General features: G+C 65.6%; 43 protein-coding genes and 1 pseudogene. 21 read left to right on the top strand and 23 right to left on the bottom strand.

Annotated elements, in window-relative coordinates; translation table 11 throughout:
• A partial coding sequence (locus tag AC1DSJ_RS29255) for a hypothetical protein (protein ID WP_476760447.1) occupies window positions 1–200 on the top strand: 200 nt, incomplete at its 5' end.
• Window positions 201–276: 76 nt separating this feature from the next.
• Here the strand turns inward: AC1DSJ_RS29255 and AC1DSJ_RS29260 are convergent.
• The 5 genes from AC1DSJ_RS29260 to AC1DSJ_RS29280 all read right to left on the bottom strand — a co-directional run bounded on the left by AC1DSJ_RS29260 (window position 277) and on the right by AC1DSJ_RS29280 (window position 4640).
• Window positions 277–1023: an SDR family NAD(P)-dependent oxidoreductase gene (locus tag AC1DSJ_RS29260; protein ID WP_346551854.1), complete on the bottom strand. Its 747-nt coding sequence runs from the start codon at window positions 1021–1023 to the stop codon at window positions 277–279.
• A 45-nt stretch (window positions 1024–1068) separates the two neighbouring features.
• Complete coding sequence (locus AC1DSJ_RS29265) at window positions 1069–2352, bottom strand: ATP-binding protein (protein WP_441372707.1); 1284 nt, start codon at window positions 2350–2352, stop codon at window positions 1069–1071.
• Complete coding sequence (locus tag AC1DSJ_RS29270; protein WP_175168647.1) at window positions 2342–3025, bottom strand: response regulator transcription factor; 684 nt, start codon at window positions 3023–3025, stop codon at window positions 2342–2344. Before AC1DSJ_RS29270 ends, AC1DSJ_RS29265 begins: the two co-directional genes overlap by 11 nt.
• A gap of 113 nt (window positions 3026–3138) precedes the next feature.
• Window positions 3139–4107, bottom strand: coding sequence for a Bug family tripartite tricarboxylate transporter substrate binding protein (locus tag AC1DSJ_RS29275; protein ID WP_054422989.1), 969 nt, complete (start codon window positions 4105–4107; stop codon window positions 3139–3141).
• Window positions 4108–4124: 17 nt separating this feature from the next.
• The gene (locus AC1DSJ_RS29280) at window positions 4125–4640 is read right to left on the bottom strand and encodes a GAF domain-containing protein (protein WP_476760448.1); all 516 of its coding nucleotides are present in this window, start codon (window positions 4638–4640) and stop codon (window positions 4125–4127) included.
• Window positions 4641–4732: 92 nt separating this feature from the next.
• Between AC1DSJ_RS29280 and AC1DSJ_RS29285 the strand changes: the two genes are divergently transcribed.
• Window positions 4733–5701 carry a LysR substrate-binding domain-containing protein gene (locus AC1DSJ_RS29285; protein WP_175168646.1) on the top strand — a complete coding sequence of 323 codons (969 nt, stop codon included), beginning with the start codon at window positions 4733–4735 and terminating at the stop codon, window positions 5699–5701.
• On the opposite strand, the gene AC1DSJ_RS29290 is transcribed toward AC1DSJ_RS29285, so the two are convergent.
• Window positions 5694–6884, bottom strand: coding sequence for a M24 family metallopeptidase (locus AC1DSJ_RS29290; RefSeq protein ID WP_441372705.1), 1191 nt, complete (start codon window positions 6882–6884; stop codon window positions 5694–5696). The genes AC1DSJ_RS29285 and AC1DSJ_RS29290 overlap by 8 nt on opposite strands.
• A 243-nt stretch (window positions 6885–7127) precedes the next feature.
• Between AC1DSJ_RS29290 and AC1DSJ_RS29295 the strand changes: the two genes are divergently transcribed.
• From AC1DSJ_RS29295 to AC1DSJ_RS29315, 5 genes are all read left to right on the top strand, one after another.
• A complete protein-coding gene (locus AC1DSJ_RS29295) occupies window positions 7128–8408 on the top strand; it encodes an ABC transporter substrate-binding protein (protein ID WP_476760449.1) in 1281 nt (426 codons plus the stop codon).
• A gap of 7 nt (window positions 8409–8415) precedes the next feature.
• Complete coding sequence (locus AC1DSJ_RS29300; RefSeq protein WP_441372703.1) at window positions 8416–9498, top strand: FecCD family ABC transporter permease; 1083 nt, start codon at window positions 8416–8418, stop codon at window positions 9496–9498.
• A gap of 39 nt (window positions 9499–9537) precedes the next feature.
• On the top strand, window positions 9538–10089 hold the full coding sequence (gene azu / locus AC1DSJ_RS29305) for an azurin (RefSeq protein ID WP_441372702.1): 552 nt from the start codon (window positions 9538–9540) through the stop codon (window positions 10087–10089).
• A 2-nt stretch (window positions 10090–10091) separates the two neighbouring features.
• Complete coding sequence (locus tag AC1DSJ_RS29310) at window positions 10092–11009, top strand: ABC transporter ATP-binding protein (protein ID WP_441372701.1); 918 nt, start codon at window positions 10092–10094, stop codon at window positions 11007–11009.
• A 76-nt stretch (window positions 11010–11085) separates the two neighbouring features.
• Window positions 11086–12018 (top strand): hypothetical protein, encoded by a 933-nt coding sequence (locus AC1DSJ_RS29315; protein WP_441372700.1) that lies wholly within the window; start codon window positions 11086–11088, stop codon window positions 12016–12018.
• A 12-nt stretch (window positions 12019–12030) separates the two neighbouring features.
• Here AC1DSJ_RS29315 and ilvA read toward each other — a convergent pair whose 3' ends face one another.
• Both ilvA and AC1DSJ_RS29325 read right to left on the bottom strand, forming a co-directional pair.
• Window positions 12031–13596, bottom strand: a complete 1566-nt coding sequence (ilvA, locus tag AC1DSJ_RS29320; RefSeq protein ID WP_342065605.1) for a threonine ammonia-lyase, biosynthetic — start codon at window positions 13594–13596, stop codon at window positions 12031–12033.
• Window positions 13597–13689: 93 nt separating this feature from the next.
• Window positions 13690–13902, bottom strand: coding sequence for a hypothetical protein (locus AC1DSJ_RS29325; protein WP_175168639.1), 213 nt, complete (start codon window positions 13900–13902; stop codon window positions 13690–13692).
• Between the two features lie 236 nt (window positions 13903–14138).
• Between AC1DSJ_RS29325 and AC1DSJ_RS29330 the strand changes: the two genes are divergently transcribed.
• Entirely contained in the window at window positions 14139–16367 is a 2229-nt protein-coding gene (locus AC1DSJ_RS29330; protein WP_441372699.1) for an NADP-dependent isocitrate dehydrogenase, read from the top strand.
• 148 nt (window positions 16368–16515) lie between these two features.
• Here AC1DSJ_RS29330 and AC1DSJ_RS29335 read toward each other — a convergent pair whose 3' ends face one another.
• From AC1DSJ_RS29335 to AC1DSJ_RS29360, 6 genes and pseudogenes are all read right to left on the bottom strand, one after another.
• Window positions 16516–18108, bottom strand: a complete 1593-nt coding sequence (locus tag AC1DSJ_RS29335; RefSeq protein ID WP_441372698.1) for an ArnT family glycosyltransferase — start codon at window positions 18106–18108, stop codon at window positions 16516–16518.
• Between the two features lie 212 nt (window positions 18109–18320).
• A pseudogene (locus tag AC1DSJ_RS29340) lies at window positions 18321–18959 on the bottom strand (ABC transporter permease); the annotation flags it as partial.
• The gene (locus tag AC1DSJ_RS29345; RefSeq protein WP_441372697.1) at window positions 18926–19147 is read right to left on the bottom strand and encodes an ATP-binding cassette domain-containing protein; all 222 of its coding nucleotides are present in this window, start codon (window positions 19145–19147) and stop codon (window positions 18926–18928) included. The gene AC1DSJ_RS29345 and the pseudogene AC1DSJ_RS29340, both read right to left, overlap by 34 nt.
• An 82-nt stretch (window positions 19148–19229) precedes the next feature.
• On the bottom strand, window positions 19230–19982 hold the full coding sequence (locus AC1DSJ_RS29350) for an amino acid ABC transporter ATP-binding protein (RefSeq protein ID WP_175169471.1): 753 nt from the start codon (window positions 19980–19982) through the stop codon (window positions 19230–19232).
• 130 nt (window positions 19983–20112) lie between these two features.
• Complete coding sequence (locus AC1DSJ_RS29355) at window positions 20113–20766, bottom strand: amino acid ABC transporter permease (protein WP_054422969.1); 654 nt, start codon at window positions 20764–20766, stop codon at window positions 20113–20115.
• Window positions 20767–20786: 20 nt separating this feature from the next.
• Complete coding sequence (locus AC1DSJ_RS29360; protein WP_054422967.1) at window positions 20787–21569, bottom strand: amino acid ABC transporter substrate-binding protein; 783 nt, start codon at window positions 21567–21569, stop codon at window positions 20787–20789.
• 168 nt (window positions 21570–21737) lie between these two features.
• Here AC1DSJ_RS29360 and AC1DSJ_RS29365 point away from each other — a divergent pair, with 168 nt between their 5' ends.
• Window positions 21738–22163 carry a hypothetical protein gene (locus AC1DSJ_RS29365; RefSeq protein ID WP_476760450.1) on the top strand — a complete coding sequence of 142 codons (426 nt, stop codon included), beginning with the start codon at window positions 21738–21740 and terminating at the stop codon, window positions 22161–22163.
• Window positions 22160–22990 carry a TlpA disulfide reductase family protein gene (locus AC1DSJ_RS29370; protein ID WP_054422963.1) on the top strand — a complete coding sequence of 277 codons (831 nt, stop codon included), beginning with the start codon at window positions 22160–22162 and terminating at the stop codon, window positions 22988–22990. Before AC1DSJ_RS29365 ends, AC1DSJ_RS29370 begins: the two co-directional genes overlap by 4 nt.
• 82 nt (window positions 22991–23072) lie before the next feature.
• On the opposite strand, the gene AC1DSJ_RS29375 is transcribed toward AC1DSJ_RS29370, so the two are convergent.
• Genes AC1DSJ_RS29375 through AC1DSJ_RS29390 form a run of 4 tightly spaced genes read right to left on the bottom strand, consistent with a single transcriptional unit; the run spans window position 23073 to window position 27607 of the window.
• The gene (locus AC1DSJ_RS29375; protein ID WP_441372694.1) at window positions 23073–23462 is read right to left on the bottom strand and encodes a Zn-ribbon domain-containing OB-fold protein; all 390 of its coding nucleotides are present in this window, start codon (window positions 23460–23462) and stop codon (window positions 23073–23075) included.
• Complete coding sequence (locus tag AC1DSJ_RS29380) at window positions 23459–24625, bottom strand: thiolase family protein (protein ID WP_441372693.1); 1167 nt, start codon at window positions 24623–24625, stop codon at window positions 23459–23461. Before AC1DSJ_RS29380 ends, AC1DSJ_RS29375 begins: the two co-directional genes overlap by 4 nt.
• Window positions 24622–25935: an MFS transporter gene (locus tag AC1DSJ_RS29385; RefSeq protein ID WP_342065611.1), complete on the bottom strand. Its 1314-nt coding sequence runs from the start codon at window positions 25933–25935 to the stop codon at window positions 24622–24624. Before AC1DSJ_RS29385 ends, AC1DSJ_RS29380 begins: the two co-directional genes overlap by 4 nt.
• A 37-nt stretch (window positions 25936–25972) precedes the next feature.
• Window positions 25973–27607, bottom strand: coding sequence for an ATP-dependent acyl-CoA ligase (locus tag AC1DSJ_RS29390; protein ID WP_441372692.1), 1635 nt, complete (start codon window positions 27605–27607; stop codon window positions 25973–25975).
• Window positions 27608–27764: 157 nt separating this feature from the next.
• Here AC1DSJ_RS29390 and AC1DSJ_RS29395 point away from each other — a divergent pair, with 157 nt between their 5' ends.
• Together AC1DSJ_RS29395 and AC1DSJ_RS29400 are read left to right on the top strand one after the other, a co-directional pair.
• A complete protein-coding gene (locus AC1DSJ_RS29395; RefSeq protein WP_476760451.1) occupies window positions 27765–28649 on the top strand; it encodes a LysR family transcriptional regulator in 885 nt (294 codons plus the stop codon).
• A 118-nt stretch (window positions 28650–28767) separates the two neighbouring features.
• A complete protein-coding gene (locus AC1DSJ_RS29400) occupies window positions 28768–30870 on the top strand; it encodes a TerD family protein (RefSeq protein WP_441372690.1) in 2103 nt (700 codons plus the stop codon).
• Between the two features lie 76 nt (window positions 30871–30946).
• Here the strand turns inward: AC1DSJ_RS29400 and argC are convergent, their stop codons facing one another.
• Window positions 30947–31879 carry an N-acetyl-gamma-glutamyl-phosphate reductase gene (gene argC / locus AC1DSJ_RS29405; RefSeq protein ID WP_054422948.1) on the bottom strand — a complete coding sequence of 311 codons (933 nt, stop codon included), beginning with the start codon at window positions 31877–31879 and terminating at the stop codon, window positions 30947–30949.
• Window positions 31880–32035: 156 nt separating this feature from the next.
• Here argC and AC1DSJ_RS29410 point away from each other — a divergent pair, with 156 nt between their 5' ends.
• From AC1DSJ_RS29410 to AC1DSJ_RS29435, 6 genes are all read left to right on the top strand, one after another.
• Window positions 32036–32941: a LysR family transcriptional regulator gene (locus tag AC1DSJ_RS29410; RefSeq protein ID WP_054422944.1), complete on the top strand. Its 906-nt coding sequence runs from the start codon at window positions 32036–32038 to the stop codon at window positions 32939–32941.
• A gap of 81 nt (window positions 32942–33022) precedes the next feature.
• A complete protein-coding gene (locus tag AC1DSJ_RS29415; RefSeq protein WP_441372689.1) occupies window positions 33023–33469 on the top strand; it encodes a MarR family winged helix-turn-helix transcriptional regulator in 447 nt (148 codons plus the stop codon).
• A 103-nt stretch (window positions 33470–33572) separates the two neighbouring features.
• Window positions 33573–34760, top strand: a complete 1188-nt coding sequence (locus AC1DSJ_RS29420) for an HPP family protein (RefSeq protein ID WP_441372688.1) — start codon at window positions 33573–33575, stop codon at window positions 34758–34760.
• A gap of 57 nt (window positions 34761–34817) precedes the next feature.
• On the top strand, window positions 34818–36254 hold the full coding sequence (locus AC1DSJ_RS29425) for a sensor histidine kinase (RefSeq protein ID WP_441372687.1): 1437 nt from the start codon (window positions 34818–34820) through the stop codon (window positions 36252–36254).
• Window positions 36251–36880, top strand: coding sequence for a response regulator transcription factor (locus AC1DSJ_RS29430; protein ID WP_054422938.1), 630 nt, complete (start codon window positions 36251–36253; stop codon window positions 36878–36880). The genes AC1DSJ_RS29425 and AC1DSJ_RS29430 overlap by 4 nt, the downstream gene beginning before the upstream one ends.
• Before the next feature lie 146 nt (window positions 36881–37026).
• Window positions 37027–37515 carry a GlcG/HbpS family heme-binding protein gene (locus AC1DSJ_RS29435; protein ID WP_054423339.1) on the top strand — a complete coding sequence of 163 codons (489 nt, stop codon included), beginning with the start codon at window positions 37027–37029 and terminating at the stop codon, window positions 37513–37515.
• Here AC1DSJ_RS29435 and AC1DSJ_RS29440 read toward each other — a convergent pair.
• Both AC1DSJ_RS29440 and AC1DSJ_RS29445 read right to left on the bottom strand, forming a co-directional pair.
• On the bottom strand, window positions 37508–38695 hold the full coding sequence (locus AC1DSJ_RS29440) for a YeeE/YedE family protein (RefSeq protein WP_441372686.1): 1188 nt from the start codon (window positions 38693–38695) through the stop codon (window positions 37508–37510). The genes AC1DSJ_RS29435 and AC1DSJ_RS29440 overlap by 8 nt on opposite strands.
• 1 nt (window position 38696) lies before the next feature.
• Window positions 38697–39623, bottom strand: a complete 927-nt coding sequence (locus AC1DSJ_RS29445; RefSeq protein WP_427949345.1) for a sulfurtransferase — start codon at window positions 39621–39623, stop codon at window positions 38697–38699.
• 192 nt (window positions 39624–39815) lie between these two features.
• Between AC1DSJ_RS29445 and AC1DSJ_RS29450 the strand changes: the two genes are divergently transcribed.
• Together AC1DSJ_RS29450 and AC1DSJ_RS29455 are read left to right on the top strand one after the other, a co-directional pair.
• Window positions 39816–41315 (top strand): 3-deoxy-D-arabino-heptulosonate 7-phosphate synthase, encoded by a 1500-nt coding sequence (locus AC1DSJ_RS29450; RefSeq protein WP_441372685.1) that lies wholly within the window; start codon window positions 39816–39818, stop codon window positions 41313–41315.
• 75 nt (window positions 41316–41390) lie between these two features.
• Window positions 41391–42539 (top strand): GGDEF domain-containing protein, encoded by a 1149-nt coding sequence (locus AC1DSJ_RS29455; protein WP_441372684.1) that lies wholly within the window; start codon window positions 41391–41393, stop codon window positions 42537–42539.
• Between the two features lie 146 nt (window positions 42540–42685).
• Here the strand turns inward: AC1DSJ_RS29455 and AC1DSJ_RS29460 are convergent, their stop codons facing one another.
• Together AC1DSJ_RS29460 and AC1DSJ_RS29465 are read right to left on the bottom strand one after the other, a co-directional pair.
• Window positions 42686–43561: an aldo/keto reductase family oxidoreductase gene (locus AC1DSJ_RS29460; protein WP_441372683.1), complete on the bottom strand. Its 876-nt coding sequence runs from the start codon at window positions 43559–43561 to the stop codon at window positions 42686–42688.
• A 140-nt stretch (window positions 43562–43701) separates the two neighbouring features.
• The gene (locus AC1DSJ_RS29465) at window positions 43702–45909 is read right to left on the bottom strand and encodes a rhodanese-like domain-containing protein (RefSeq protein ID WP_441372682.1); all 2208 of its coding nucleotides are present in this window, start codon (window positions 45907–45909) and stop codon (window positions 43702–43704) included.
• A gap of 199 nt (window positions 45910–46108) precedes the next feature.
• On the opposite strand from AC1DSJ_RS29465, the gene AC1DSJ_RS29470 reads away from it, so the two are divergent.
• The coding region (locus AC1DSJ_RS29470) for a type VI secretion system Vgr family protein (protein ID WP_476760452.1) at window positions 46109–46854 on the top strand (746 nt) is incomplete at its 3' end.

Genomic DNA, 46854 nt, shown 5'->3' on the forward strand with positions numbered 1-46854 from the left:
TAGTCGGCAAATTGGCCGAGAGCCGAAAGCTGAGACCGGCCTATGAATCCAACAACCGGAAAGACCGGCCGACCATCTCACTGCTCACGCTTGGGGCCATGATCTATGCCGAACGGACGCTGGCCTTGACCGAAACGTCAGTCCTTGGGTTCTTGCGAACACCAGTGAGCACCGCCGAACTGATTGAAGGGTGGCGATAAATTCGTGGGGAAACCTCAGAGTCTGACTGCCTTATGTGATGTCGGAGCCATAGGTGCAGTCTGACCGCGATATGCCCTACGTCAGATTCAATCCGCCATCAGACAGCAGAATTTCGCCTGTCAAATAGTTGGATTCAACAAGCATTGAAACCGCTTGGGCAATATCTTCGGGGCTCGCGGCCCGGCGCATTGGCGCACGCTCCCGCCATAACTGTTGAGCCTGCGTCCAGTTTGCGGTCAACGGCGTATCCACCAGCCCAGGCGCGACGGCATTCACGCGGATGTCCGGCGCCAGTGACACCGCCAGCAAGCGCGTGACATGGTTCAGCGCGGCCTTCGTCGCGGCATAGGGGATGGACGCCCCTTTCGGACGCACGCCGGCATGCGAACTCACATTGATCACGCAAGCCGGCACGCCGGAAGCCGCAGCCGAGGCGCGCAGTGCGGCCTCGGCTTCTGCGACGATACGAAACGGCGCGACGACATTGACCTCATGCAGCTCGCGCCATACGTCGGGCGTTGCAGCCGCCATATCGGCATGGGGAATCACGTGGCTGATTCCCGCATTGTTCACGACAACGTCCAGGCGCCCCCAATGCGCGATCGCTTCTTGCACCAGCCGTATCCGGTCTGCATCTTCAGCCAGGTCTGCTTGCACGTAAGCCGCCAAGCCCAGCTCACGCGCCATCGCGATGCCTGCATCCACAGAACTGCGCGAATGCAAAACCACCGCATGGCCATCCCGAGACAGCCGGCGTGCTATTGCCGCTCCGATACCTGAGGTGGACCCTGTAATAAGCGCAACACGTTGTGGTTGAGGCATAGCGAAGTCAAATGAAAGTGAAGCGTAGAGTTTACCTACCCTGCGTCATGCCACATGCGCGGCAAGCTCCACCCGGAACACGCTGCCGCGCCCCGGCGCTGACTGCAACGACACCTGCCAACCCTGGTGTGCGCAGATACGCTGCACCAACGACAGGCCCAGCCCCAGGTTGCCGGCATCCGGTTGTTCGCCGCGCACGAAGGGACTGAAGATCGCCTCTTGGCGTTCAAGCGGAATGCCCGGCCCGTTGTCGGCCACCTGCATGAAATCTGCCCCCGCCGTGATGACGACCTGCGCCTGCGGCCCCGCGTACTGTAGGGAGTTGCGGATCAGGTTGGACAAGACCGCGCGCAACAGCGGCGCGGGAAATTGCAGCGGTTTGGTGTGGGCGGCGACCTCTTCCAGCGTCAGGTCCATGCCCCGGCGTTCGGCTACGCCCGCCCACGCCGCGAGTTGACCGCGCGCCGTGCTCACCGCGCTTTCGCGAACGAAGCGCTCGGCGGCATCGCCCCCGCGAGCCAGCATCAGATAGGTGTCGAGCCGGTCGCTCATGTCGGACGCGGCGGCTTCGATGCGCGCCAGCCGCGCTTGCCCGTCTGCATCCAGGGTCTGTTCTTCACGCAACAGCTCGCACGAACTGGAGATCACCATCAGCGGCGTCCGCAATTCATGGCCGACATCGGCGGTGAAGAGTTGTTCGCGCCGCAGCGCCTGCTCAAGCTGGTTGTAGGTGGCGTCGAACGCCGCGGCCAACTGGCCGATTTCGTCCGGCGGATAGTCTTCGGCAAGCCGTGTCTGCGGGGGCTGCTCGCCGCGCGTGTTGACTTGCGCGGCCAATCGCGACAAGGGCCGCAACAGCCGCCGCGTGGCCAGAATGCCCAGCACAAACGCCAGCGCCAAACTGCCCGCCAGCCCACTCACCGCTGCCCAGTGCGACGCCACCTGGCTCTGTTCATAGTCGGTGTAGTCGCGCAGCAGCATGTAGCGCTGGCCGTTCTGGTCGTCCACCATCACATGCCAGATGCGGCCCGCACGTTCAATCTTGTGAAAGCCCGGCGATAGCCGTCGCAACCAATCCGGAAACGCGTCGCTACCCGGCGCGCCGTGAAAGAACCGGTTGGGCCGCCCCGGGTCTATGCCCGCCAGAAAATCACCGCGCACCCGCTCCACCGCCATGCCCATGTCGATGCGTTGCAGGTGCGCTTCCAGCTTGCCCACGCTCCAGACCGACAGCCACGTAAGCAAGCCTGCCACCAGCAAGGCCAGCGCCACATAGGTCAGCACCAGATGCCGCGCCAGCCCGCGCCGCGCCGCGTGCTTACGTCCCATCCGCGGCCCGCAGCTGGTAGCCAATGCCGTGCACGGTGTGCAACAGCGGCGTGTCATACGGCTTGTCGACCACCTGGCGGATCTGGTGGATGTGCGTGCGCAGGCTGTCGCTGTCGGGCGGCGAGTCGCGCCACAGCGCTTCTTCCAGCCGGCCGCGATGCACCACTGCCGGGCTTGCGCGCATCAGCAAAGTCAGCAGTTGCAGCGGAGATGGCGGCAGGCGCAAAGCTTGGCCCGCGCGCGCCAGCGCCAGGGTACGGGTGTCCAGCGTTAGATCGCCCACGCGCAACACGCGCGCCGCGCTCGCCCCGCTTGCGCGATGCAGCAGCGCCTTGACCCGTGCGGCCAGCTCGGCTAACGCAAAGGGCTTGACCAGGTAATCGTCCGCGCCGGCGTCAAAGCCGGTCAGGCGGTTGTCCAGCGTGTCGCGCGCGGTGACCATGATCACGGGCGTGTCGCACGCGGCCTCAGTGCGCAGACGGCGGCAAAGCTCGTAGCCGTCCAGGCGCGGCAGCATCAGGTCCAGCACGATCAGGTCGAACCCGCCTTCGGCCGCCATCGCGTAGCCCCGCTGCCCGTCTTCCGCGCAGTCCACGATATAGCCGCGCCGCGTCAGGTGATGGGTGATGTTGGCCAGAATATCGGGGTCGTCTTCGATGACTAGAACGCGCATGGAGCAAGGCGGGGAATGGAAATCAATCGCATATTGTAGGGGCCTTTATCGGTCGCCTTGACCGATGGCCTTTCTCTTTCTGTATGCGCCTGCGCCCGGCCCCGCCAGCCGCCTCAGTTGGGCTTCAAGTCAATGTCGCGAACCACTTGCCCCAGCAGCGTGTAGTCGGCTCGCGCGCGTTCCAAGGCCTGCTCGGGGGTATTGCCCACGATCACCCAGCCCAGTTCCTTTAGTTTGCGTTGGATGTCGGGTTCCTTCAGCGACGCCGTCAACGCGGTCTGCACCTTGTCGATGGCGGCGGGCGGCGTGCCCTTGGGCGCTGCCAGGCCGAACCAGCCGGCGGGCACCAGCCCCGTGATGCCCAGCTCTTTGGCCGTGGGCACCTTGGGGTAGCCGTCGAAGCGGTAGTCGCTGGTGACGAACAGCGCCGTCGTCTTGCCCGACGTGACATACGGAATCTGCGACGCGGCGTTGTCCATCATCGAGTCCACATGCCCGCCCAGAATGTCGTTGACGGCGGGCGCCGCGCCCTTGTAGCCAATGATGTTCAGGTTGACGCCGGCCAATCTCGCGAAGGCGGCCTGCGTCAAATGGGCCTGCGTGCCCAGCCCCGCGTTAGCAGACGTCAGGCCGCCTGATTTCTGCTTGCTAAGCGCCTTGAACGACGCGTAGTCTTGCGCCGGGAAATCCTTGCTGACGACAAACACGAACGGCACTTCCACTGCGATGGAAATCTGCGCCAGATCTTCGACGGGGTTGTAGCGCAGCTTATAGATATGCGGATTGACGGCGATGGTGCCGCTTGCGCTGAGCAACAGGGTATAGCCGTCGGGCGCGGCTCGAACGACGTGTTCGGTAGCGATTGACCCGCCCGCCCCCGACTTGCTTTCCACGATGACGGGCTGGCCCAGCTTTTTGGACATGGCATCGGCCAGCAGCCGCGTCATGGTGTCCGACGCCGAGCCCGGCGCATACGGATAGACGATCGTGATGGGTTTGGTGGGATACGCATCCGCCGCGTAGGCCGGCGCCAGCCCCAACGACATCAACAATGCAGCGATTCCTGCGCTAAGACGTTTCATGGTTTTCCCCCTGGAGTTCAGGTTGTGTGGTTAATTTTTTGTATGACCGGAATGGCCAGCGCCGAATACCAGGCCAGTTCGGGCAGCATGTCTTGCCGGTACCAGCCCGCTTGATGCAGCAGGTTCAACGACGCAATGGTCTGCCCGTTCCAACGCACCGGCACGTTGACCGCGCTTTCGYAGCCCAGCGAGAAAATCAGATCGTGATCTGGAAACGCCTGTTGGCAGTCGTGGCGGTCGTTGCAGATCCGCGGCGTTCCATCTTGGACCACGCGGGCGTAGAAGTCGCTGTCTTCGCGGATGGGTTTGGCGCCATCCGTCGGGTAGGCCACGGGCTGGCTCGAAAAATATCGCCGGCTTAAGCCTGCCTGCCGGTCCAGCACCAGGACGGTGAAGAGCCGATATCCGATGCGGTCTGACAGCGCGTCGGCCAGCGCCTGCAAGCCGCGTTCTGGCTGCGAATCTTGCGTCAACGCCTGCGCCACACAGCCCAACGCCAGCGCTTGCGGCGTGAAATCGTTTGAACTCGTCACGGGTCTGCCTCATGAAAGGGATGAAGCATTTTGGGGTTCAACACCCATATCCGGCCAATGAATAAAGCTGAGATATCCATTACCATTTCCGCATGGATGCCACCCCGACCGAACTCTCCTGGACTCGCCGCCTGAAGCTGCGTCACCTGCAAGTGCTGGCCGCGCTGGAAAGCGCCGGCACCGTGACGGCCGCCGCCAAGGCGATGCACATGACGCAGCCCGCGCTGTCCCATTGGCTAAGCGATATGGAAGACCTGGTCGGCACGCCATTATTTGTGCGCGGCCGCACGCTGGCGCTGACCGAGGCCGGGCGCGCGCTGTGGCGTTACGCCTGCCGCGTTCTGGGCGACACCGCGCGCACCGGCGAAGAGATCGAAGCGGTCAAAGGCGGCGTGGCCGGGCATCTGCATATCGGCACGATCCTGTCCGCCGCCCCCGTCTTGCTGCCGCGCGCCATTGCCGCGCTGCATCAGCGTTCACCCAAGGTGCAGATCGAACTGGTCGAGGGATTGCTTGAGCCCTTGGTGGAACGCGTGGAGCGCCGTGAAATTGATCTGATCATCGGCCCGCTGGATGTGCGCGCCAGCCGCTCCGGCCTGTGCACCGAATGGCTGATGACCGATACGTTCAGCGTGGTGGCGCGGCGCGGCCACCCCTTGGCGGAATTGGCGGCCCCGCGCTGGGAAGACACGGACGGCTATCCGTGGATTTTGCCGCCGCCCGGCACGTTGTCGCGGGTGCGGCTGGACCAGGCCGTGTCGGATGCGGGCATGCCGCCGCCCCGCCCGGCCGTGGAAACGAGCTCGCTGGTGGCGCTGTTGTCCATGCTGCAAGACCGCGACTACATCGCCACGCTGGCCAGTTCCGTTGCGCAGATGTACGAGCGCTGGAACCTGATCAGCATCGTGCGCATGCCGTCGCGCCTGGAGTTCGGCCCCATTGGCATGCTGTGGGCAGCGAACTCGCCCAGCATCGTGCTGCCGGACCTGTGCGAGACGCTGCGTGAAGAAGCCAAGCGCCTGCTCGAAGGCGGCGGCGCTGGCCCTGCTGCGGCTACTTGACCGTCGCGTATTCCAGGCTCTTGGGCGTGTTCGTCAACACGCGCGGCGTGTCGCCCACGACCACGGTGTCATCCAGCCGGAAGCCGCCAATGCCATAGGCGTAAATGCCGGGTTCGGCGGAATAGACCTCGTTGTCCAGCAAGGGGCGCTGGCAAAACGCCATGTCTTCCGGGTATTCATGGTGGATGATGCCTACCGCATGCCCGGTTCGATGGCGGATAAAGTCCGCGTAGCCGGCCTTTTCGATCTCGGCCTGTGCCGCCGCATCCATCATGCAGACCGGGTTGCCCGTGCGTGCGGCGGCAATGGCGGCTTCATTGGCGGCCCGGGCGGCGGACCAGAGCCGGGTCTGTTCGGCCGAGGGTGCGCCGCAGAACCAGGTGCGTTCGTTTTCAATCGTCAGGCCGTTCAGGCGCGGGATGACGATGTTGACCAGCACATCGCCCTTGTTGATGCGTGCGCCGCAAGACGCGCCATCGCCATGAGGCGACGCAGACGCCGGGCCGCTCAAGGTCCAGCAGCGGATCACTTCGAAATGCTCGCCAGGAAACCGCGTGGCGGCTTCTTGGACGAATAGCGACGCCATCGCAAAGTCCAGCTCTTGCACCAAGCGGCCGGGCTGGATGTTTTCGCGGTAGCGATCCTGAATCCAATCCGAAATGGAGGCCGCGGCGGCCATCACCGCTAGTTCCTCTTCATGCTTTTGCCAGCGCAGTGACCGGCATTCCGGCGTGGCGGGACGCAGCACCATTTCGGGCAGGATGCGGCCCACGTGCGCCAGCACTGGGCTGCCACCTTCAACGGCAATGCGCGACCGCGCCAACCCCGCCGCCGCAAGCCTTGCCGCCAAGACTTCAGGCAACTGCGTAATCAAAGGCAACCGGTTCGACACGCGCGGATGTTCCGCGTAGTACGTGATGTCCGTCATCCAGACTTTTCCCTGCTCCTGGGAAAACTGCATATGGTGCGTGGACAGCTCATTCATCACCAGGAACGGCGTGCCGTTACGCGGCACAACGGCAAAGATCGGGCGTTCCCAGGGCAAGACGTCGGTGTGGAAGTTGGTCGCAAACTGGAAGAAGTCGGCTGACGTAAAGATGATGGCGTCAACCGCCAGATCGTCCATCAGGGCGGTCATCTTGTCGCGCCGGTAATGCCAGACGGCGTGGGTGAGTTTAGGCATGGCGTTTCCTTATGGGTGAGGTGTCTCGCGTAGGCCTGTTGGATTATGGGCAGGCGACGCATTAGCGCCCAATGAATAAACCTGAGGGTTCCATAAGCGTTATTGCATGCCGGTGCGGTGCCCACCGCACCGCCGCCACGTCTTAACGATTTCTTGAGACGGCTTGGCGGACACTGCGTGTCGATAAGAATGGTTCGCGTTACCCGCAAGCCCGCGGCCAACGGCGCAACCTTGGATGTTTCGATGCGTACGCTCTCTTTGCTTCGCGCGGCCTTGGCCGCCACCACCCTGCTCGGCGCAGGATTTGGCGCCGTGTTTGGCGTCGCGCCCGCCGCCCACGCGCGTCAGGTCACCGACCTGGCCGGCCGTACCGTCACTGTGCCTGACCACCCCAAACGCGTGCTGCTCGGTGAAGGCCGCTTCGTCTTCGCGATGGCGCTGCTGGACCAGAAGGACCCGGTTGCCCGCGTGGTGGGCTGGCAAGGCGAGCTGAAGCAGCAAGACCCGTATTCCTGGCACCAGCTCGTCACGCGCTATCCGAAAGCAGCCCATGTGCCGCTGATCGGCAAGACCTCGGAAGCCAGCGTCAGCCCCGAGAAGATCGTGTCGCTGGCGCCCGATGTGGCGGTGTTCAGCCTGAGCGGCCACGGGCCGGGGCGCAACAACCCGATGATCACGGCGCTGCAAGATGCCGGCATTCCGATTGTGTTCATCGATTTCCGCCAGCACCCCGTGCAGAACACCGTGCCCAGCATGCGGATTCTGGGGCAGGCGCTGGACCGCCAGGCCGAAGCCGACGCCTACATTGCCTTCTATGAAGAACGGCTGGCGCGCGTGCGCAAGATTGTGGAGCCCGTGCCGCAGGCGCGGCGCCCGCGCGTGTTTGTGGAAATGTTGGCGGGCGTGTGGCCTGCCTGCTGCCATACCACCGGTAATGGCAGCTTTGGTGACTTGCTGGAGGCGGCAGGCGGCGTCAATGTGGCGGCCCCCGTCTTGCCCGGCGCAATCGGCGACGYCAGTCTGGAATTTCTGCTGGACGCCAAACCCGATGTCTACATTGCCACCGGCAGCCGCTCCGAACCCGGCCGCCCGGGCCTGCTGGTTGGCCCGGGCGCCGCCGCACAAGTGTCGGCCGACAGCCTCGCCACGCTGCTGGCGCGCGATGGCATCCGCGATCTGAGCGCCGTGACGCAGCACCGCGCCTACGGTATCTGGCATGCCTTCTACAACTCGCCCTACCACGTGGCGGCCATCGAAGCCATGGCCAAGTGGTTCTACCCCGAACGCGCTGCGGCGTTGAACCCGCAGGAAACGTTGGACACGCTGTACCGCCAGTTTCTGAACGTGGATAACGCCGGCACGTACTGGACGGCGCCTGCTGGGTCTTCCGGCGCTTCTTCCACATCCGGCGCTTCTTCCACTTCCGCCGCTTCTCCCACTTCCCCCGCTGCCGCAACTTCCGGCGCTGCTGCCACTTCCGCCGCTGCCGGCACTTCCGCCGCTGCCGCCCCATCCATCCGCTAATCGCACCATGATCAGCCCGACCACGGCGGCCGCGCCGACCTTTGCGGCAAGCGCAGACGATACCATCGCCGCGTACCGCCGCACGGTGCGCAAGCGTTTGTTCCTGACGGCGGTGTTGGCGCTGGCCATCCTCGCCAGCCTGCTCGCCGACATCGCCAGCGGCCCGGCGGCGCTGCCGCTGGCCGACCTGCTGCACACGCTGCTGCATCCGGACGCGGCCAGCGCTGGCACGCGCGTCATCGTCTGGCAGTTCCGGCTGCCTTACGCGCTGATGGCGTTGTTGGTCGGCGTGGCGCTGGGGCTGGGCGGGGCCGAGATGCAGACGATGCTCGACAACCCGCTGGCCAGCCCCTACACGCTGGGCGTGTCGGCGGCGGCGGCCTTTGGCGCGTCGCTGGCGATCACGCTGGATTGGCATGTGCCGGCATTGCCGCCCGGCATGGTGGTATCGGTCTCGGCCTTTGCCTGCACGCTGGTGTCGGTGCTGATTCTGGAACGCGTCGCGCGCTGGCGCGGCGGTTCGACGTTGGGCGTGGTGTTGTTCGGCATTGCGCTGGTCTATTCCTTTCAGGCGCTGGTGATGCTGCTGCAATTCGTGGCCAGCGAAGAGGCCTTGCAGGGCATTGTGTTCTGGACGATGGGCAGCCTGGCGCGCGCCAACTGGACGACGGTGTCCGTCATGGCGGCGGCCGTGGCGCTGGCCCTGCCCTTTTCGATGCGCGACGCCTGGAAGCTGACCGCCGTGCGGCTGGGTGAAGAGCGCGCCGCCAGTTTCGGCATTGACGTCAAACGGCTGCGCCTGGTCAGCCTGTTGCGCGTCAGCGCGCTGGCGGCGCTGGCGGTGTCGTTCGTCGGCACGATTGGTTTTGTTGGCCTGGTCGCCCCGCACATCGCGCGCCTGCTGCTGGGCGAAGACCACCGCTATTACCTGCCCGGCAGTGCGCTGGCGGGAGCGCTGATCCTGTCGCTGGCGTCGGTCGCGTCCAAGACGGTATTGCCCGGCGCGCTGATTCCGGTGGGCATTGTGACGTCGCTGGTTGGCATTCCGTTTTTTCTCACCATCGTCGTGCGTGCGTTAAAGCGCGCCTGACGTCCCCCTAAGCCTGCATCCCATAAGGAGACTCCCCTGATGCATTCCCGCCTGACCCTGGCGTTGGCCAGCTTGCTGTTCGCTGGCGCCGCGCAAGCCGCCCCCGCTGGATTGGCCTCCCATAGCGACGCCAATGCATCCGCCAACGCGTCCACCCATGCATCCGCCAATACGGCCGCCGCCATCCCCGCAGTGGCCCCCGCGGCTTGCGCCATCGACGTCGAAGGCCGCCCCGGAAAACAGTTCGGCCCTGACCATATCGTCGTGCCGTCCACGTGCACCGACTTCACCGTGCGGCTGATTCACACCGGCAAGAACAGCAAGGAAAAGGCCGGCCACAACTGGGTGCTGACGAAGACGGAAGACATTGACGCCGTGATGGTCGACGGCATCAAAGCCGGCGTGCAACATGAATTCCTGGCGCCCGGCGACGCGCGCATCCTGGCCAAGACCCCGATGCTGGGCGGCGGCGAAACCGCCACCGTGACCTTCCCGGTAAGCCGCCTGCGCGCCGGGCAGTCGTACACCTACTACTGCTCGTTCCCCGCGCATGCCCAACACATGCGCGGCACGCTGGTGCTGCAACCCTGACGATGACAGCGCTGCACATTCGCGGGCTGGACGCTGGCTACGGCGGCAAGCCGGTGCTACAGAACCTTAGCGCCGGGCCGCTGGCCGAAGGCACGGTCACTGCGCTGCTTGGGCCGAACGGCAGCGGCAAATCCACGCTGCTGAAAACGCTGGCGGGGCTGAACCCCGTGATGCGCGGCGCGATCCTGTTGGACGATGAGGACCTGGCGCGCGCCTCCCCCGCGCGCCGTGCCGAGCGCGCCATGTACATGCCGCAAGCCTTGCCCAAAGGCGTACACATGACGGTCTTCGAATCCGTGCTGGTCGCTGCGCGCTCCGGCCGCCAGGGCGGATTTGGCAAGGGAGCGTCGGGCATGGGTGCGTCGGGCATCGGTGCATCTGGCATGGGAATGTCTGGCAAGGGAATGTCTGGCAACGGTGCGCCTGGCCACGGCGCGGGAGGCAACAGCGTAGGGAGCAATAGCATGACCGGTCAGGCGCTGATGCAGGACGCGTTGGCCGTCATCAACGACCTGGGTATCTCCACCTTGGCCAGCCGCTATCTGGACGAATTGTCGGGCGGCCAGAAGCAGCTGGCCTCGCTGGCGCAGGCGCTGGTGCGCCGACCTCGCCTGCTGTTGCTGGACGAACCACTGTCCGCGCTGGACCTGAACTATCAATTTCATGTGATGGACGTGCTGCGCCGCCAGACGCGCCAGCACCGGCTGATCACCTTGGTGGTGCTGCATGACTTGAACATCGCGCTGCGCCACGCCGACCACGCGCTGCTGCTGCATCGCGGCGCGATCCAGGCCCAGGGCCTGCCCGCCGATGTCGTCACGCCGCATTCGCTGCGCGAGGTTTATCGCGTGCAAGCCCGCGTGGAACGCTGCCCACAGGGGCAGGCGCAGGTGCACGTGGATGGGCTGGCCGGGATCTGAAGCCACAGGACGGCGGCGGCACATCATGGCGGCGGTATATATTTACCGGTCCAGCCATCCCAGGGAGTCCGCGGAAATGACGAGAAGCCGCATCGTGGCGTTTTTTCTCAGCCTGCTTGCCGCGCCCGCCGGCGCATCAATCATCTACGACAACCACGGCCTCGTTGTCGAGATCACCACCGGCGGGCGTCAGGACTGGAACACCGGCCAGCGTCAAAACACCCGCAGCACCACCATTACGTTCCAGGGCAACAAGCTCTGCGGCCGGGACGTCGGCAAGCTGCTCTACCCCGACGGCCGCGACATGGCCTCAAACGCGTTTTTCTGCGCCGCCAACGCAAAGGCGCTTGAAACCGATGCCGTGCTGGCCTACTTCACCAGTTCCACCACCGATCCGGTCCTGGCCCACTTGCAGGTCGCCAACGGCGCGTTGCGCGTGAACCGGCTGGCGCTATCGAACCAGCGCGACCGCGACAAACCCAGCGGCACCCGCTTCGAAGAAGCCCGGCTGCCCGGTTGGACGCGTGTCGAAACCGCGTGGGCCGAAACGGTGATGATCCGCCATGCACCGCTCAAGGCCACGAATCTGGGTGCGGGCAAGCTGCTGGATGTGGACGGCGATGTGGCGTATCTGGCCATTCCGCCCGGCCGCGATGTGGTGGTGGTGCAGCCCGCTACCCGCATCAAGGACGCGCAGGGCGACATGCGGATCGTGCCGGAAGTCACGAAGTTCGTGGACGCGCCGCTGGCGTTTCGCGCGGTGCGCCTGAGCGACGGGCAGGAACTGGCGCGGCTGAATGTCAAAGACACGTGCCTGGCGCTGCCCGCCATCGAATTCAACCGGCCCGATCCGCTGTACCCGTCGTCATCCCGGCGGGAAGTGTTGTTTGACGATGTGCCTGCGTGGCGCGCGGCCACGCTGCAACTGACGCAAACGCAGGGCCGCGCCACGCTGCAATTCAAACCGGGCGTAGCCTTGCCCACCAAGGCGAACTGCAAGCCGGGCTGACCCGGCCCGCGTTCAGATCAGAAACTGGCGGTAGGCCTCGTTGTGGGTCTCTTCAAAATGCGCATAACCCAGTTGCTGCAAGAAGGCGTCCAGCGCCGCGCTATCGGCCAGCGGCGCCTGGATGCCGACCAACGCCGAACTGAAATCCGCGCCCTGGTTGCGGTAGTGGAACAGGCTGATGTTCCAGTTGGGCGCCATCTCTGACAGGAACTTCATCAGCGCGCCGGGACGCTCGGGGAATTCAAAGCGGAACAGCCGTTCACCGCCCGCCAGTGGCGAACGCCCGCCCACCATGTAGCGGATGTGCTGCTTCGAGACCTCGTTGTTCGTCAGATCGCTGGCGGAAAAGCCCTGTTCCTGCAACGCCGCCATGATGTCGGCCGCGTCGCCCCGGCGCGCAATCTGCATGCTGACGAAGATGTGCGCGGTGTGCGCGTCGGCAATGCGGTAGTTGAATTCGGTCACGCTGCGCTGGCCGATCACGCGGCAGAACCGGCGGAAGCTGCCGCGTTCTTCCGGTACGGTGACTGCGAAGACGGCCTCGCGCGCCTCGCCCACTTCGGCGCGGTCCGCTACGAAACGCATGCGGTCAAAATTCATGTTGGCGCCCGACGTGATGGCCACCATCGACAAGCCTTGGGCGTTTTCCCGTTCAACGTATTTCTTCAAGCCCGCCACCGCCAGCGCGCCCGCCGGTTCCAGCACGCTGCGCGTATCCAGGAACACGTCCTTGATTGCTGCGCACACGGCGTCGGTGTCCACCAGGATCACCTCATCCAGGTATTCGCGGCACAGGCGGAAGGTTTCCTCGCCCACCAGCTTCACGGCGGTGCCGTCTGAAAACAGCCCCACTTCCGCCAGGTTCACGCGTTCGCCCGCCTTCAGCGATTGCGCCATCGCGCAGGAATCTTCGGTTTGCACGCCGATCACTTTCACCGACGGGTCCACTGATTTCACATAGGCCGACACGCCAGCGGCCAGGCTGCCGCCGCCAATGGGCACGAAGATCGCGTGCAGCGGGCCGGCGTGCTGGCGCAGGATTTCCATGCCGACGGTGCCTTGGCCGGCGATGACATAGGGGTCGTCAAAGGCGGGCACGAAGGTCATTTCGTGCTGCTGCGCCAGCGTTTGCGCGTGGGCGTAGGCGTCGCTGTAGGAATCGCCCGCCTGCACCACCGTGACGGTCGGGCCGCCGTGGGCGCGCACCGCGTCCACCTTCACCTGCGGCGCGGTCTGCGGCACGACGATGATGGCGCGCACGCCCAGCTTGGCGGCGGAAATGGCCACGCCTTGGGCGTGGTTGCCAGCGGACGCGGTGATCACGCCGCGGTCCAGCGCCGCCTGCGGCGTGTTGCGCATCTTGTTGTAGGCGCCGCGCACCTTGAAGGAAAACACCGGCTGATTGTCTTCGCGCTTCAAAAACACCGTGTTGTTCAGCCTGACCGACAGGCCGCGTGCCGGGTCCAGCTCGGTTTCGCGGGCAATGTCGTAAACACGTGCGGTCAGAATCTGTCGCAGGTATTCCATGGGCGAGGCGTTGCCGTACTGGAAAGCGGTGTCGGTCGGGGAGGCTTGCATGCGGTTCTCTGCTTTAGGAAACGTGCCCGGCAGAGGCGGCCACAAAAAACCCGCCTCGTGGGGCGGGTGGCTTGTGACTATTGCGGTCGCGCGCTAACCCACCATTCTTGGAATGATGGTAATAATCAGCGAAATGCGGACGGCGCGGAAATTCATGGCGCAAAGAATGCGCTTGGCGCCGGATTTTGTCAAATCACACCAGGCGGAAACGGCGCCAAGCGTGAATCCGCGAACGCCATCCGCCATATCCCACGCATATAGCCGCGATATCCTGCTCATAAGACGGCATTTTGCAGCTATTTCCATGCGCGGCGCCCTTGTCACGGGTTTACAATGTCGCCTTCGTGGCAGTCGTACTTCCCAGATTGGCCGAGTTATCGAGCCAACAAATAAAGGGCAGGCGCCTGCCGGATTGAGCAAATCCGGGGTCCGCCCCGCCTCTGCCCATACGAACCCACTCTCGACAACATCTACCGGCGTACGCCGCTTAGCATGTTCGGGTTTGCGCCGAAAGCGCTATGCGCCGAACAGATTCAAGGATCATGTCTCTTACTCCGAAGATTATCTATACCCTCACCGATGAAGCGCCGGCGCTTGCAACCCGTTCGCTGCTGCCCATCGTCCAGGCATTCGCCAAGCCCGCAGGCATTACGGTTGAGACGCGCGACATCTCTCTGGCCGGCCGCATCATCGCGCTGTTCCCGGATTACCTGGAAGACAGCCAGAAGCTGTCCGACGCCCTGGCCGAGCTGGGCGCGCTGGCCGTCAAGCCCGAAGCCAACATCATCAAGCTGCCGAACATCAGCGCCTCGATGCCCCAACTGAAGGCGGCCATCAAGGAACTGCAAGAACAAGGCTACAAGCTGCCCGACTATCCGGACGCCCCCGCCAACGACACCGAACGCGACGTCAAGGCGCGCTACGACAAGGTCAAGGGCAGCGCCGTGAACCCGGTTCTGCGTGAAGGCAACTCCGACCGCCGCGCGCCGCTGTCGGTGAAGAATTACGCCCGCAAGCACCCGCACAAGATGGGCGCCTGGTCCGCTGATTCGAAGTCGCACGTGGCGCATATGTCCGAAGGCGATTTCTACGGCACCGAAAAGTCGGCCCTGATCGCCGATGCCGGCGACGTCAAGATCGAACTGACCGCCGCTGACGGCACGAAGACGGTCCTGAAGGAAAAGACCCCGGTCAAGGCCGGCGAGATCATCGACGCCGCCGTGCTGTCGACCGCCAAGCTGAAGTCCTTCCTGCAAGCCCAGATCGACGACGCCAAGACCACCGGCGTGCTGTTCTCGGTGCACTTGAAGGCCACGATGATGAAGGTCTCTGACCCGGTCATCTTCGGCCACGTCGTGTCCGTGTTCTACAAAGACGTGCTGGCCAAGCACGCCGCCGTGCTCAAGCAAGCCGGTTTCGACCCCAACAACGGCATTGGCGACTTGTACGCCAAAATCCAATCGCTGCCGGCTGACCAGCAAGCCGCGATCACCGCCGACATCGACGCCGCCTACAAGACCCTGCCGCAACTGGCGATGGTGAATTCCGACAAGGGCATCACCAACCTGCACGTGCCCAGCGACGTCATCGTCGACGCGTCCATGCCCGCCATGATCCGCGACTCCGGCAAGATGTGGAACGCCGAAGGCCAGCTGCAAGACACCAAGGCCGTCATTCCCGACCGCAGCTACGCCGGCGTCTACCAAGCCGTCATCGACGACTGCAAGAAGCATGGCGCCTTCAATCCGGTCACGATGGGCAGCGTGCCCAACGTGGGCCTGATGGCGCAAGCTGCCGAAGAATACGGTTCGCACAACAAGACCTTCGTCGTCCCGGCATCGGGCACCGTGCGCGTCACCGACGCCTCGGGCAAGGTTCTGCTGGAACAAGCCGTGGAAGCCGGCGACCTCTGGCGCATGTGCCAGACCAAGGACGCCGCGATCCAGGACTGGGTCAAGCTGGCCGTCAACCGCGCCCGCGCCAGCAAGACGCCCGCCGTCTTCTGGCTGGACGAAAAGCGCGCTCACGACGCCCAGATCATCGCCAAGGTCAAGCAGTACCTGAACGACCACGATACCAGCGGTCTGGACCTGCGCATTCTGGACCCGGTTGAAGCCACCAAGTTCTCGGTCAAGCGCATCCGCGAAGGCCTGGACACGATTTCGGTCACCGGCAACGTGCTGCGCGACTACCTGACCGACCTGTTCCCCATCATGGAGCTGGGCACCAGCGCCAAGATGCTGTCGATCGTTCCGCTGGTTGCCGGTGGCGGCCTGTTCGAAACGGGCGCGGGTGGTTCGGCGCCGAAGCACGTGCAACAGTTCCTGGAAGAAGGCTTCCTGCGCTGGGATTCGCTGGGCGAATTCATGGCGCTGGCTGAATCCCTGGATCACCTGGGCCGCACGTACAAGAACCCGACCGCTCAGATCCTGGCCAAGACGCTGGATCAGGCAACCGCCAAGTTCCTGGACGAAAACAAGTCGCCGGACCGCAAGGTCGGCGGCCTGGACAACCGTGGCAGCCACTTCTACCTGGCCATGTACTGGGCCCAGGCCGTGGCCGCGCAAACCGACGACCGCGCCCTGGCTGCGCAGTTCGCCGGCGCTGCGGGCGCGTTCGCCGAAAGCGAAACCAAGATCGTGGAAGAACTGAAGGCGGCCCAAGGCAAGCCGGTTGACATCGGCGGCTACTACCAGCCGAACGAAGACAAGGCCAGCCAAGCCATGCGCCCCAGCGCCACGCTGAACCAGGTGCTGGCCTCCATCGGCTAAGCGTCACCGTCTGGCGGCGTTTGCCGCCAGCACAAAAAAGCCGGCAGCCTTTCAAAGGGCCGCCGGCTTTTTTATCTGGCTTGCGAACCGGCTTGTGATCTGGCCTGCGATCCGGCTTGCGATCCAGCCTGCAATCTGGCTTGCACGCTTACTGCGCCGGTGCTTGGCTCCCGCACATCCGTTGGCGGAACGCGTTGTCGATATCCAGCCGCCACACCGCGCGCTTGTCGCCCGGCAAACGCGGCGCAACTCCGTTGATGGCGGGATAACGCCCGGCGTCATCGTCCCGGCCCCAAATCCAAAACCGTGCGCCGTCGGCGGACGCGCAAAGCCGCGCGGTCAAATCACCGTTTTGCACCAGCACGCGCTTGCCGACGATGGGGTCGAACTCGGCCGCGTCATACAGTTCCTTGCGCCAGTTGTCGCGGGTGGGAATGGCCGGGTCCAGCCAGTCATCCACAATCCAGGCAGGTTCAGACGCCTGCGTGTAGAACCCCAGATCAAACGGCAACGCATGCAGGGCGACCTGCGTATCTTGCGGCCGGATTTCACCACGCAGTTCCTTCATGGTCGGCCCGGCGCTGCCGCGCGGGTTGGATGCCGCCGCCACAATCGCCCCCAGACAGATAACCACCGCCACGCCGATTGCAATGCTTAAGGCCCGCCGCTTGCCCGCCGCCCAGACGGGCGCGATTCGTTCACTGAGCAGGAACGCCAGCGGTGGAAACACCGGCAGCACGTAGCCAATCAACTTCGATTGCGGGATGGAAAAGAACACCACCACCACCGCGATCCAGACCGCCATCAGCCGGCGCAAGCCGTGCGGATCGGCGTCACGCCAGAAGCCGCGCGTGAAAATTGCCGCCCCCCAGATCGACCACGGCAAGGCCAGGCCCACCACAATCGGCACATAGAACCAGAACGGCTGCGCGTTGTTGAAGCCACTTTGCGCAAAGCGCTCGAAGTGCTGGTAGACGAAAAAGTAATGGTAGAAGCCCGGAAACTTCATCTGCATCAACGCGAACCACGGCACGGCCACCACGGCGAACGCCAGCAATGCCGGCACCCACAGCAAGGCGCGCATGCCGCGCCAGTCGCGCCGCAGCAGCAGCCAGGCCAGCACGATGGCGCCGGGCAACGCCAGGCCGATCAGGCCCTTGGCCAGCACGGCCAAGGCCGCCAACACGCCGGTTGCCATCGACATCGCACGAAACGGGCGCCCTTCCCCGCGCCGCAAGGCGGTGTCTGCGGCGGCCAGCACGCATAGCGTGATCATGCTGGCAACCAGCATGTCCATATTCGCGAACTGCGCCGCGCCGAAGAACAAGGGCGTAAGGCCCAGGATGACGACGGCCCAGCGCGCCTGCGCCACATTGCGGTAGCGCGACACGAACGCATACAGCCCCGCGCCCGCGCCCCACGCGCCCAGCAGCGACGGCACGCGCGCACTGAATTCATGCACGCCAAACAAGGCGTAGCTGATTTGCGCCAGCCAGTAATACAAGGGCGGCTTGTGAAAATACGGCATCCCGTCCAGCAGCGGCACCATGGGCGACTGGCTGCGCAACATCTCCCAAGCCACGCCGGCATAGCGGCCTTCGTCGGGCAGGGTCAGCCAGCGCGCCCACGCCAACGCGGCCAGCCAGACGGCCAGGCCCAGCAATACCTGCCAGCCGGGAATGGACTTCTGAACCGCAATGCTACGAGAGGCCTGCGCAGTGGGGCTTAGCACGGCGCTCATGCCCGGCGCTCCTGCAACAGCAGGGCGTTGGCCGGGCGCATGAGGCCGGACAAAGGAGGTAAGCAAGACACAAAAGGCATGAAAGTCCGAAGGAAGAAACGTTCAAAAAGACACAACGTGGCACCCATTATGGAAAGGGCCGCGTTGAGTTCTCATGAAATTTCTTACAACGGTCTTAGATTTATTAAGGCGCCGGAGCCGTGCTGGCTCCCCTATTTCGGCGCCGATAAGCGGTCCAGACGCAAGCGCCCACGCTCGTCCGTCAGCCTGCGCATGGCGCCATAGGCCGCCGCCATGGCCGCCATGCCGCTTGCGCCGCACAGCAGAAACATCAGCAAAATCTGGTACTTGGCGGCGTCGATGGGGTCCATGCCGGCGATGATCTGGCCCGTCATGATGCCGGGCAAGGTGATGATGCCCGCCGCCGACATCTGGTTGACGCTGGGCACGATGCCGCGCCGGACGGATTCGCGCAGCAGGGTGGAAAACGCCTGATGCGGGGTGGCGCCTAGAGCCAACCGCGCTTCGATCGCCAGTTTTTCGCGGCGCACGCCCGACAGCACGCCGTCCAGCGCCAGACTGGCGGCGTTCAACACGCTGCCCAGCACGATGCCCACCAGCGCAATGGCGTAGCGCGGGTCGAACCAGGGGTCGGGGCGCAGCGCAGTGTTCAGAATGAACATGGCCGTGATCAAGGTGGTGGCCGCGACTGCCAGCGTGCCGACCCAGCCATTGCCATGCCCGGCCAGCCGCGCCTTGGGGCGGGCCGCCACTTCGCGCGCGGCCAGCGCCATCATCACCGCCACCACCAGCGCCGTCAGCCAGGGCGTGGCATGCGCAAACGTGGCTTGCCATCAAGCTCGACCTCGCCATGGCCGGGGTCCAGGTCCGCTACTTGGCGCAGCAGCAATGATTTGCCCGACCCGGACGGGCCGACAATCGCGCCGCACTCGCCGGCGGATAGATCCAGGCTGACGGGGGCAAGGCGCTGACTGTACACGGCGCGCAGCCGCAGGACGGGAATCTTGTCAGGGTGCATGCCCACCTCCGGAGAGGGTGCGAGGGGCTGGCCCGCACCCGGCTTGGCTTGGCCTGGCTTGGCTAACTTGGCCTGGCTTGGCCTAAAGCATATGCGCCAGGAATTCCCGGCTGCGCGCGTGTTGCGGCGCGCTGAAGAATGTGGCGGATGGGGCTTCTTCCACAATGCGGCCGTCGTCCATGAAGATGACGCGGTGCGCCACTTCGCGGGCAAAGCCCATTTCGTGGGTGACGACCAGCATGGTCATGCGTTCGTCCGCCAACTGCTTCATGGTGCGCAGCACTTCGCCCGTCAGTTCGGGGTCAAGCGCCGAGGTGGGCTCGTCGAACAGCATGATGTCGGGTTCCATCGCCAGCGCGCGGGCAATCGCCACGCGCTGCTTCTGCCCGCCAGACAGGCGCGTGGGATAGTTGTCTCGCTTGTTCAACAGGCCGACCTTGCGCAGCAATTCTTCCGCCTTGGGGATGATCTGCGCCTTCGTCATGCCCTTGACCGTGATCGGCGCTTCGATGATGTTCTGCAACACCGTCATGTGCGGGAACAGGTTGAACGACTGAAACACCATGCCCATCTTGCGGCAGATGCGGCGCACTTCGGCGTCGCTGGCGTACTGGCTGCGCCCGCCCGGAACCGCGCGCGCCATCGATTCGCCTTCGACGTCGATGCTGCCTTCGTCGATGGTCTCAAGGTGATTCAGGCAGCGCAGGAACGTGCTTTTGCCCGAGCCCGACGGACCGATCACCGCCACCACTTCGCCCTGCCCCAGGGTCAACGACACCTGGTCCAGCACGCGATTGGCGCCGAACGATTTGATGATGCCGCTGGCCTGGATCATGACGGGGCGGTCCATACCGGGTCGGTCCGTACCGGGGCGGTCCGTACCGGGTCTGTCCATACCGGGGCGATCCAAAGCGGGCCGGTCCATAGCGGGCCGGTCAGCGGCCATGTCGGCGCCTGCCTGGGGGTTACTGGTCATATTTGGCATAGCGCTTTTCCATGTGCTGGAAGAACCACGTCAGAACCAGCGTCATCAGGAGATAGAAGGCGGCGGCGACCAGGAAAGGCGTGGTCGTGAAATCACGCTGCACGATGCCGCGCGCCGTCCGCAGGATGTCGTTCAGCGCCAGTACGTAGATCAGCGACGTGTCCTTCACCAGCGTGATGGTTTCGTTGCTCATCGGCGGCAGCACGCGCTGCACCATCTGGGGCAGCACGATGCGGCGCAGCGTTTGCAGATAGGTCATGCCCAGCACCTTGCTGCCTTCGTACTGGCCGCGATCCACCGACTGAATACCCGCGCGGAAGATCTCGGCGAAATACGCCGCGTAGTTCAGCGCGAACGCCACCACGGCCGCCGGAAAATCCGGCAGCCGCACGCCAATGACCGGCACAAACGGCAGCGCAAAATAGATGAACAGCATCTGGAGCATGAGCGGCGTGCCGCGCATGAGCCAGATATAGCCGTTCACCAGACTGCTCAGCAGCGGCCACTTCGAAATGCGCGCCAGGGCCAGCACCAACCCCAAAGGCACCGCCAGGGCCAGGGTGATGAAAAACAGCGTCAAGGTCACTTTCGCGCCTTCCGCCATGGGCCCCAGCAAAGAGAGTACGTAGTCCATTCAGTGGGTTCGCGCGCCGCTTACTTGATGATGTTCGCGCCAAACCACTGGGTGGCGATGCGGCCGGCGGTGCCGTCCTGCTTCATCGAATCCAGCGTCTTGTCCAGCTTGCCCAGCAGTTCGGCATCGTCCTTGCGCACGCCGACGCCGTAGTCTTCGGTGCCGAAGTTCTCGTCCAGCACGCGGTATTCGCCAGCGCGCTTGCTGATCAGGTAACGGCCCACCACTTCGTCCACGACGATGGCGTCCAGACGGCCAGCGGCCAGATCCATCAGCGCGGTGACGTTGTCGCCGAACTTCTTCACTTCCTTGATCTGGGCGGCGACCGGGTCCTTGGCGATGGCGTCGGTGGCGCTGCTGCCATCCTGCGCGCCGACCACCTTGCCCGCCAGGTCGTTCTTGACCTTCACGGGCGACTGCGTGCCGACGATGATGATCTGGTGGTTGGCCATGTACGGCGCGGTGAAGCTGATGTTCTTCTTGCGCTCTTCGGTGATGGTCAGGCCGTTCCAGAGCACGTCGACGCGCTTGCCGTTGAGTTCGGCTTCCTTGGCGCTCCAGTCGATCGGCTTGAATTCCACTTCCATGCCCAGGCGCTTGCTGGCTTCCTTGGCCATGTCGACGTCAAAACCGACGATCTGGTTGCTTGCGTCACGGAAACCCATGGGCGGGAAGTTGTCATCCAGGCCCACGACGACCTTCTTCGGAGCTGCCGCGCCGGCGGTGGTCGCGTTGTCGCTCGGGCCGCAAGCGGTCAGCAGCGTGGTAGCGGACACGAGGAGAACAGCGGTCAGTTTTTTCATAGTTATGGGTGCGCCAGGCGCAAGAATAAGAATGCCGGAAAGGCTGGACAGGCAGCCGCGAGCCGCCATTTTAGCGTTACTGCCGGACCATGCCGGTTGCGACGGCGTGGCGGGGCGCTGCGGGGCGCACAGCATGCTAGGCTAGTCCGCTTCATTCGGGAGCCGAGCATGGAATTCAACATCAAGGACGGCGGGGGCAAGCGCATTGGCGTGGCGCAGGTGCGCACGYCTGGCAGCGTGCTGATGGAAGGGAGTTTTTCCCCGTCCCCGCATTTTGAGACCTACGCTGCGCTATTTCAGGCGCACGAAGCTGCCAGACGGGCCAACGAACCAGCGGCCGAATCGGCGGACGATCCAGAGGCCGAATTGGCGGACGAATTGGCGGACGACCCGGCGAAGGATGCCTCATCAAGGCACGATAGCCGCACGTTGCAGGACGATATCGACGGGCGCGGCTTCACCGCTGAAGGCCCCCTGCCCCTGCCCGGCAGCGCGCGTATCCACGACCTGCGCATTTCTGGCTCGGGGACGAACTTGCGCATCTGCTTCCGCTTTCCGCCGCCCGCCACGGCCAACGCCCCGGCGGACGCATGACGCCCGCCATTCGGCTCGGCCCCCTGGTATTGCCTACTGAACTTGCGCTGTTGATCGCCGCCGGGGTGGTCGGCCTGCTGGCGGCCAAGCTGTTGAATCGCGACCGCGATCGCGCCGCGCACTTGAGCACCGTCTTGTGGCGGGCGCTGATCATCGGCCTGCTGGTCGCCCGCCTGAGTTTTGTCTGGCGCTACCGCGACCACTACCTGCCCGATCCGATCAAGATGCTGGACTTGCGCGACGGCGGCTGGATTGGCTTGGCGGGGCTCGCGGCCGCGTGGGCGTATGCCGCCATCGCCGTTCTGCGGCGCCATGCACCGCGCGTGGCCTTGTTGGGTGCGTTGGCGTTGGCCAGCGCCGCGTGGCTGGGCGGCGGGCGCTGGCTGGCCCCGACGCCCCAGGCGCAACCTGAACTGGCCGCGCTGGCGGTCAACAACATGGATGGGGCGCCCGCCACGATGTCGGCCTTTCACGGCAAACCCACCGTGATCAACCTGTGGGCCAGCTGGTGCCCGCCGTGCCGGCGGGAAATGCCGGCCTTCGCGGCGGCACAGGCGGCCAATCCGGACGTCAACTTCGTGTTTCTGAATCAGGCGGAAGCCGCGCAAGACGTGGCACAGTTTCTGGACAAGCACGCGCCTGCCTTACGCAACGTGCTGATCGACCCGGCCGGCGAGGCGTCGCGCAAGTTCAGCAATCGGGGCTTGCCGGCCACTTTGTTCCTCGATGCTGAGGGCCGGTTGGTGGATTTGCGGGTGGGTGAATTGTCCACGGCGTCGCTCGCGCAGCGGCTTGAATCGATAAGGGCGGCGGATAGCGGCGACTAGGGGGGCTTCACCCTAGCGGTCTTCGCGCAAGCGGCCGCCACCCGCAGCGGCACTCACCCTGACGACACTCACCTGACGGCATTTACCCAGGCAGCGTCCATGCCCACGGCAACACCCGCCCCTGCGTCTTGCGTCCGAACAGCCGCAGACGCTGGCCGATATGCGTGGGCACATCCTCCAGCCGCGCTACCAGCACGGGGCCATCGGGCAAGGCGCGCACGGTGGCGATGACGACGAGGTCGAGGGTGTTGTCCGGGTCGCCGACTTTTGACTCGTTGTTTCCTGACTCGTCGCTTCCTGACTCGTCCCTTTTTGACTCGTCCTTTTTAGCCGGCATGACGGTCCACGCCAGCAGCTCGGCATAGTCGGCCGCCACCGGCTGCACCTGGTCATGGCCGCAAGCCGGGCACCACAGCCGCGAGGGATAGAACCGGTGCGCGCAAGCGCGGCATTGATCAATGAGCAGGCTCATGCGCCCTCCCGCGTCAGCACCGCCGCGTTCGCGCACATGCCGTAACGCACCTGGACCATGCCGTAACCGGTGACGACGCCATGGCGCACGCCGCGCAACTGGCGGTCGCCCGCCAGCCCCAACAACTGCCGGGTCACCTCGACCAGCCCGTGCATGCCGCCCGCCGTTCCCGCCTGGCCTGCTGACAACTGGCCGCCCGCGGTATTCACGGGCAGGTCGCGGGTGGCGATGCGCCGGGCGATGAAGCCGGGCAAGTCGCCCGCGCTGGCGAAGCCCAGGTCGCATAGCTGCGCCAGCGCCATCGCCGGGTAATCGTCGTACACGCTGACCACATCCATCTCGTCTGGCCCCATGCCTGCCGCCCGCCATAGCGCGGGCGCGAAGGCGGCAATGCCGGTTTCCAGGCCATCGCCTTCTTGCTGATCGTGGTTGTAGCGGGCCTCGCTTGCCACCAGCCGCACGTGGACGCCTTGCGGGCGGGCGCGCAGCACCAGGGCGCTGGCGCCACTGACCACCGGCACGCAGTCCAGCCGGCTCAAGGGCGGCGCGACGATGGGCGCGTCCAGGTATTGCGCCAGCGTCAGCGGCTGGCGATAGGCCGCGTTGGGGTTGCCGGCCGCCCACTGACGTTGCGCCACGCATAGCGCGCCGTAATCTTCGCGGCGCAGCCCCGTTGCGGCCATCTGCCGCTGCGTCAGCATGGCGAACATGGGGTTCGGCCCTTCGCAGCCCAGCGGGCTCAGGTAGTCTTGCGCGGTACGGTTGTAGCCACGGACCAGCCCGGCGAAATCCGCACCGGTGAAGTGGTCGCCCGACACCAGCACAATGGTCTCCGCCTGCCCGGCCGCAAGCGCCAGCCACGCCTGACGCAGCAGGTTGATGGCGCTGGCGCCCCCCATCTCGTCCTGCATGCACCAGTTCAGGCGCAGCCCCAGCTGCCACGCCAGGTCAATGGCGCGGTCGGGCCGCAACGTGAACGACGCCACACCCAGGCCGTCCACATGCGCGGGGCTGAGCCCGGCGCTGCGCAGGGCCTGGCCCACCGCCTGCGCCATCAAGCCGGCCGTGGAGCACGACGCATCCGGGTGGCGCAACGCGGGGGTTTCACCGACGCTGACGATGCCGGGGCCGGGGCCGGGGCCGGGGCTGACCATCACCGTCATTCCGTGTCCTGCCGGGGCGGCTCGCGCGTCAGCAGCAAGGTGATGACGGTGATGGCCGCCATGCCCACCAGGAACCACGCAACCGGCGTGGCCGATTGATATTCACGCAGCAGCGCCATGGCGATCAGCGGCGACAAGCCCCCTGCGAATACCGACGCCAGCTCATGCCCCAGCGCCAGCCCTGTGTAGCGGACTTCGGCGGGGAACAACTCTGCAAAGTAAGCAGGCTGCGTGCCGATCATGGCGGCGTGGCACACGGTGTTGCCCAGGAAGAAGGCCAGGAAAATCCACAGCGGCTCCTTCGTCTGCACCATCCAGAAGAACGGAAACGCCACCAGCACCAAGCCCACCGAGCCAATCAGATACACGGCGCGCCGCCCGATGCGGTCAGACAAATGGCCGAACCACACGAGCGTGCCCAGCTCGATGAACATCGACGCCAGCACCCCGCCCAGCATGACGTCGTTGGGAATCCCCAGGAACTTGCCATAGGCCAGCGCAAAGGCCAGAAAAATATACGAGCCGCCGTTCTCGGCCACGCGCAGCCCCATCGCCGTCAGCACCTGACGCGGATAGCGCCGGAACACTTCCACCGCCGGCATGCCGCGCTTGGCCGTCTTCTTGGCTTGCACGAACTCATCGCTTTCGGGGATGTGCTTGCGGATATACAGGCCTACGCCAAAGATCAGCACGCTCAGCAGGAACGGCAGGCGCCAGCCCCAGCTCATGAAGGAATCTTGCGGCAATTGCTGCGCCAGCATGAAGACGCCGGACGACAGCACGAAGCCGCCCGCCACGCCCAACTGGCTGAACGACGAGAAGTAGCCGCGCCGCTTGCCGCCCACGGCTTCACTGATCAGCAGCACGCCGCCGCCCCACTCCCCGCCCGCGGCCGCGCCTTGCACAATGCGCAGCACCACCATCGCCACCGGCGCCCAGAACCCAATCTGCTCGTATGTGGGCAGCAGGCCGATCAGGAAGGTCGCCACGCCCATCAGGCCCAGCGTCCATTCCAGCGCCAGCTTGCGGCCGTAGCGGTCGCCGATGTGACCGAAGATCACGCCGCCCAAGGGCCGCGCCAAAAAGCCCACGGCAAAGCCGGCAAAGGCGCCCATCGTGCCCAGCAAGGGGTCGGTGCCTTTGGGAAAGAACAGCTCGCCAAACACCAGCGCCGCCGCCGTGCCGTAGATGAAGAAGTCGTACCACTCCATCGCGTTGCCCGCGACGGAGGCCGTCACCACGCGCCGCGTGCGCTTTCTTTTTGCTTCGTCGGCGGCGGATAACGCCGCCCCCTTGTATGCCATCGTCATTGCCGCCCCTTGGATTTTTGAATGGATCAATGGCGCGTTAGCGCGCCACGCGATAGCCGGCGGCGTCCCGGTCCCAGGTGTCGCCGGTGATACCTTCTTCGCGCAAGCGAAACTTGCGAACCTTGCCGTTCTCGGTGCGCGGCAGATCGTCCAGCACGCGCAGATAGCGCGGCACGGCGAAATACGGCATGCGGGGCTGGCAGAAATCAAGCAGAGCCGCGGGCGTCAAGGTTTGCCCGGGCTTGTAGACCAGCGCGGCCATGACTTCGTCTTCGGCCAATTCAGAGCGCACGGCGTAGACCGCCACCACGGCCACCGCCGGATGCGCCAGCAGCACCTGTTCCACCTCGTACGACGAAATGTTCTCGCCGCGCCGGCGGATGGCGTCTTTCATGCGGTCCAGGAAACGGAAGTAGCCGTCGGCGTCGCGCACCACGCGGTCGCCCGTGTGGAACCACAGGTTGCGCCAGGCCTCGACCGTCTTGTCATCCATGCCGAAGTAGCCGGTGGCAACCGCAAACGGCGGCGTAGCGCGCAGCAGCAATTCACCCGGCTCGCCATCCGGCACGGGCGCGTCGTGCTCGTCAGCCACGATGGCGTCGAACTCCGGCGCCACGCGGCCCATCGTGCCCGGACGCTGCTGGGCCAAGGTGCCGCCCAGCGCGAAGTTGGTTTCGGTGGAGCCGTAGCCTTCCAGCAGCGCGATGCCCGTGCGCTCGGTGAAGGCCGCGTGAAAGCGCTCGGGCACGCCGGGCGCCAAGGCGATGCGGGTGCGATGCCGGCGTTCGGACGCGGCGGGTTCATGCGCCAGCAGCATCGGCACCATCGCGCCCAGCAGATAGGTGACGGTGGCGCCTGTAGCTTCCAGCCGGTCGAAATAGCGGCTTGCGGAAAAGCGTTCGTCGCAGATGATGGACGCCCCCGTCACCAGCGCCTGAAAGCACGCGTTCAAGGCATTGGTGTGGAACAGCGGCAAGCTCGTGTAGAGCACGTCGGCGTCGGTGATTTCAAGATTGCGCGCGGCGATCTTGCCCCACCAATAGAACTGCGCGTGCGGACAGCACACGCCTTTGGACAAGCCCGATGTGCCTGAGGTGTACAAAATGGCCAGCATGTCGCCGGGGCCGATGTCAGCCGCAGCAGGCAACGGGGCGGCGGCGGCATGCTGCGCGGGTGGCGCGGGTGGCGCGCTCGCGGGCGCGGGCAATCCCGCCACGTCGGCCACCTCGTCCAGCAGCCAGATCTGGCGCAGCGCCAACGCGTCGTGTTGCGTTGCGTGATTGTCGTCATTGCCATCCTGCATGGCGGGCATGGACGCAAGCGCCGCCAACGCGGGACAGGACGCTGCGTCGGCCACCAGCAGCACGCAGCCGCTATTGGCCAGGATGTGCCGCAGCTGCATGCCGCGCGACGCGGTGTTGATGGGCACCACCACCGCGCCCAGCCAGCCGCAACCCAGCACGATGGACAGGAATTCGTGCCGGTTGCCGGCCATGAGACCCACGCGGTCGCCCCGCATTACACCTGCCGCCGCCAAACGCGCGGCCCAGCTTGCGGCGTGGGCCGGCGCGTCATTGAAACGCAGCGCGCCACCGGGCGCTTGAACCCACAGACGATCGCCCAAGCGGGCGCCCTGCTCCACCAATAACGACGGCAATGTCAACGCATGCATGACAACGCTTCCCCAGAGGTTCGGCCGCTGCGTGGCATCGCGCGACTCTGTGGAATTAGTCTAGGAATCAACTATTTATGTGTCAAATTTATGGGTATTATTTATCTTATAAATCAGACTGATACCAAGGGCGTGCGTGGACTTTGATCTGAATCTCATGCGGGTTTTCCTGACGGTGCTGCATGAACGCAGCGTGACGCRTGCGGCGCAGCGGCTGAACCTGACCCAGCCTGCCGTCAGCTACGCGTTGGGCCGGTTGCGCGAACAATTCAACGACCCGCTCTTTGTGCGCACCGCCACCGGCATGCAGCCCACGCCCGTCGCGTTTGCGTTGGCCGACCCTATCGAACGCGGCATGAACAGCTTTGCCGAAGCCGTCAGCCTGCGCCAGCAATTCGACCCGGCCACCAGCACCCGGCGCTTCAGGCTGTCGATGTCGGACATTGGCGAAATGGTGTTCCTGCCCCCGCTGATGGAACGCGTGCATGCCCTGGCCCCGCGTTTGCAGATTGAAGTGCTTGAGGTGGCGCTGGAGCATCTGCCGCACGCGTTGAAAGATGGTGAAGTGGATCTGGCCATCGGTAACCTGGCCGGCTTGGGCCGCCACACGTGTCACGCCGATCTCTTCAGCGAGCGCTATGCGTGCATGGGCCGGCGCGGGCACCCGGTGCTGTCGGCCGGCCTGACGCGCAGCCAGTTCAAACGCCTGGACCATATTCTGGTGGCCTCGCGCGCCAGCGCGCACCGCCTGCTGGACGACGTGCTGGGCGAAGCCGGCCTGCATCGTCAGCCCTATCTGATGCTGCCGCACTTTTCGGCCGCCGCCGAAATCGTGCGCCGCACCGATCTGACCGTGACGCTGCCCTACCGCGCCGCCATCTGGTTCAACCGCGACAACGCGTTCGACATCCGCCCGCTGCCCATCACGTTGCCGCCCTTGTGCGTCACCGTGCATTGGCATGCGCGCTTTGAGAGCGACCCGGGCACGATGTGGCTGCGCCGCTTGGTTGAAGCCACTTTGGCGGACCGCAGCGCAACCTGAATAGTGATAAAGTGCGCGCGTGGCTATGGGAGTCCTTCCTTCTACCCCTGAAAACCTAGGGTTCCCGCTTTCCGCACCGCGCCTGCCCCTGGCAGGCGTTTTCCATTCGGGCTGCATCATGAACCCCATCTATCTGCGGCGGCGCTGCTGCCTGCTTCTGGACAAAATCCCGCGCGCAAGCGCTGACCTCGAAGACGCTACTGGCGCAGACGGCCAAGTCACCGCTGTCGAGCTGGCCGCCATTCAGGCGCAAGCCGAAGAGTTGGGCTACGTGATGTCAGACGCCGTGATCCAGCGCCTGGCCACATGGCCGCTGCCAGCCGTCACGCAAACGGGGCGCCTGCTGTTGAAGACGCTGCGCCAGATGACCGGTGCGCACCGGCCGCACCGCCCGCTGTACCCGGACTTTCCGAAGCAGGTGCAAGACCTGGACGACGCCACGCGGTATCTGGACGCCGTTCACCATTACCTGACGCTGCGCCGCATGCCGGGCGACGGCTCCGAGCGTGCGCCGCTGTTCCATGGCCGCACGCCGCGCATCATTGAACTGGGCAGCACCGAAGAATGCGAGGCCATCTTCACGCAGCTGGCGGCGTCGGCCACGTCGTTGTCGGAAGAAGACCGCACGGACCTGGCCTGGTATGTGAAGCAATACCGCGCGAACATTTTCCGGCTGATCCCCGAGGCCATTCCGTTCAAGGAAAACCTGGCGTATCTGGCCGCGAACCTGTTGGACCATGTGCCGGGCGCAGCCACCGACGCCTTCTTGCAACAGCGGCTGGACACCGCCACCGACGTGCTGCGGCTGGCGGTGGCGATAGCAGGCGGCGACGCATCACTGGCCCTGCCCACGCGCTTCGCGTCCATGCCGCGCGCCCGCCGCAAGCAGCTGCTGGGCTTGATCGAACGCCATCCGAACGCGGCCGAAGACATGCAGCGCTGGCCCGAACGCTGGAAGCGCCTGGGCGAATATCTGCACCCCGGCGAGTTCGCCAGCCGCTATCCGCGCACAGCCGCCGCCTTCGCCTTGCTGCGCAGCGGCAAGCCCGCCCCCACCTTCAACAGCGCCATCGAAGCGATGCTGGAATCCGGCCAAAGCGCCAGCGCCGCGCATCGCCTGGAAAGCCGGCCGGGTGAATTCGCCCGCCGGCTGGATCACTTGCTGCGTTCTGCCGCCGACCCCGCGCCCGTGTTGGCCGGCTTTGCGCGCGTCGTAGACCAAGTGGCAACGCCCGTGCTGTTGCAGCTGTACACGCATGCGCAACACCGCGATGCGCCGGCCGCACTGCGCGTCTTCTATCCCAAGGGCGATGCGGCCAAGCTGTTTGCGGCGGGCGACACGCGCGCGCCGTTACCCGCGGGCGTCGCCGATGCAGTGGCTCGTCTTTGCAAGACCGCCTTACTGACGCGCTTTGCCGCTCTGCCGCCGCTGGGCGACTGCTATATTGACCCCGCGTTGCGCGACCACACGGCGCCGTTTTCCCAGCGCTCGGCATCGCGCAGCCTGCGCACGCTGGGGCGCGGCAGCAGTCTGCCGCTGCCGGACGCCGCCGTCGTGCGCCTGTTTCTATGGTGGATGAACGGTAGCGGCCGCGCCGACGTGGACTTGTCGGCCGCGCTGTTCGATGCCGACTGCAACTTCGTCGACGCGCTGACCTATTACCGGCTGCAAAGCTATGGCGCGTATCACAGCGGCGACATCGTGGATGCGCCCCAAGGCGCGGCGGAGTTCATCGACCTGGACGTGGCCCGTTTACGCGAACGCGGCGTGCGCTTTGTGGTGATGATTCTGAACAGCTACACGCTGCAACCCTATTGCGATCTGCCGGAATGCTTTGCCGGATGGATGGCGCGTGAAGACGCAAATTCCGGCGAACCGTTCGAGCCGCGCACGGTGATGGACCGCGTAGACCTGGCCTCCAACACGCTGATCTGCCTGCCTTTGGCGCTGGATTTGCAAGACCAGCGCATGCGCTGGATGGACGTGGCGCTGCGTGCGCAACCCCGTCTGAATAATGTGGCGAACAACCTGTCGGGCGTGTCGCTGATGTTGCGCGCGCTGCTGTCGCGCGTGCAGCCGGATCTGCACACGCTGTTTACGCTGCATGCCGAAGCACGAGGGCGGCAGGTCGACAACGCCGATGCCGCGCAGACGGTGTTTGGCGTGCGCGACGGCATCACGCCGTTTGATACCGACCGGATACGCGCCGAGTTTCTGTAGCGGCGCGCGTGCCAACCGCCTGTGCTTGAACGGAGCCTGCCGCGATGCATGACGCATCGCGGCGTTGCGGCTCGATCTACCCCATCGCGGCCAGCATCAAATCCAGATTCTGAACGGCCGCACCCGACGCGCCCTTGCCCAGGTTGTCGAACACGGCCGTCAGCAACACCTGGCCGTGCTGCTCATTGCCATACACCGCCAGCCGCAAATCGTTGGTGCCGTTCAGCGCCTGCGGGTCCAGGTGCGACTGCTCGGCGGCTTCCTGCCGGCCCACCACCTGCACATGCGTCGTGCCTGCATAGTGCTGTTGCAGGCAATCGTGCAATTGCTGGCTGGTGACGCCCGACGGCAGCAAACGCAGGTGCAGCGGAATCGTCAGCACAATGCCCTGCCGGAACGCGCCGTAGGCCGGCACGAACACGGGGCGTTGCGTCAGCCCGGCGTGCGCTTCGATTTCCGGCGTGTGCTTGTGCGCGAGGCCCAAGCCATACAGCTGAAACGCCGGACCTTGCACGCCGCCCGCGCCTTCGTAGGCATCCACACTGGCGCGGCCGCCGCCCGAATAGCCCGACACGGCGTGCACCACCGCCGGATAATCCGCTGGCACCAGACCCGCCTGAATCAAGGGCCGCAGCAAGGCGATGGCGCCCGTCGGGTAGCAGCCCGGGTTGCTGACGCGCTTGGCGTGGGCGATGCGCTCGGCCTGCCCCGCGCTCATTTCCGGAAAGCCGTACACCCAGCCCGGCGTGGTGCGATGCGCCGAGCTGGCGTCGATGACGCGCACCGCGGGGTTCACCACCGATGCCGCCGCCTGGCGTGCGGGTTCGTCGGGCAAACACAGAATGGCCACGTCGCAGGCGTTGATCGCCTGGGCGCGGCGCTGCGGGTCTTTGCGCTCGGCATCGGGCAGCGTCAGCAGCTGCAAATCGGGCCGGCCGTGCAGCCGCTCGTGAATTTGCAGGCCGGTCGTGCCTTGGTCGCCGTCGATAAAAACCAGGGGGTGCGTCATGACGTGCTCCGTCGCGTAAGGGATGGGGTAAAGGAAAAAAGAAAGGGAAAAAGGAAAGGAAATCAGAGAAGCCAGCCGGTATCATCGGCCTGCGCTCAACATAAGAAAAGTCGAATATCATGACCGTCAACTTCATCTTTTCTGAACGATACTTCCATGCGTGAAATCAGCCTTGATCGCCTGCGCACGCTGGTCGCCATTGCCGACCTGGGTTCGTTCGCGGACGCCGCGCGCGCCTTGCATCTGGCGCCGCCCACCGTCAGCCTGCATGTGGCCGACCTGGAAGCGCGCATCGGCGCACCGCTGCTGACGCGCAAGCGCGGCCAGGTCCGGCCCACCACCATTGGCGACACGCTGCTGGAACGCGCGCGCCGGCTCCTGGCTGAAGCCGATCAGGCGTTGGACGACGTGCAGCGGCAGGTGCAGGGCTTGTCCGGACGCGTGCGCTTGGGCGCATCCACCGGCGCCATTGCCCATCTGCTGCCGCAGGCGCTGGAAACGTTGGGCCAGCGCCATGCGGGTATTGACGTGCAGGTGGCGGTGCTGACGTCCCAGGAAACGTTGCAGCGCTTAAACGACGGCACGCTGGACGTGGGGCTGGTGGCCCTGCCGCAACCGCCCATTGATGGCTTGCTGATCAAACCCTGGCGGCGTGACCCGGTCATGGCCTTTCTGCCCGCTGGCTGGCCCGCGCCCGCACGCGTCACGCCCGCCTGGCTCGCGGCGCGCCCGCTCATCCTGAACGACGCCACCACCCGCCTGTCGCGCCAAACCGGCGAATGGTTCGCCAGCGCCGGGCTGAACCCGCGTGCCCGCATCCAGCTGAACTACAACGACGCCATCAAAAGCTTGGTGGCGGCGGGTTACGGCGCGACCCTGCTGCCACACGAAACCACCGCGCCGCAGGCCGACCCGCGCATCATCATGCGCCCCCTGCGGCCGGCGTTGTGGCGACCGTTGGGCATCGCGCACCGTGCCGAAAAGGTCGAACGCGCCACGCAGCATGTGCTGGATGTGTTGTGGGACCTGCGCGCGGCAAGCGGCGCGGCGGCGGCGTCTTAGGCCAAAACCTGGCAACCCGCCAACAAGAAGTAGGACAAACGGACAGGCCACGCCGCGCCGATGATCTATTAGAATCGCCGGGTGAACAATGATCCGTCCCCCACCACTTTGTCGCCTGCGGACTACGAACTGCTGGCCGACTTCCGATACGCACTGCGCACCTTCGCCGCCTTCAGCGAGGGCGCGGCGGCCGAGTTCGATCTAACGCCCCAACAGCATCAGACCCTGCTGGCGATCAAAGGCACGCGCAAGCATCCGCCGGGCCGGCGCGGCCTGTATGTGGGCGAAATTGCCGAACGCCTGCTGATCCGTCCCCACACCGCGGCCGAGCTGGTCGGCCGGCTGGCCCGCCTTGAACTCGTCAGCCGCGAGGACGACGCCGAAGACGGCCGCCGCGTTGAGGTCGTGCTGACCCCAAAAGCCGAACGCGTGCTGGAAGGCCTGTCGGCCTCGCATCTGGAAGAATTGCGCGGCATGCGCCCGCTGCTGGGCCGCTTGCTGGCCCGCATCGACGGCGACGCCGCCTGACGCCTGGGCCCGTCCGCCGATAGCTGGCCGTCAGCTGCCGCGTGATAAATTGTCGTCCCGCGACATATTTCAAGCACGCGAGGAGACCGTTTTGGGTGTGGCAATGAAGCGCTGGCTGAGCTCGTTCGCGCCAGCGCCGGTAGGCGTCAATGGGCGCGAAAAGCTCTTTGGCGTATTGGGTGCGCTGGTCGGATTGTTCTGCACGGAATGGGTCGGCCGCCATGCGCTGGGCGGCGCAAACCCCTGGTTTATCGCGCCGATGGGCGCGTCTGCCGTGCTGCTGTTCGCCGCCCCGGCCAGCCCCTTGGCCCAGCCCTGGTCCATCATGGCGGGCAATCTGGTGTCAGCGCTGGTTGGCGTGTTCTGCGCACAGATGATTCCCGAACCGGGTGTTGCGGCTGCTGCGGCGGCGGCCCTGGCCATCGGCGCCATGTTCAGCCTGCGCTGCCTGCACCCGCCTGGCGGCGCGGTGGCGTTGACGGCGGTGCTGGGCGGCCCGTCGGTGGCCAGCCTGGGTTACGGCTTCGCGCTGTGGCCCGTGGGGCTGAACTCCCTGATCCTGCTGTGCATTGCCGTGGCATTCAACGGCGCGCTGCGCCGCAACTACCCGCGCCGCCACGCCGACCCCGCGCCCGGCCACCACACGCGCGACGCCGCCCCCAGCGCCCGCCTAGGCTTCAGCCGCGCCGATCTGGACGAGGCCCTGGCCCAACGCGGCGAACTATTGGACATCAGCAAGGAAGACCTGGAAGACATCGTGCTGGCTGCCGAACTGCGCGCCAGCCTGCGGCGTTTTGGTGACGTGACCTGCGCGGACATCATGTCGCGCGATGTGGTCACCGTACACGAGCAAGACCCGCTGGATTACGCCATCCGCCTGTTCGACAAGCACCGCCTGCAAGCGCTGCCCGTGCTGGATGCCGCGGGTCGGTACGCCGGCATGGTGGCCCAGGGCGATGTGCTGGCGCGCAAAGGCCGGCTGGCGGCCAAGACGCTGGATGGCGCCCCCGCGCCCGACCTGCTGGTGGCCGACTGCATGCGCAGCGAAGTCCCCTTCGCCACGCCGGGGCTGCCCGTGATCGAGCTGGCGCGGCCCATGTCGGACAGCTTGCACTGCGTGCCAGTGCTGGACGCGGCACGCGGCTTGCAAGGCCTGGTCACGCAGTCGGATCTGGTGGCGGCGCTTTACCAGATGGCGGTGTCGGCAAGTTCGCAGTCCGGCGCCGACTCGGACGCCAACAAAGATGCCAACCCACGCACCAAGCCGCACCCCACCCGGCGTGCCGCCTGATTCCTCCGTAGCCCTACGGATTCCGGTCCGCGGCGGCCGCAAGGCATAATTTCACGCGTGAATCCCTTATCGCGCCCCCGCGCCCTCCTCTGTTGGCTGGCCCTGTTCTGCCTGGGCGCCGTCTGGATTGCCCGTCAGGAATACGTCGACCAGTACGACCGTTTCTTCCAGAGCACCAGCGTGGCCCAACGCATGCTGAGCCAGAAGACCGTGCAGCATGAAGCCGTGCTGGCCACGCTGGCGGCCCTGTCGCACCCGCCCACCCCCGAACGCCTGTACCCCAGCTTGCATCCCGCGATGCCGCAGTTGCAGGGGCTGGGCTATCTGGCCGATGGCGCGTGGGCAGGCAGCCTGGCCCAGCCGCCGGGCCTGTCCGCCGCCCTGGAACGCGCCCGCCAACTGGGCCGGCCGGTGACGCTGCCCGTGGACGCCGCGCACTACTGGCTGATCGCGCCGTCCAGCTGGAGCCTGCTGGTGGACGCCCGCCAACTGGTCCCCGCCGCCGACTTTCCGCCGGGGCTGGCCAACCTGACGCTGACCGTGGATCAAACCCCGTTGACGCTGTTGGACAAGCAGCCTGCCGACGCTTTTGGCCTGACGATGACGCTGCAAAAGCCGCTGGGTGCAGCCAGCCAGCCCTTCCCGATGCGCAGCACGCGCACGCTGACGCCTGGCTTCTGGCCATGGACCGCGTGGCTGCTGTGGGCCGTGGCCAGCGCCTTGCTGGTGGCGGGCGCCGCCGCCTGGCAGCGGTCGCACGCCGACGCGCGCCGGCAACAGGAACAGGTGCGCCTGGCCGCCATGGCGCGCCTGAGCACGCTGGGCGAAATGGCGGCGGGCATCGCACATGAATTGAACCAGCCGCTGACCGCCATCCTGGCGCATACGCGCGCCGCCGAACGCCTGCTGGACGACGAGGAAGAACGCCCCGCCGTGCGCCATGCGCTCTTGGCCAGCGCCGAACAGGCTAAGCGCGCGGCCGACATCATCAGCCGCATGCGCGCACTCGTCCAACCCAGCTCGCCCGCCCGCCGGGAAGCGCTGGACCCGGATGCGCTGGTGGCATCGCTGCGCTTTCTGCGCGAACCGGAACTGGCCCGTCAGGGCATCCGCCTGAGCTGGCATAACACCAGCCCCGGCGCGCGTCCGCTGGGCGACCGTGTGGCGCTGGAGCAGATCCTGCACAACCTGGTGCAGAACGCGGCGGATGCGGTGGCGGCCAGCGACGGCCCGCGTCACATCCGGCTGGAAGGCCACGCGCAAGGCGGGGACTATCTGTTCACCGTCACCGACACCGGCCCCGGCATCCCGCCCGACGCGCTGCCCAAGCTATTCGCGCCGTTCTACACCACGCGCCCGCACGGCATGGGCCTGGGGCTGGCGCTGTGCGAGACGCTGGCCGGGTCCATGGACGGCCGCATCGCCGTCCGCAACATCAGCCCATCGGGCGCCTGCTTTACCGTGAGCCTGCCGCGCTCGGGAGCCCCCGCATGACCGCTCAAGATCCCCGCACGCTGGAACATTCGCCCCTGGTGTATCTGGTGGATGACGACGACGCCGTGCGCGACGGCCTTGCCCTGCTGCTGCGTAGCGTGGGGTTGCGCAGCGCGGGCTTTGGCGACCCGCTGGCCTTTCTGGCGCAGTTGACGCCCAGCGCCATCGGCTGCGTCGTGCTCGACATCCGCATGCCCGGCATCAGCGGGCTGGACGTGCTGACCCGTCTGGCCGATCAGTCCGACCTGCCTGTCGTCATGCTGACCGGCCATGCCAACGTGGACCTGTGCCGCCGCGCCTTCAAGGGCGGCGCCATGGAATTCCTGCAAAAGCCGGTGGACGACGATGTGTTCCTGGACGCCGTGCAAGCGGCCGTGCGCACCCACATCGCCAGCCGCGAACGGCTGGCCGTGACGCAGGCCGCCACCGAGCGGCTGGCGCGTTTATCCGGCCGTGAACACGAGGTGCTGGAACGCATTGTGCAAGGCATGAGCAACAAGGAAATCGCGCGCGAATTTGATTTATCGCCGCGCACAGTGGAAACGTATCGGGCGAATGTCTTTGCGAAGCTGGAAGCGGATTCCCTGGCGCAATTGATCCGCCAGTACGCGACGTTGCTGGATTAGGTCGCCTCTGTATTAGTCGCCTCCGTATTAGGTCGCCTCCGTATCCCTACGGAGGTTTGGGCGTAATCGGGCGTATACCGCCCGCGGCGCGTTTTGGCCACACTGACTGCTCCTACCGAACCCCTTCAAAAACTAGGATGCAGACCATGAACCGGATCACGCTCGCCACCCTGATGTCTACGCTGGCGTTTGCCGGCGCCGCCAACGCCGCCGTGCTGAACGAAAGCAATCTGTCGATGGCTGACGCGCAAAAGCTCGCCACCGCCACCGTCGCCGCCTGCCAGGCCAAGGGCTACAACGTCAGCGCGTCCGTCGTTGACCGCGCCGGTCTGCTCAAGGCCTTTGCCCGCGCCGACAACGCCGGCCCGCACACCATCGAAGCCAGCCGCGCCAAGGCCTTCACCGCCGTGTCCGCCAAGACCCCGACGCTTGCCATGATGGAGAACGCGCAAAAGAATCCGGGCGCGGCCAACCTGACCGACATCCCGGGCTTCCTGCTGCTGGGCGGCGGCGTGCCGGTCAAGGCCGGCGCCAATGTCATCGGCGCGATCGGCGTGGCCGGCGCCCCGGGCGGTAACCTGGACGCCCAGTGCGCCGACACGGTGCTGGAAGAGAACGCCGCCCTGTTCAAGTAAGACGCGGTTGGGGGCTGGCGGCGGCGGGGGCTCTCACCACCCGCAGCGCCGCCCAGATCCCCGCAAAGCAGGCGACGCCAAACACCCAGCCCGACAACGCGCCGGCCATCACGCCGGACAGCAGCGTGCCCACGGTGCACCCTAGTGCCGTCATGCCACCCCAGCCCATCAAGACGCCGCCCGCGAAGTTACGCAGCACGTCTTTCAGCGAGGGCAGCCGCGGCCGGAATGCGCCCGCCGCCAAGGCCGCCGCCCACGCGCCCGCCACCAACGCCAGCACGAACGCACCGTTGTTCGACAGCAGCACGTGCTTGACCGCCGTGGCGCACCCCGCAAACGTATCCAGGCCTTCGAGCCGATCGGGCAACCCGCCCGCACGCTGAGCCAGCGTGCGCGCCACGCTGCCAAGTTCCGCTGTCACGCCCAGCGGCGCAATCCGCAAGTACGCCATCCCCCCGATTGCCCCGACCAGAATGCCCCCCACCGCAGGCGGCCAGCGCTCGTGCAAGACCGCATGCCAAGGCGATACCGCCCGCTGTGGCAACGCCGTCTGCGCGCCGCCACGACGAACCACCGCCCACGCCAGCGCCAGCAGCACCGCGCCCTGCAACAGCACCGTGCCGCCATACCCCAATTGCTGCGGCAGCCACACGACAGGCGCCTGCTGAATCACCGCCAGGTACAGCGCGTTCCACGTTGCAAAGCCCAGCACAAAACCCACGCCCGCGCCCAACAGCGCAAAGGGCGAGGCCAGCGCCCCTTCGCCCAGCCGGTAGAAATGCGCGCTGATGCACGAGCCCGACACCCGCATGCCAATCCCGAAGACGAACGCGCCCGCCACCAGCGCCACGCTGACCGGCCCGATGTGCGCGCCGGGCGGCAGGCGGTCTGCCGACGGAATCGGCAGAAACGCGCCGAACACCGCGTGATACCCCAGCATGCCCACGCCCAGCGCCAGCAACACGGCAAACATGCCGGCGGTTTCCTTCTTGTCGATGAAGTCGCGGGCAATGCAGTAGAAACAGAAACGCGAGCGTTGCAGCACGATGCCAAACGCCGCCCCCAGCAGCACGGACAAGGCCAGGCTGCGCCCGCCATCCGGCAAGGGCGCCAGCAGCCAGGCCGCCGCAACAACGGCCGCCAGCACCGCGGCGGCCGACCCATAGCGCAACGTCGTCACCTCAGGTCTTGCCCCACACAGTGCCGGCGGGGTTCGTGATGGGCGAGCCGACGCTGTTGCCGTATTCCGTCCACGAGCCGTCGTAGTTGCGCACGTCATAGCCCAGCAGTTTCTTCAGCGCAAACCACGAATGGCTCGACCGTTCGCCAATGCGGCAATACGTGATGATGGGCTGGCTGCCGTCCACGCCGGCCGCCTGGTAGATGGCCTTGAGTTCGTCTGCCGGCTTGAAGGTGCCGTCATCCGCCACCAGCTTGCTCCACGTGACGTTGACCGCGCCCGGCACGTGGCCCGCGCGTACGGCCAGTTCCGGCACACCATTGGGCGCGAAGATCTTGCCGTTGTATTCATCCGCCGACCGGATATCGACCAGCACGCCCTGCTTTTCCTTGCGCGCCACAGCCAGCACGTCTTGCAGATGCGCGCGCAGCGCCGCGTTAGGCGTCTTGATCTGCGCCGTGCCTGCCGGCTGAATCTTCGCGCTATTGGCCAGCGGCCGCCCTTCGGCTTCCCACTTCTTGCGGCCGCCATCCAGAATCTTCACGTTGTCGATGCCGTAGATATCAAAAATCCACGCGCCCCAGGCTGCGAACCAATTGTTGTTGTCGCCGTACAGCACGGTCGTGGTGTCGGCATTGATGCCGGAGCGCGCCAGCAGCGCCTGGAATTGCTTGGGCGGCGCGATGTCGCGGTTCACGGTATCGACCAGATCGGTATGCCAGTTCACATTGGCCGCGCCCGGGATGTGGCCGCGTTCGAACAGGCCCGGGTTCACGCTGACCTCTACGACGCGCACCTTGGGATCGTTCAAGTTCTTTTCCAGCCACTCTGTCGTGACCAGAAATTTGGCGTGTTGCGCCGCCGCCGGCACGGCGGCAAAGGTGGCCAGCACGGCGACCGCGCCGGCGAGCATCTTGCGTAGGGACATCGGATTCTCCTGTTTGCGGCGGCTGATGCGCCGTTCAAACCGGACAATATCGGCTTGCCTGCCTGGCACGAACGACATTGTTTTCATATTCTGATTACTCGTTCAGAGTGTTGTCAGCAATGAAAACGCTGCATGTTTTCGCGCGGCACGCTAGGCTTACGCCGCTCACGTCCTATTCTGTCCCCCACCCACATGCCCCTGCCTCCGCGCCCCGCTCTGCTGGATGAAACGTTGCGCATCGTCGCGCGCCGCTATCGCGTGCCGCCCACGCCCACCGTCACCCCGGATGCGCAGAACGGGCATAGCGCCACCGCGCTGGCGTTGGCGATCGACCAGGCGCGGCAAGCACTGGCCCACGGCGACACGCCCCACCCTGAGATTGAACGCGCCTTCATTGACGCCTTGGCGCAACTGATCCGCGGCGCCATGCGTGAAGGCCAGGGCGACCCCGCCATCCAGGCCATGGAACTGCGCCATCGCGTGGCGCCCGTGCGCGAGTACGCATCGCTTAGCGCAGGCGCCGACGCGGACCGCCGCGAAATCCTGGCCGCCGCCAATGCCATCGCACACCCCGCCAAACTCGCGCGCATGCCACGCGGCTTGCAGGCGGACGCCTTGGCCGACGTGCAGGCGGCCGCATCCTCCGGGTCATGGACGGCGTTGGCGGATGCCGTGCAACGGCTGCGCGACATGCCCGAAACGATGGGCGACGATCCGCTCGCCCGGGGCTGCGCCCGCCTGCTGGATAGCGCTGCCCTGACCCGCCTGCAACGGCTGGACGCACTGACGGCGGACGCGCGGGTGCGCCATTACCAATCACTGTGGGATCGCAACGGCCCGCGGCCGGGCAGCGCGACAGCGTTACGGCAGGGAACCGACGCCCAACAACGCGGCGCGGCCGTCGAGGCGTTGGCGGCGCAAGCGTTGGAAGTCTTGGCGCAGCGCCTGAATGCAAGCGAGACCCACGCCACGAACGCACGCGCTATCGACGAGGGTGCCATCGATGAGCGTGCCCCTGATGAGCATGCCAGTGATGAGCGCGCCGCCGACGACCGCGCCGCCAACGTCACCGCCCCCTATCGCGTGGTGACGTCGATGCGCGTGCCGCCTTCGCTACCCGCCAGCGCCGATCGCGCGAAAAGCGAATGGGACGCCGCATTGTTGCGCCAGTCCGACGCGATCGATGCCGCGACTGCCACGCCCGCTTGGGATCTCTGCCTGCTGGTCGAAGCCAAAGCCTCCGTTGACGCCGCCAGCACGGACTTGCCCCGATTGTTGCGCGGCCTGCAACTGCTGGCGCATGCGGACAGCAACACCACGTACCCGTTCAAGACGCAGCAAGGCATCGTGCCGCTACGCGGCGAGACCTTGCGCGCGTTGCCGGCAGACGGGCCTGGCTTGGCGGACACGGTCCTGTACTGCTGCGACGCGCCGGCCGACCCCTCGCCCCGCCTGCTCAATGCCGCCAGCCGCATGCAATTGTTGTCTGCCCCTGCCAGCATCGCGTTCGCCAGCCAGCTCGCCCAAGGCCAGCCCGCGGACACCGAAACGCTGCACCCCGTCTGGCATTCGTTACTGACCTCTCCGCAATGGGCAGGCGTGCTCAATCAGTACCCGCAGCTGCACCAGGTCCGCGCATTAATGGTGCACACCGACGACCTGTTGGACGCCGCGCACACCGCACACCTGTAACACGCCGCTGTCAAGTTTTCCACGTAAAATCCCGCAGCCGACGCCTGTATCGGCGCACTGCCTATACCCGCCGGGATGCACGTCGATCTCTTCACCCTTTATCTCCTTGTCATCGGTACGCTGCTTGCCAGCGCTGGGATGACCTACTGGGAACACCGGACCCACTCCACACGCAGCAAGGCGTTAGGGATGTTCGCCGCAGGCTTCGCCACGCTTGCCGCCGGTTGTACCGTCGTGCTGCTGCGCGGCTACCTGCCCGCGTCGATCGGGCCGGGTCTTAGCAACCTCATCATCCTTAGCGGTTATCTGCTCGTGCTGCACGGCGTGGCGTCGTTCAATGGGCGGCAGTACCGCGCGGCGTCCATCGGATTGCTGATCGTGATGGCCGTCCTGTGGGCGGTTGCCGGCGCGCAGTGGCGAGGCGTGATGTGGGCCTATGTCAGCGCGGCGCCCATTGCCGCCATCGCGGCGATGACCGCGTGGGAAATGTGGCGATGCGCGCCAATGAAGGCGCTGTCGTCGCGCTATTTCGTCATCGTCGCCACCGTCATCCACGCGCTGTTCTACGCCTTTCGCGCGTTCATCCTGCCTTGGCTGGTTGCCACGTACGGCCCGGACGCACAGGTAATGGCCAGCAACATCACCATGTACGAAGGCGTGCTGTATTCGGTGCTGCTGCCGATGGCGCTGCTCAAGCTTGTTCGTGAAGAAGCGCATGGGCAGCTGCTGCACGAATCGCAAACGGATTATCTGACACGCTTGGGCAACCGCCGCTGGTTTTTCGAGGAAGGCGCGCGCCTCATCCGCGACAGCGCCGGCCGCGCGCCCATCGCCGTGCTGGCCTTTGACCTGGACCACTTCAAATCCATTAACGACCGCCACGGCCACGAGACGGGCGACAAAGTTCTGAGGGCCTTCGCTGACATCGCCCAACGGGTCGCAGGGCCCGGCGCCATGCTCGCCCGGCTGGGCGGCGAAGAGTTCGCCGCACTGCTGACAGGCGACCACGCACGCCGCGCGCAAGCGTTGGGCGAAACGATGGCGGCACACTTTGCCGCCACGCTTGCCGAACACATCCAACGAGGCGACGTGCAGGCCACGGTCAGTATCGGTCTGGCAAAATTCGAACAAGACGCGCCGCCATTAAGCGAAGCGCTGGCCGCTGCCGACCGCGCCTTGTATCGCGCCAAGTCCCTGGGCGGAAACCGGCTGGAACTCGCGTAGCGGGCACACCTGACCGCCACACTTAACCGCCACACGTAGCGGGCACACGTAGCGGGCACACTGAGCGGGCACACTCAGGCGGCAAACTCAGCCGGCATCAGCCGGCCCACACCTGGCTGATGCCGGCTGAGTGTGCCAGGATGCAGTCACTCCGCTTCGTTGATGATGTTGTCCAACGCGCGCACCTCATCCTCAGGCAGCACCAGATGCCCCGCCGTCAGGTTTTCGCGCAGATGCGCAACCGATGAAGTTCCCGGAATGACCAGAATGTTCGGCGAACGCTGAAGCAGCCATGCAATCGCCACCTGCATCGGCGTGGCGTTCACGCGCTGCGCAACCACGGTCAGCGTGGCCGATTGCAGCGGGCTGAACCCACCCAACGGAAAGTACGGCACATAGGCGATGCCGTCCTGCGCCAGCGCGTCGATCAGTGCATCATCGTCGCGGTGCGCCAGGTTGTACTGGTTCTGCACGCATACGATGTCGCAGATGCCCCGGCCTTCCTGCACCTGGGCGGCCGTCACATTGCTCAACCCGATGTGGCGCACCAAGCCGCGCTGCTGCAACGCCCGCAACGCCGACAGCGGTTCGGCAATCGAGCCTTCTTCCGGCCCGTGCACGCCGAACATGATGCGCAGGTTCACGACATCCAGCACGTCCAGCCCCAGATTGCGCAAGTTGTCTTCCACCGCGCGCGTCAGTTCATCGGCCTTGTCGGCACGAATCCAGGACGCGTCTTCGCCGCGCCGCGCCCCAATCTTTGTCACCAGCACCAGGTCATCGGGATACGGTGACAACGCTTCGCGGATCAGCTGGTTCGTGATGTGCGGGCCGTAGAAATCGCTGGTGTCGATATGGTTCACACCACTGGCCACGGCCTCACGCAGTACCGTCAGCGCCGCATCGCGGTTGCGCGGCGGGCCGAACACGCCGGGGCCGGCCAACTGCATCGCGCCGTAACCCAGGCGTTTGACCCGCTTGGTACCCAGGGCATAGGTGGCTTCGTTCGATGTGGGCTGCATGTCGGATCTCCTGAAGGAAACGGAAAGCGTAAACCTTTTCGTCGCCTTGGATAATCAGGCAGATTTCGTTGCCCCGGGGCAGCGGCGCCCAGCCTTCCTACGGCTGATGCCGATGCCCGGGGCGCGCATACCCAGCCGCCCTACTTCACCGGAATCAAGCTGATGTCCTGGCTGCCATCACGTTCCAATTGCGCCACCAGCCCCAGCTCCCAGTCCAGGTATTCCCGAAAGCCGTCATCGCGCGCCGCCAGATCATCAAACAGATACGGGCTGATGCTCTGATCGTCGTCACCCGTCAAGACCCCCGCTGCGCCCGTGGCCAGCGGCAGGCCCTCTGCCTTCCAGGCGCGCGTGCCGCCCAGCAGATATTGCACCGGCCGCTTGCTGCGCCAAGCCAGTTCGGCCGCCACCACGCTGGCCAATACGCCGTCCGACGACGTCAGCACAATCACGCGCGGATCATCCGGCGACAGGAATTCCGCCAGCCGGTCCGGCGCCGCAAAGCGCGTGCCGGGCACATGCCCGCGTTCATACGCCACGCGCGATTCCACATCAAACACAATGGCCTCGTCCGTGTTCAACGCCGCATGCAGCGCCTGCGCACGCACGCCGGCCGCATCCGGACGATGACGCAATACGCGGCGCGGCTCAACACCGCTTTGCAACGGCGCCAACGCGGGGGGCTGATACAGATAGACCTCGACCGCGCCCAACTGCGCGAGCCATGCGCCCGTCGTCAACGCGCGCACGCCATCCCAATCCGCCAGCACCACACGAGAGCGGCGCGTGGCCAGATACTCGTCAGTGGCTTGCACCAACTGCCCGCCCGGCGCCCAACGCCATCCTTCCAGATGACCGGTCTCGTACTCTTCACGCGTACGCACGTCGAACTTGAACAAGGTGCGCGTCGCGTGCTCGGCTTCAAAGGCGTGCAGCGTCGCGGTGTCGATATACCCAATGCCTGCCCGCTGCGCCACATCGCGCGCTTGTTCCCGCGCGGCCGCCAATGCCGGCGCGCCCGGTTCCGGCAGCGCGGCGTGCCGGCCATAGGCAAGCTCCCGGCCCGACAGCAGCCATTCCATCGTGCCGTTGCGCAAGGACGCCACGCGGTTCGGAATGCCCGCATCAATCAGCGTCTGCGCGCCCACAATGCTGCGCGTGCGGCCGGCGCAGTTCACCACCACAAACGTCTTCGGGTCAGGCGCCAGTTCGCGGATGCGATAAACCAGCTCCGCGCCCGGCAGGCTATGCGAGAACGGCAACGTAAAATTGTGGAATTCCTCCGGCGTGCGGCTGTCCACCACCACGATGTCGTCGCCGCGCGCCACGCGTTCGTGCAGTTCCTCCACATCGATCCACGGCGTGTGCTTCTCGTGCTCGATCACTTCCCCAAACGCCTTGCTTGGCACGTTGGTGCCCGAGAACAGTTCCAGCCCCGCACGCTCCCAGCCATCCGTGCCGCCTTCCAGCACGGACACGTCCGTCCACCCCAGCCGCGTCAGCTTGGCCGCAGCCTGATGGGACTGTGATTCGTCGTCGTCCACCAGCACGATGCGCGTGTCGCGTCTTGGCACCAACCGGTCGGCCAGTACTTCCAGACGCCACAGCGGCGCAGGCACCGCCACCAGCAAATGGCGGCGCGCATACCGGCCCGCCTCGCGCACGTCCAGCACGGCGATTTCGGCGTCGCCCCGCAGTTCCTCTTGCAAGGCCTGGGCAGACACGCGCGCATGGTAGATGGCGGCAGGCGGCGAGAACGTGCGATACGTGCCGCCCTCGGTGCTTTCGAACACCACGCGGCCATGCAGCCGGTCCAGCGCCAAGCCGTAGAAATGCAGATGCGCGCCGGGTTCGTTGCCCACCAATTCAATGGTGTGCACGTCGTCCGGCCCCAACACGATGGAGTTGCCCGGCCCCACGTCCACGCGGCGCACGGGCGTCAAGGCATCGCGCAGTGGGTCTGCGGTGCCCGCACGCGCATACACCTCGTTGCGCTCGTTGCCACGCACGCCCGCAATGATGGCCCAGGTCGTGTGGTCATGCGGCGGCTGCGCCTTGCCCGGTTCACCGAGCGACAGGTAGAGCGCGTAGCCGCCGTCGACATCTTCGGCCAACCTATAAATGGATGTGGGGCGACCCGGCACCACGGCAAACGCGTCTGCGGGAAAGAGGTCGCGCCGCTGGCCCAAGGCCTCCAACAGCGCCGCCACCCGCGCCAGCTGTTCCGGCGTAGCGTGCGCAGATTCTGGAACAAGTTCGCGCACCTGCGCGATGAACGCGCGAACCGCTTCTGCGCGTGCGGTATGCGTGCTGTGGGCCGGCGCGGCCGCGGGGGAAGAAGTGCTCATGAGATGACCTGAACGTCCGGGTTGAAGAGACCTTCAGGCTACGTGCGCGCTAGGCGTCGGACAACGTAGAAATGCGTCTATGGATATGCGCGCAATGGCGGATTTGGGGTGCAGAGCGGCGGATTCTGCCAGGGCGGCCGCAATATCAGACTCCTTCTATAGACGGCGCTGTCGACGATTGCCGAAGATCGTCGCTCAAATGGACATAGTCGGGGGGCCGCCGGTGTATCCGCAAGCGAAGCGCTATCGTTTCACGTTCACGCCCGTCAACGGTGCGGCGTTTGATGTCATCGAGTTCACGCTGGATGAGGCGCTGTCCGAGACCTATCGGCTAAGCGTCGACCTTTCCAGCTTCGATTCGGCGGTGGACTTTGGTTTGCTGTTGGATCAAGCCGCGTTATTCACGATCTGGCGCGGTGACGTGGCCGTGCGCCATGTTCATGGCATCGTCACCGAGTTCGAACAAGCGGGAACCGGCTTTCGCCGCACGCGCTATCGGGCAGTGCTTGAACCCTCACTTTCCAGGGCAGCGCTTTGTTCCGACTGGCGCATCTACCAGCAGCTGTCCGTGCCGGAGATCATGGCGGATGTCCTCAAACGCCAGCGCATTACGGACTACGAACAGGTCACCACGAACGAACATCTGCCACGCGAATACTGCGTGCAGGCGGGTGATACCGATCTGGAGTTTCTGAACCGGCTAGCCGCCGAAGAAGGCTATTTCTACCGCTACGAACATACCGAGATAAGCCATCGCTTGATTCATGGCGACCGCATCTACATTCATGGCGAGATTGCGGGCGGCCCGGTTCTGTACAACCCCATGCCGGGCGGCGATCAACCCGAGCCCGCGCTGCATCGCTTCACCTACGCCGAGCGTATGCGCACCGCAGTGCAAACCCAGCGCGACTACACGTACACGCATCCGCGCTACAGCCAGGAACA

This window comes from Achromobacter sp. 01N37 (assembly GCF_056399725.1).

What these genes read in the sequence shown, in the direction of transcription:
- AC1DSJ_RS29350 (WP_175169471.1), bottom strand. Translation starts at nt 19,982, where the DNA reads ATGATCCAGGCCAGCGGCATCATCAAATCGTTCGGCGCCAATCGCGTG.
- AC1DSJ_RS29275 (WP_054422989.1), bottom strand. Translation starts at nt 4,107, where the DNA reads ATGAAACGTCTTAGCGCAGGAATCGCTGCATTGTTGATGTCGTTGGGG.
- ilvA (WP_342065605.1), bottom strand. Translation starts at nt 13,596, where the DNA reads ATGCAAGCCTCCCCGACCGACACCGCTTTCCAGTACGGCAACGCCTCG.
- AC1DSJ_RS29260 (WP_346551854.1), bottom strand. Translation starts at nt 1,023, where the DNA reads ATGCCTCAACCACAACGTGTTGCGCTTATTACAGGGTCCACCTCAGGT.
- AC1DSJ_RS29400 (WP_441372690.1), top strand. Translation starts at nt 28,768, where the DNA reads ATGAACCCCATCTATCTGCGGCGGCGCTGCTGCCTGCTTCTGGACAAA.
- AC1DSJ_RS29370 (WP_054422963.1), top strand. Translation starts at nt 22,160, where the DNA reads ATGACGCCCGCCATTCGGCTCGGCCCCCTGGTATTGCCTACTGAACTT.
- AC1DSJ_RS29445 (WP_427949345.1), bottom strand. Translation starts at nt 39,623, where the DNA reads ATGTCCCTACGCAAGATGCTCGCCGGCGCGGTCGCCGTGCTGGCCACC.
- AC1DSJ_RS29455 (WP_441372684.1), top strand. Translation starts at nt 41,391, where the DNA reads ATGCACGTCGATCTCTTCACCCTTTATCTCCTTGTCATCGGTACGCTG.
- azu (WP_441372702.1), top strand. Translation starts at nt 9,538, where the DNA reads ATGCATTCCCGCCTGACCCTGGCGTTGGCCAGCTTGCTGTTCGCTGGC.
- AC1DSJ_RS29290 (WP_441372705.1), bottom strand. Translation starts at nt 6,884, where the DNA reads ATGCCTAAACTCACCCACGCCGTCTGGCATTACCGGCGCGACAAGATG.
- AC1DSJ_RS29270 (WP_175168647.1), bottom strand. Translation starts at nt 3,025, where the DNA reads ATGCGCGTTCTAGTCATCGAAGACGACCCCGATATTCTGGCCAACATC.
- AC1DSJ_RS29450 (WP_441372685.1), top strand. Translation starts at nt 39,816, where the DNA reads ATGCCCCTGCCTCCGCGCCCCGCTCTGCTGGATGAAACGTTGCGCATC.
- AC1DSJ_RS29325 (WP_175168639.1), bottom strand. Translation starts at nt 13,902, where the DNA reads ATGGAAATAGCTGCAAAATGCCGTCTTATGAGCAGGATATCGCGGCTA.
- AC1DSJ_RS29355 (WP_054422969.1), bottom strand. Translation starts at nt 20,766, where the DNA reads ATGGACTACGTACTCTCTTTGCTGGGGCCCATGGCGGAAGGCGCGAAA.
- AC1DSJ_RS29300 (WP_441372703.1), top strand. Translation starts at nt 8,416, where the DNA reads ATGATCAGCCCGACCACGGCGGCCGCGCCGACCTTTGCGGCAAGCGCA.
- AC1DSJ_RS29375 (WP_441372694.1), bottom strand. Translation starts at nt 23,462, where the DNA reads ATGAGCCTGCTCATTGATCAATGCCGCGCTTGCGCGCACCGGTTCTAT.
- AC1DSJ_RS29310 (WP_441372701.1), top strand. Translation starts at nt 10,092, where the DNA reads ATGACAGCGCTGCACATTCGCGGGCTGGACGCTGGCTACGGCGGCAAG.
- AC1DSJ_RS29435 (WP_054423339.1), top strand. Translation starts at nt 37,027, where the DNA reads ATGAACCGGATCACGCTCGCCACCCTGATGTCTACGCTGGCGTTTGCC.
- AC1DSJ_RS29285 (WP_175168646.1), top strand. Translation starts at nt 4,733, where the DNA reads ATGGATGCCACCCCGACCGAACTCTCCTGGACTCGCCGCCTGAAGCTG.
- AC1DSJ_RS29360 (WP_054422967.1), bottom strand. Translation starts at nt 21,569, where the DNA reads ATGAAAAAACTGACCGCTGTTCTCCTCGTGTCCGCTACCACGCTGCTG.
- AC1DSJ_RS29430 (WP_054422938.1), top strand. Translation starts at nt 36,251, where the DNA reads ATGACCGCTCAAGATCCCCGCACGCTGGAACATTCGCCCCTGGTGTAT.
- AC1DSJ_RS29390 (WP_441372692.1), bottom strand. Translation starts at nt 27,607, where the DNA reads ATGCATGCGTTGACATTGCCGTCGTTATTGGTGGAGCAGGGCGCCCGC.
- AC1DSJ_RS29335 (WP_441372698.1), bottom strand. Translation starts at nt 18,108, where the DNA reads ATGAGCGCCGTGCTAAGCCCCACTGCGCAGGCCTCTCGTAGCATTGCG.
- AC1DSJ_RS29410 (WP_054422944.1), top strand. Translation starts at nt 32,036, where the DNA reads ATGCGTGAAATCAGCCTTGATCGCCTGCGCACGCTGGTCGCCATTGCC.
- AC1DSJ_RS29385 (WP_342065611.1), bottom strand. Translation starts at nt 25,935, where the DNA reads ATGACGATGGCATACAAGGGGGCGGCGTTATCCGCCGCCGACGAAGCA.
- AC1DSJ_RS29460 (WP_441372683.1), bottom strand. Translation starts at nt 43,561, where the DNA reads ATGCAGCCCACATCGAACGAAGCCACCTATGCCCTGGGTACCAAGCGG.
- AC1DSJ_RS29465 (WP_441372682.1), bottom strand. Translation starts at nt 45,909, where the DNA reads ATGAGCACTTCTTCCCCCGCGGCCGCGCCGGCCCACAGCACGCATACC.
- argC (WP_054422948.1), bottom strand. Translation starts at nt 31,879, where the DNA reads ATGACGCACCCCCTGGTTTTTATCGACGGCGACCAAGGCACGACCGGC.
- AC1DSJ_RS29315 (WP_441372700.1), top strand. Translation starts at nt 11,086, where the DNA reads ATGACGAGAAGCCGCATCGTGGCGTTTTTTCTCAGCCTGCTTGCCGCG.
- AC1DSJ_RS29420 (WP_441372688.1), top strand. Translation starts at nt 33,573, where the DNA reads ATGAAGCGCTGGCTGAGCTCGTTCGCGCCAGCGCCGGTAGGCGTCAAT.
- AC1DSJ_RS29330 (WP_441372699.1), top strand. Translation starts at nt 14,139, where the DNA reads ATGTCTCTTACTCCGAAGATTATCTATACCCTCACCGATGAAGCGCCG.
- AC1DSJ_RS29265 (WP_441372707.1), bottom strand. Translation starts at nt 2,352, where the DNA reads ATGGGACGTAAGCACGCGGCGCGGCGCGGGCTGGCGCGGCATCTGGTG.
- AC1DSJ_RS29380 (WP_441372693.1), bottom strand. Translation starts at nt 24,625, where the DNA reads ATGACGGTGATGGTCAGCCCCGGCCCCGGCCCCGGCCCCGGCATCGTC.
- AC1DSJ_RS29345 (WP_441372697.1), bottom strand. Translation starts at nt 19,147, where the DNA reads ATGCACCCTGACAAGATTCCCGTCCTGCGGCTGCGCGCCGTGTACAGT.